The organism is Marihabitans asiaticum (genome assembly GCF_007828725.1).
Lineage (GTDB): Bacteria > Actinomycetota > Actinomycetes > Actinomycetales > Dermatophilaceae > Marihabitans > Marihabitans asiaticum.
This window is the reverse complement of the sequence record NZ_VIUW01000003.1, coordinates 1-56,981: the sequence shown is the minus strand read 5'-3', so window position 1 is coordinate 56,981 and position 56,981 is coordinate 1. Positions and strand designations below refer to the sequence as shown.

Annotated in this window: 52 protein-coding genes and 2 tRNA genes (1 of these 54 running past the window's edge); 14 read left to right on the top strand and 40 right to left on the bottom strand. The window is 71.7% G+C overall.

The annotated features are described in order from the left end of the window. Nucleotides 1–980, bottom strand: partial view of a DAK2 domain-containing protein gene (locus tag FB557_RS08430; RefSeq protein WP_246074608.1) — the 5' portion only. It extends 694 nt beyond the left edge of the window; the window shows 980 of its 1,674 coding nt (coding positions 1–980); it begins with the start codon at nt 978–980; the stop codon falls past the left edge of the window. A 198-nt stretch (nt 981–1,178) separates the two neighbouring features. On the opposite strand from FB557_RS08430, the gene rpmB reads away from it, so the two are divergent. After that, the gene (gene rpmB / locus FB557_RS08425) at nt 1,179–1,373 is read left to right on the top strand and encodes a 50S ribosomal protein L28 (RefSeq protein ID WP_144857183.1); all 195 of its coding nucleotides are present in this window, start codon (nt 1,179–1,181) and stop codon (nt 1,371–1,373) included. 19 nt (nt 1,374–1,392) lie between these two features. Here rpmB and thiL read toward each other — a convergent pair whose 3' ends face one another. Continuing rightward, nucleotides 1,393–2,463 carry a thiamine-phosphate kinase gene (thiL, locus tag FB557_RS08420; protein ID WP_144857182.1) on the bottom strand — a complete coding sequence of 357 codons (1,071 nt, stop codon included), beginning with the start codon at nt 2,461–2,463 and terminating at the stop codon, nt 1,393–1,395. An 83-nt stretch (nt 2,464–2,546) separates the two neighbouring features. On the opposite strand from thiL, the gene FB557_RS08415 reads away from it, so the two are divergent. Both FB557_RS08415 and FB557_RS08410 read left to right on the top strand, forming a co-directional pair. Next, nucleotides 2,547–2,780, top strand: coding sequence for an Lrp/AsnC family transcriptional regulator (locus tag FB557_RS08415; RefSeq protein ID WP_144857181.1), 234 nt, complete (start codon nt 2,547–2,549; stop codon nt 2,778–2,780). A 55-nt stretch (nt 2,781–2,835) separates the two neighbouring features. Beyond that, nucleotides 2,836–3,267: a DUF3515 family protein gene (locus tag FB557_RS08410; protein WP_144857180.1), complete on the top strand. Its 432-nt coding sequence runs from the start codon at nt 2,836–2,838 to the stop codon at nt 3,265–3,267. A gap of 32 nt (nt 3,268–3,299) precedes the next feature. Here FB557_RS08410 and FB557_RS08405 read toward each other — a convergent pair whose 3' ends face one another. Continuing rightward, complete coding sequence (locus FB557_RS08405; RefSeq protein WP_144857179.1) at nt 3,300–4,427, bottom strand: D-alanine--D-alanine ligase family protein; 1,128 nt, start codon at nt 4,425–4,427, stop codon at nt 3,300–3,302. 76 nt (nt 4,428–4,503) lie between these two features. Here FB557_RS08405 and FB557_RS08400 point away from each other — a divergent pair, with 76 nt between their 5' ends. Continuing rightward, nucleotides 4,504–5,583, top strand: coding sequence for a trans-sulfuration enzyme family protein (locus FB557_RS08400; protein ID WP_144857178.1), 1,080 nt, complete (start codon nt 4,504–4,506; stop codon nt 5,581–5,583). Nucleotides 5,584–5,595: 12 nt separating this feature from the next. On the opposite strand, the gene FB557_RS08395 is transcribed toward FB557_RS08400, so the two are convergent. Both FB557_RS08395 and FB557_RS08390 read right to left on the bottom strand, forming a co-directional pair. Next, the gene (locus tag FB557_RS08395) at nt 5,596–6,591 is read right to left on the bottom strand and encodes an NAD(P)H-dependent glycerol-3-phosphate dehydrogenase (protein ID WP_144857177.1); all 996 of its coding nucleotides are present in this window, start codon (nt 6,589–6,591) and stop codon (nt 5,596–5,598) included. Nucleotides 6,592–6,607: 16 nt separating this feature from the next. Beyond that, complete coding sequence (locus FB557_RS08390) at nt 6,608–7,375, bottom strand: lysophospholipid acyltransferase family protein (RefSeq protein WP_246074607.1); 768 nt, start codon at nt 7,373–7,375, stop codon at nt 6,608–6,610. A gap of 72 nt (nt 7,376–7,447) precedes the next feature. Here FB557_RS08390 and FB557_RS08385 point away from each other — a divergent pair, with 72 nt between their 5' ends. After that, a complete protein-coding gene (locus FB557_RS08385; RefSeq protein WP_144857176.1) occupies nt 7,448–7,660 on the top strand; it encodes a hypothetical protein in 213 nt (70 codons plus the stop codon). A 53-nt stretch (nt 7,661–7,713) separates the two neighbouring features. On the opposite strand, the gene FB557_RS08380 is transcribed toward FB557_RS08385, so the two are convergent. From FB557_RS08380 to leuC, 3 genes are all read right to left on the bottom strand, one after another. Further along, nucleotides 7,714–8,508 carry an HU family DNA-binding protein gene (locus FB557_RS08380; protein ID WP_144857175.1) on the bottom strand — a complete coding sequence of 265 codons (795 nt, stop codon included), beginning with the start codon at nt 8,506–8,508 and terminating at the stop codon, nt 7,714–7,716. A gap of 134 nt (nt 8,509–8,642) precedes the next feature. Next, nucleotides 8,643–9,236: a 3-isopropylmalate dehydratase small subunit gene (leuD, locus tag FB557_RS08375; RefSeq protein ID WP_144857174.1), complete on the bottom strand. Its 594-nt coding sequence runs from the start codon at nt 9,234–9,236 to the stop codon at nt 8,643–8,645. A 9-nt stretch (nt 9,237–9,245) separates the two neighbouring features. Further along, on the bottom strand, nt 9,246–10,679 hold the full coding sequence (gene leuC, locus FB557_RS08370; RefSeq protein ID WP_144857173.1) for a 3-isopropylmalate dehydratase large subunit: 1,434 nt from the start codon (nt 10,677–10,679) through the stop codon (nt 9,246–9,248). A 147-nt stretch (nt 10,680–10,826) separates the two neighbouring features. On the opposite strand from leuC, the gene FB557_RS08365 reads away from it, so the two are divergent. After that, a complete protein-coding gene (locus FB557_RS08365) occupies nt 10,827–11,576 on the top strand; it encodes an IclR family transcriptional regulator (RefSeq protein WP_144857172.1) in 750 nt (249 codons plus the stop codon). Nucleotides 11,577–11,898: 322 nt separating this feature from the next. Here the strand turns inward: FB557_RS08365 and FB557_RS08360 are convergent. The 3 genes from FB557_RS08360 to gltX all read right to left on the bottom strand — a co-directional run bounded on the left by FB557_RS08360 (nt 11,899) and on the right by gltX (nt 13,823). Beyond that, a tRNA-Glu gene (locus tag FB557_RS08360) sits at nt 11,899–11,971 on the bottom strand. Between the two features lie 110 nt (nt 11,972–12,081). Then, nucleotides 12,082–12,153: transfer RNA gene (locus tag FB557_RS08355), tRNA-Gln, on the bottom strand. A 128-nt stretch (nt 12,154–12,281) separates the two neighbouring features. After that, nucleotides 12,282–13,823 (bottom strand): glutamate--tRNA ligase, encoded by a 1,542-nt coding sequence (gene gltX, locus FB557_RS08350; RefSeq protein WP_281290056.1) that lies wholly within the window; start codon nt 13,821–13,823, stop codon nt 12,282–12,284. 190 nt (nt 13,824–14,013) lie between these two features. Between gltX and FB557_RS08345 the strand changes: the two genes are divergently transcribed. Then, nucleotides 14,014–14,622, top strand: a complete 609-nt coding sequence (locus FB557_RS08345; RefSeq protein WP_246074605.1) for a class I SAM-dependent methyltransferase — start codon at nt 14,014–14,016, stop codon at nt 14,620–14,622. A gap of 6 nt (nt 14,623–14,628) precedes the next feature. Here the strand turns inward: FB557_RS08345 and FB557_RS08340 are convergent, their stop codons facing one another. Both FB557_RS08340 and FB557_RS08335 read right to left on the bottom strand, forming a co-directional pair. After that, the gene (locus FB557_RS08340) at nt 14,629–15,405 is read right to left on the bottom strand and encodes a fumarylacetoacetate hydrolase family protein (RefSeq protein ID WP_144857170.1); all 777 of its coding nucleotides are present in this window, start codon (nt 15,403–15,405) and stop codon (nt 14,629–14,631) included. A gap of 31 nt (nt 15,406–15,436) precedes the next feature. Continuing rightward, a complete protein-coding gene (locus FB557_RS08335) occupies nt 15,437–16,546 on the bottom strand; it encodes an SGNH/GDSL hydrolase family protein (RefSeq protein WP_170236247.1) in 1,110 nt (369 codons plus the stop codon). Between the two features lie 148 nt (nt 16,547–16,694). On the opposite strand from FB557_RS08335, the gene FB557_RS08330 reads away from it, so the two are divergent. Next, nucleotides 16,695–17,561, top strand: coding sequence for a 3-methyladenine DNA glycosylase (locus FB557_RS08330; RefSeq protein ID WP_144857168.1), 867 nt, complete (start codon nt 16,695–16,697; stop codon nt 17,559–17,561). Here FB557_RS08330 and FB557_RS08325 read toward each other — a convergent pair. Beyond that, entirely contained in the window at nt 17,542–18,738 is a 1,197-nt protein-coding gene (locus tag FB557_RS08325; RefSeq protein WP_144857167.1) for a PucR family transcriptional regulator, read from the bottom strand. The genes FB557_RS08330 and FB557_RS08325 overlap by 20 nt on opposite strands. A gap of 91 nt (nt 18,739–18,829) precedes the next feature. Here FB557_RS08325 and FB557_RS08320 point away from each other — a divergent pair, with 91 nt between their 5' ends. Both FB557_RS08320 and FB557_RS08315 read left to right on the top strand, forming a co-directional pair. After that, nucleotides 18,830–22,270 carry a bifunctional proline dehydrogenase/L-glutamate gamma-semialdehyde dehydrogenase gene (locus tag FB557_RS08320; RefSeq protein ID WP_144857166.1) on the top strand — a complete coding sequence of 1,147 codons (3,441 nt, stop codon included), beginning with the start codon at nt 18,830–18,832 and terminating at the stop codon, nt 22,268–22,270. Between the two features lie 110 nt (nt 22,271–22,380). Next, the gene (locus FB557_RS08315; RefSeq protein ID WP_144857165.1) at nt 22,381–23,277 is read left to right on the top strand and encodes a DNA-3-methyladenine glycosylase family protein; all 897 of its coding nucleotides are present in this window, start codon (nt 22,381–22,383) and stop codon (nt 23,275–23,277) included. A gap of 251 nt (nt 23,278–23,528) precedes the next feature. Here the strand turns inward: FB557_RS08315 and cimA are convergent, their stop codons facing one another. From cimA to FB557_RS08260, 11 genes are all read right to left on the bottom strand, one after another. Then, nucleotides 23,529–25,112, bottom strand: coding sequence for a citramalate synthase (cimA, locus tag FB557_RS08310; RefSeq protein WP_144857164.1), 1,584 nt, complete (start codon nt 25,110–25,112; stop codon nt 23,529–23,531). 311 nt (nt 25,113–25,423) lie between these two features. Further along, nucleotides 25,424–26,233, bottom strand: coding sequence for an HAD family hydrolase (locus FB557_RS08305; protein ID WP_144857163.1), 810 nt, complete (start codon nt 26,231–26,233; stop codon nt 25,424–25,426). Nucleotides 26,234–26,250: 17 nt separating this feature from the next. After that, on the bottom strand, nt 26,251–27,348 hold the full coding sequence (locus tag FB557_RS08300; RefSeq protein ID WP_144857162.1) for a branched-chain amino acid aminotransferase: 1,098 nt from the start codon (nt 27,346–27,348) through the stop codon (nt 26,251–26,253). A gap of 163 nt (nt 27,349–27,511) precedes the next feature. Next, a complete protein-coding gene (locus FB557_RS08295) occupies nt 27,512–28,588 on the bottom strand; it encodes a 3-isopropylmalate dehydrogenase (protein WP_144857161.1) in 1,077 nt (358 codons plus the stop codon). A gap of 111 nt (nt 28,589–28,699) precedes the next feature. After that, a complete protein-coding gene (locus FB557_RS08290) occupies nt 28,700–29,905 on the bottom strand; it encodes a type II toxin-antitoxin system HipA family toxin (protein WP_144857160.1) in 1,206 nt (401 codons plus the stop codon). Beyond that, nucleotides 29,902–30,123 (bottom strand): helix-turn-helix transcriptional regulator, encoded by a 222-nt coding sequence (locus FB557_RS08285; RefSeq protein ID WP_246074603.1) that lies wholly within the window; start codon nt 30,121–30,123, stop codon nt 29,902–29,904. The genes FB557_RS08290 and FB557_RS08285 overlap by 4 nt, the downstream gene beginning before the upstream one ends. Nucleotides 30,124–30,213: 90 nt before the next feature. After that, nucleotides 30,214–32,055: a dihydroxy-acid dehydratase gene (gene ilvD, locus FB557_RS08280; protein ID WP_144857159.1), complete on the bottom strand. Its 1,842-nt coding sequence runs from the start codon at nt 32,053–32,055 to the stop codon at nt 30,214–30,216. Between the two features lie 367 nt (nt 32,056–32,422). Beyond that, nucleotides 32,423–32,827 carry a DUF6912 family protein gene (locus tag FB557_RS08275; RefSeq protein WP_144857158.1) on the bottom strand — a complete coding sequence of 135 codons (405 nt, stop codon included), beginning with the start codon at nt 32,825–32,827 and terminating at the stop codon, nt 32,423–32,425. Beyond that, nucleotides 32,824–34,257 (bottom strand): WS/DGAT/MGAT family O-acyltransferase, encoded by a 1,434-nt coding sequence (locus tag FB557_RS08270; RefSeq protein ID WP_144857157.1) that lies wholly within the window; start codon nt 34,255–34,257, stop codon nt 32,824–32,826. Before FB557_RS08270 ends, FB557_RS08275 begins: the two co-directional genes overlap by 4 nt. A 73-nt stretch (nt 34,258–34,330) precedes the next feature. Further along, entirely contained in the window at nt 34,331–35,677 is a 1,347-nt protein-coding gene (locus FB557_RS08265) for a CpaE/TadZ family protein (RefSeq protein ID WP_211356527.1), read from the bottom strand. 2 nt (nt 35,678–35,679) lie between these two features. Continuing rightward, on the bottom strand, nt 35,680–36,354 hold the full coding sequence (locus FB557_RS08260) for a hypothetical protein (protein WP_144857155.1): 675 nt from the start codon (nt 36,352–36,354) through the stop codon (nt 35,680–35,682). 160 nt (nt 36,355–36,514) lie between these two features. Between FB557_RS08260 and FB557_RS08255 the strand changes: the two genes are divergently transcribed. Next, on the top strand, nt 36,515–36,730 hold the full coding sequence (locus FB557_RS08255) for a helix-turn-helix domain-containing protein (protein ID WP_144857154.1): 216 nt from the start codon (nt 36,515–36,517) through the stop codon (nt 36,728–36,730). A gap of 20 nt (nt 36,731–36,750) precedes the next feature. Here FB557_RS08255 and FB557_RS08250 read toward each other — a convergent pair whose 3' ends face one another. After that, the gene (locus FB557_RS08250; protein WP_144857153.1) at nt 36,751–37,296 is read right to left on the bottom strand and encodes a hypothetical protein; all 546 of its coding nucleotides are present in this window, start codon (nt 37,294–37,296) and stop codon (nt 36,751–36,753) included. A 107-nt stretch (nt 37,297–37,403) separates the two neighbouring features. Between FB557_RS08250 and FB557_RS14345 the strand changes: the two genes are divergently transcribed. Both FB557_RS14345 and FB557_RS08240 read left to right on the top strand, forming a co-directional pair. After that, nucleotides 37,404–38,234, top strand: coding sequence for a LysM peptidoglycan-binding domain-containing protein (locus FB557_RS14345; protein ID WP_211356526.1), 831 nt, complete (start codon nt 37,404–37,406; stop codon nt 38,232–38,234). A 5-nt stretch (nt 38,235–38,239) separates the two neighbouring features. After that, nucleotides 38,240–38,812 (top strand): Rv3235 family protein, encoded by a 573-nt coding sequence (locus tag FB557_RS08240; RefSeq protein ID WP_144857152.1) that lies wholly within the window; start codon nt 38,240–38,242, stop codon nt 38,810–38,812. Between the two features lie 21 nt (nt 38,813–38,833). Here FB557_RS08240 and secA read toward each other — a convergent pair whose 3' ends face one another. Beyond that, nucleotides 38,834–41,632: a preprotein translocase subunit SecA gene (gene secA, locus FB557_RS08235; RefSeq protein ID WP_144857151.1), complete on the bottom strand. Its 2,799-nt coding sequence runs from the start codon at nt 41,630–41,632 to the stop codon at nt 38,834–38,836. A 180-nt stretch (nt 41,633–41,812) separates the two neighbouring features. Here secA and FB557_RS08230 point away from each other — a divergent pair, with 180 nt between their 5' ends. Beyond that, nucleotides 41,813–42,949: a GNAT family N-acetyltransferase gene (locus FB557_RS08230; RefSeq protein WP_246074600.1), complete on the top strand. Its 1,137-nt coding sequence runs from the start codon at nt 41,813–41,815 to the stop codon at nt 42,947–42,949. Here FB557_RS08230 and FB557_RS08225 read toward each other — a convergent pair. From FB557_RS08225 to FB557_RS08165, 13 genes are all read right to left on the bottom strand, one after another. Then, nucleotides 42,922–44,154, bottom strand: a complete 1,233-nt coding sequence (locus tag FB557_RS08225) for a winged helix-turn-helix domain-containing protein (RefSeq protein ID WP_144857150.1) — start codon at nt 44,152–44,154, stop codon at nt 42,922–42,924. The genes FB557_RS08230 and FB557_RS08225 overlap by 28 nt on opposite strands. Next, nucleotides 44,151–44,744: a response regulator transcription factor gene (locus FB557_RS08220; RefSeq protein WP_170236246.1), complete on the bottom strand. Its 594-nt coding sequence runs from the start codon at nt 44,742–44,744 to the stop codon at nt 44,151–44,153. The genes FB557_RS08225 and FB557_RS08220 overlap by 4 nt, the downstream gene beginning before the upstream one ends. A gap of 122 nt (nt 44,745–44,866) precedes the next feature. Next, entirely contained in the window at nt 44,867–45,508 is a 642-nt protein-coding gene (hpf, locus tag FB557_RS08215; protein WP_144857148.1) for a ribosome hibernation-promoting factor, HPF/YfiA family, read from the bottom strand. A 194-nt stretch (nt 45,509–45,702) separates the two neighbouring features. Continuing rightward, nucleotides 45,703–46,332 (bottom strand): ComF family protein, encoded by a 630-nt coding sequence (locus FB557_RS08210; protein ID WP_170236245.1) that lies wholly within the window; start codon nt 46,330–46,332, stop codon nt 45,703–45,705. A gap of 214 nt (nt 46,333–46,546) precedes the next feature. After that, nucleotides 46,547–48,325, bottom strand: a complete 1,779-nt coding sequence (locus FB557_RS08205; protein ID WP_144857146.1) for an LpqB family beta-propeller domain-containing protein — start codon at nt 48,323–48,325, stop codon at nt 46,547–46,549. Next, nucleotides 48,322–50,037, bottom strand: a complete 1,716-nt coding sequence (gene mtrB / locus FB557_RS08200) for an MtrAB system histidine kinase MtrB (RefSeq protein WP_144857145.1) — start codon at nt 50,035–50,037, stop codon at nt 48,322–48,324. The genes FB557_RS08205 and mtrB overlap by 4 nt, the downstream gene beginning before the upstream one ends. Before the next feature lies 1 nt (nt 50,038). Further along, nucleotides 50,039–50,716 (bottom strand): MtrAB system response regulator MtrA, encoded by a 678-nt coding sequence (mtrA, locus tag FB557_RS08195; RefSeq protein ID WP_144857144.1) that lies wholly within the window; start codon nt 50,714–50,716, stop codon nt 50,039–50,041. A gap of 119 nt (nt 50,717–50,835) precedes the next feature. Next, nucleotides 50,836–52,278, bottom strand: coding sequence for an adenosylhomocysteinase (gene ahcY / locus FB557_RS08190; protein WP_144856119.1), 1,443 nt, complete (start codon nt 52,276–52,278; stop codon nt 50,836–50,838). Nucleotides 52,279–52,384: 106 nt separating this feature from the next. Next, nucleotides 52,385–53,368 carry a DUF808 domain-containing protein gene (locus tag FB557_RS08185; RefSeq protein ID WP_144856121.1) on the bottom strand — a complete coding sequence of 328 codons (984 nt, stop codon included), beginning with the start codon at nt 53,366–53,368 and terminating at the stop codon, nt 52,385–52,387. A 76-nt stretch (nt 53,369–53,444) separates the two neighbouring features. After that, a complete protein-coding gene (locus tag FB557_RS08180; RefSeq protein WP_144856123.1) occupies nt 53,445–54,863 on the bottom strand; it encodes a mycothione reductase in 1,419 nt (472 codons plus the stop codon). A 14-nt stretch (nt 54,864–54,877) separates the two neighbouring features. Next, nucleotides 54,878–55,066, bottom strand: coding sequence for a Trm112 family protein (locus tag FB557_RS08175; RefSeq protein WP_144856125.1), 189 nt, complete (start codon nt 55,064–55,066; stop codon nt 54,878–54,880). Nucleotides 55,067–55,136: 70 nt separating this feature from the next. Then, a complete protein-coding gene (locus tag FB557_RS08170; RefSeq protein WP_144856127.1) occupies nt 55,137–56,567 on the bottom strand; it encodes a phosphomannomutase/phosphoglucomutase in 1,431 nt (476 codons plus the stop codon). A 22-nt stretch (nt 56,568–56,589) separates the two neighbouring features. Further along, a complete protein-coding gene (locus FB557_RS08165) occupies nt 56,590–56,961 on the bottom strand; it encodes a DUF3499 domain-containing protein (protein WP_144856129.1) in 372 nt (123 codons plus the stop codon). Nucleotides 56,962–56,981 lie beyond the last annotated feature (20 nt).

Sequence of the window (56,981 nt, the reverse complement as noted above, 5' to 3'; positions counted from 1 at the left end):
GGGGTGACCTGCACGTCGTGGGGGTGGCCCGCGGCCAGCCCCGCCTCGAGCGCGGCGCCGATGTCGTCGGTGTGCACGTGCACCCGCACCCGCTCGCCGTCGCCGCTCACGACGACGCTGTCGCCCAGCCGGTCCAGCCCCTGCCTGAGGTCCTCCAGGGCCGCCTCCTCGACGCCGTCGAGCAGGTACATCACCTCGAAGCCGGGGTCGTGCTCCGTCCCGTCCTGCTCCCCCTCGTGGTCGCCCTCGATCGCACTGGGCTCGGACCGCCAGCCCGGTCGCCGCTGCAGGTCGAGGTTCATCATGAAGTCGTCGACCTCGAAGCGGTCGACCGGCTGCTGCTCGTGCACGACCCGGTCCAGTGCCTCGACGAAGAGGAGGAGACCGGCGCCACCGGCGTCGACGACACCGGCGTCGGCGAGCACCGTCAGCTGCGAAGGGGTGCGGGCCAGTGCCTCGCGGGCGGCGCCGACGACGGCGGTGGTCAGGGCCGCCAGGTCGGCCCCGTCGTCCGCCACGGTCCGCGCCGCTCGAGCAGCGGCGTCGGCGACGGAGAGGATGGTCCCCTCCTTGGGCCGGACGACGCTCTCGCGGGCCCGCCGGGCCGCGGCCTCCAGGGCCGATGCGATGGCGTCCACCCCGACCGTCTCGCCGGCCGAGCGGGTGAGCTCCTCGCTCACCCCGCGGATCAGCTGGCTGAGGATGACGCCGGAGTTGCCTCGGGCAGAGAGCATCGCGGCCCGGGAAATCGCGGCCGCCTCACCGGCCAGGTCGACCTGACCGAGGACCCCGCAGCGCTCGTGGTCGGAGCGCACGGCGTCGAGAGCCTGGTCGAGGGTGAGGTAGAGGTTGGTCCCGGTGTCGCCGTCGGGCACGGGGAAGACGTTGAGCGCGTCGATCTCGGCGCGACGGGCGGCCAGCGCGGCCCGGGTCATGACGGCCCAGCGGCGCAGCGCGTCGGCGTCGAGGGCGGTGATCACCCTCCGCACGCTAGCCGACGCCCGCCGGCAGGACTCGGCGTTTTGGTGGCGCGCTACGGCCTCGGCTACCCTGGACCGGTTGCCTGAGCAGGCCGCTGCCCCGACTCGACCTTCGTGCGAGCCCAGTGCGCGCCGCGTGACCCAGGCACACAGCTAGTACGTGATCGATACCGCTCAATCCACTCAAGGAGACACCCCGTGGCTGCCAACTGCGACGTCTGCGGCAAGGGCCCGAGCTTCGGGCACTCCATCTCGCACTCCCACCGCCGCACCAAGCGACGCTGGAACCCCAACATCCAGCGCGTCAAGGCTCGGGTCGGCGAGGGCGGCAGCACGCCGAAGCGGATGAACGTGTGCACCTCCTGCCTCAAGGCGGGCAAGGTCACCCGCTGACCCGACTCTCTGCACGACGTCAGGGCCGGTCCGTCTCGGACCGGCCCTTCGTCGTCCCTGGCAGTGCGCGCGGACCCGCGACACCCTCCCGGCCCGCAGTCGAGCGGTCGAAGTGGTCCCACCCGGTGACCTCGACACGCTGGCCGTCGAGGGTGACCGGCGACTCGGCGTCGTGAGCCGCCGCGACGGCACCGATCGCGAGCCAGCCGTGCGGCGGACGGGCCGTCGGGCCGAAGGTCGCGAGCAGAGAGTGCTCCTCACCGCCGCCGAGGACGTCCGCCCAGGCCGCCTCCTCGCCGACGACCTCCGCGAGGGCGGCGACCTGCACGGCCAGCAGGTCGGACTCCAGGTCGAGCCGCACATCGCTGGCCCGGGCGACCCGGCTCGCGTCGCGCACCAGCCCGTCGGAGAGATCGATCATCGACGTCGCGCCGGCCGCAGCCGCCTCCGCGCCGGCCTCCCACGGCGGCCGAGGGGCGCAGTGGTCCGCGACGAGCTGCGCCGCCGCGCCGGTCATCTCCTCCCGAGCGGCCCCCTGCCCCAGCAACCTCAACCCGGCGCCCGAGCGCCCCAGCGATCCGCGGACGGCCACCACGTCTCCTGGGCGCGCCCCTGCCCGGGTCACCGGAGCCCGCCCCTCGAGGTCCCCGATCGCGGTCATCCCGAGGAGCACCACCCCACCTGGGGCCGCCGAGACATCCCCGCCGACGACCACGGTGCCCGCCTCTGCGGCGGCCGCTGACACCCCTTCGCCCAGCTGGAGCAACCAGCGCAACGGCAGGTTTGGCTCGGAAGCCACCGTGAGCAGCAGACCCGTGGGCCGGGCCCCCATCGCGGCGAGGTCGCTGACGTTCTGCGCGACGAGCTTGCGGCCCACCTCCTGTGGGAGCGACCAGTCGTCGCGCCAGTCCACCCCCTTGACCATCGTGTCCGTCGTGGCGACGACGGACACGTGCGCCGCGAGCACCGCCGCGTCGTCGCCGACCCCGACCCGCACCGTGGCGGACGTGTGACGGGTGAGGACCGGCAGCAGCTCGGCGAGGATGTGCTCCTCGTCCAGCTCGCCGAGGGTCGTCGTGTCGTCGATCACCTCGCCACGATCTCATCCGCCCTCGCTACCGAGCGGGGAGCGGGTAGCGTGCGACTGCCCGACGGTCGAGAAGAGGAGACGCCATGGTCCACGCGTTCGTGCTCATCCAGACAGATGTCGGCCGGTCCACCGATGTGCGGCAGGCGCTGAGCGAGATCGACGGCGTGGCCGAGGCCAAGGAGGTCACCGGCCCCTACGACGTCGTCGCCCAGCTCGAGGCCGGGTCGATGGACGATCTCGGCCGGCTCGTCCTGGCCCGGGTCCAGCAGGTCGAGGGCATTACCCGCACCCTGACCTGCCCGGTCGTCGAGGCCTGACCTGAGCACCCGCCCGTCCCCGACCGGCCGGCAGGCCCTCACCGCCGCGCTGGTCGTGCTCGTCACCGCGGCTCTGGCCGTCGCCGTCTACCTCACGCGCACCGCCGACGTCGAGGTCGGCCTCCCTCCTGGCGCCGACGACGACGCCTGCGCCGCGGCCGGCGCCCGCTGGCCGGCCGACGTGGCCGGCGAGGCGGCGCGACCGACGGCGCCGGAGCACCGGGCCGTCCGGGCATGGGGAAATCCGGCCGTCATCGCCCGCTGCGGGGTTCCGCCCCTCGGCCCGACGACCGAGCAGTGCATCAGCGTCGACGGCATCGACTGGGTCGCCAGCCGCCTCGACGACGGGGTGAGGCTGACCACCTTCGGCACCACCCCCGCGATCGAGTTGCTCGTACCGCAGGACTACGCCCCCGCTCCCCTGCTGCTCCCCGCCTTCGCCGAGGCCGCCGGCGAGCTGCCGCCGAACGGCCGCCGCTGCTCCTGAGGGCGTCCGCGGTGCCGCGGTCGAGGTGAGCGTCAGCGCAGCCCGACCGGCCGGTTCAGCGCCAGCTGGATCAGGTCGTCGATGAGCTCGGGGTAGCTCACGCCGCTCGCCTCCCACATGCGCGGGTACATCGAGTGCGGGGTGAAGCCGGGCATCGTGTTGATCTCGTTGATGAGGACCTCGCCGCGCTCGGTCACGAAGCAGTCGACCCGGGCCAGGCCCTCGCACCCCAGCGCCTCGAACGCGGCGCCGGCCAGCCGCCGGACCTCCTCGCTCACGTCGTCGGGCAGCTCCGCCGGGCAGGAGAGCCGGACCGCAGCCTCGTCCAGGTACTTCGCCTCGAAGTCGTAGAAGTCGTGCCCGTGCCCGCTCTCGAGCATGATCTCGCCGGGCAGCGAGGTCCGTGGGGACTCGGTCCCGTGCCCCTCGAGCACCGCGCACTCGATCTCTCGGCCCTCGATACCCGCCTCGACGATGACCTTGAGGTCGTGCGAGCGCGCCACCTCGACCGCCGCCTCGAGACCGTCGACGGAGTCGACCTTGCTCACCCCCATCGACGAGCCCGCCCGGCACGGCTTGACGAAGACGGGGAAGCTCAGCGCCGCCGCGGCATCCATCGCCGCCGCCTTGTCGGCGCGCCACTGCCGGTCGGTGATCACGGTGTACGGCCCCAGTGGCAGACCCGCACCGGCGAAGACGACCTTCATGTAGTGCTTGTCCATGCCCGCCGCAGAGGCAAGGACGCCGGAGCCGACGTAGCGCACGTCGGCCAGCTCGAGCATCCCCTGCAGCGTCCCGTCCTCGCCGTACGGCCCGTGCAGCAGCGGGAAGACGACGTCGACCTCGCCGAGCGCGCGCGGGGGCTGCCCCGGCTCCTGCACGAGCAACGACCGGTCGCCGACGGCGGTGGACAGGGCGACCTCGGTGCCGCTGTGCGCCACCTCGGGGGTGTGGTCCGTGGTCAGCTGCAGCGGGTCCGGGTCGTCCTCGACCAGCACCCACGAGCCGTCTCGGGCGACCCCGACCGGGACGACGTCGTAACGCTCCCGGTCGATGGCCCGCAGGACACCGGCGGCGGTGGCGCAGGACACGGCGTGCTCGGAGGACCGGCCGCCGAAGACGACAGCCACCCGGGGCTTGCGGGTCTCATCGGTAGTCATCAGGACCCGACTCTAGTGCGCGGGCTCGCCCCGCCAGCGTCAGCGCCGCCGTGTCGCCGTCGCTACCCTGTCGCCCATGACCGCCGGGCACCACGACCACCCTCTCTCGCCGGCCACCCAGGTGGTGGCCCTCGGTCGCCCCGGCCGCGACCCGGGGGCGCCGCTGAACGTCTCCCCTACCTTCACCTCCACCTACATCGCCGACGGCCCGGTCAACTACGCCCGGGGCGGCAACCCCACCTGGACGGCCCTGGAGGAGGCGGTCGGCGCCCTCGAAGGCGGCGATGCGCTCGCCTTCGCCTCGGGGATGGCGGCCGTCTCGGCCGTCCTCTCCCTCGTGCCGGCCGGGGGGACCGTGCTCGCCCCCTTCGCCGCCTACAACGGGGTAGTCGTCGCGCTGACCGAGGCGGCCGAGGCCGGACGGCTCACCGTGCGCTGGATCGACGTGACCGACGACGAAGGGGTCCGAGCCGCTCTCCCCGGCGCCGACCTGCTCTGGTTGGAGTCGCCGACCAACCCCCTGCTCGACGTCGCCGACCTCGACGGCCTGGTGCGCGCGGCGCACGAGGCGGGCGCGCTGGCGGCGGTGGACAACACCTTCGCCACCCCGCTGCTGCAGCAGCCGCTGCGCTCCGGCGCCGAAGTCGTCGTGCACTCCGCGACGAAGTACCTCTCCGGGCACTCCGACGTCATCCTCGGGCTCACCGTGACCCGGCCCGACCTGACGCAGGTCCAGGCCCGGCTCGCCCGGCACCGGCAGCTCGGCGGCGGCATCGCCGGGCCGATGGAGGCCTGGCTCGTGCTGCGCGGCCTGCGCACCCTCTCGGTGCGCCTGGAGCGCGCCTGCGCCAACGCGGCCGAGCTGGCCAGCCGGCTCGGGGGCCACGAGCGAGTCACCAGGGTGCGCTACCCCGGCTTTGGCGCGATCGTCTCGATCGAGGTGAGCGGAGGGGCGAAGGGGGCCGAGCAGGTCGCGACCTCGACCCGGCTCTGGTCGCACTCGACGAGCCTGGGCGGCGTGGAGTCCCAGCTCGAGCGACGCCGGCGCCAGCCCGGCGAGCCGGAGTCGACCCCGGTCGACCTGCTGCGGCTCTCGGTCGGGGTCGAGGACGTCGAGGACCTCTGGCGCGACCTGGACCGGGCCCTGCGCTCCTGACGGCGGACGGGCTCAGTCCGTCTCGGGCTTGCGGGCGCGGGCGAGCAGGTCGTGCACGACCTCCTCGGGCGACTTGCCCTCGTGGACGCAGGCGTTGACCTGCTCGGTGATCGGGACCTCGACGTCGTGGTGCTGAGCCAGCGCCAGGATCGAGGCGCACGACTTCACCCCTTCGGCCGTCTGCTGCTGCTCTGCCTGGATGTCCTCGACCGACATCCCCTGGCCCAGCCTGACCCCGAAGGAGTGGTTGCGAGACAGCGGCGACATGCAGGTCGCGATGAGGTCGCCGACCCCCGCGAGCCCGGCGAAGGTGCGCGCGTCCGCCCCCAGCGCGACGCCCAGGCGAGTGATCTCGGCCAGGCCGCGGGTGATGATCGAGGACTTCGTGTTGTCACCCATGCCCAGGCCCTCGGCCATGCCGACGGCGAGGGCGATGACGTTCTTCACCGCGCCGCCGACCTCGGCCCCGACGATGTCGGGCGAGGTGTAGGGACGGAAGTAGCGCGTGGCGCAGGCGGCCGCGAAGCGGTCGGCGACCGCGGCGTCGGCGCAGGCAACGACCGTGGCGGCCGGCTGGCGCTGGACGATCTCGCGCGCGAGGTTGGGTCCGGAGACGACGACGATCCGGTCGGTCGGGACCCCACCGGCCTCGGAGATGACCTCGCTCATCCGCTTCGTCGTGCCGAGCTCGACACCCTTCATGAGGGAGACGACGACCTGGCCGTCGAGGACGTCTCCCCAGCGCGAGAGGTTGTCGCGCAGGGACTGGCTGGGGATCGCCAGCACCGTCGCCCAGGCGCCGTCGACGGCCTCGCGGGGGTCTGCGGTCGCCGAGATCGCGTCCGGCAGCTGGTGGCCCGGGAGGTAGCGCTCGTTGCAGCCGGCGTTGATCTGGTCGACCTGCTCCTGGCGGTGGGACCAGATGACGACGTCGTTGCCGGCGTCGGCCAGCACCGTGGCGAACCCGGTCCCCCAGCTGCCGCCACCTAGGACTGCGATCTTGCTCATCATGCTCCTCCTTCGCTCAGCCGCGGCTGACCGGTCGCGCTCCCCGCGTGTAGTCGCCGGTCAGGGGCATCCCGTGCGCCCTTGGGTCGAACCGTACTGCGGGTGCACGCTCGCCGCGCAGCACTTCGAGCTCGTCGGTGATGCCGCGCATGATCCGGTTCGTCGCCTCGACGCACGCTTCGGCGCTCGGCGTCCCGTCGTCGTAGAGGTCGGACAGGTCGACCGGAGGGCCGTAGCGCACGTGGATCGTCGTGCGGGGGAAGAGTCGAGGCAAGCGGCCGTACGGCGCGAGGATCTCCTGCGGGCCCCACTGGGCGATCGGGATGACCGGGCAGCGGGCCTCCAGTGCCAGCCGGGCGGCGCCGGTCTTGCCACGCATGGGCCACAGGTCGGGGTCTCTCGTGAGGGTTCCCTCGGGGTAGATCGCGACGCACTGGCCGCGGTCGAGGGCCTGGACGGCCCGCCCGAGGACCTCCGCCGCGCTGCTCGTCTCGCGCTCGACCGGCACCTGGCCCGCGTGCCGCAGGATGTACCCCAGCACGGCCGAGTCGAAGAGCTCGCTCTTGGCCAGGTAGACCGGCGCGATCCCGCGGTCGTAGAGCACGTGCGCCCAGGGGAAGGGGTCGGCGTAGGACAGGTGGTTCGGGGTGACGATGAAGCCGCCGCTCTCGGGCAGGTTCTCCAGCCCGCGCACCGAGTAGTCCATGAGCAGGCGAAGGGGTGGCCGCAGCACGTTGGCGACGAACCGGTACATCGGCGGTACCGGGGTGCGGTGCTCGACCACCTAGGCGCTCCTTCGACCTTGAGGGCTCTCATGAGAGGAGATGCCACGATAGCCAGACCTACACTCACGCCCATGCAGGTGACGGTTCTTCGTGTCGAGACGACCTCGCGGGTCGCCGACGCCGTCGTCGTGACCGATTCCGGGCACCGGCTTACCGTCCCGGGGTCGGTGGTGGCAGGCAGCAGGCTCCGGCACCTCCGGCCGGGTCAGCGTCTGCACGTCACGGTGTCACCCGACGGCTCGGAGGTCGAGCGCATCGGGCTGACCGTGCACGACGTGAGCTGACGAGGATCCTCGGCGCCGCCGGTCTCGGGGCCGCGCCGCGGCTCGCTCGCGCGTCAGGAGCCGGACTTCTTCGCGGTGCTCTTCTTCGCGGTGCTCTTCTTCGCCGGAGACTTCTTGGCGGTGGACTTCTTCGCCGACGACTTCTTCGCGGCACCACCACCCGAGCTCGACTTCTTCGCCGTGCTCTTCTTCGCCGCAGACTTCTTCGCAGCACCACCACCCGAGCTCGACTTCTTCGCCGCCGACTTCTTCGAGGCACCACCACCCGAGCTCGACTTCTTCGCCGCCGACTTCTTCGAGGCACCACCACCCGAGCTCGACTTCTTCGCCGCGGACTTCTTGGCGGTGGACTTCGTCGCGGCACCACCACCCGAGCTCGACTTCTTCGCCGCCGACTTCTTCGCGGCGCTCTTCCTCGGCGAGGCAGAGCCCTCGTCCTCGCTCGGGCTCGCGGACCCCTTCGCCGGCGCAGCCCTCGTGGGCAGGCCGGCCAGCCGTGCGGCCGATTCGACCACAACGGTCGCGGTGCCCACCGCGGCACGGGCGACGGCCGGTGCCGCCTTGGGCAGGGACGTCGGGTCGGCGACGTAGCTCTTGAAGCTCGAGGCCGGCTTGAAGCGCGGGACGGACGTCTGCGGGATCCGCACCGCTTCCCCGGTACGGGGGTTGCGACCGGTCCGCGCGGCCCGGGCCGCCTTCTCGAACGTCCCGAAGCCGGTGATCGCGACCTTGCCGCCCTTGCTCACCTCTCGGACGATCGCGTCGAGCACAGCGTCCAGTGCCTCCGTCGCAGCCTTGCGGCTGCCCAGCGCCTGCTCGATCGACTTGATGAGTTCTGCCTTGTTCACGAGTGCTCCATCGTCCAGCGCCGGCGTCCCCGGCTCTCGGAGGCCGGGCGCCGTTGCTCGACCTACCCTGACGGTAGAGCGAGCAGCGCCAGAGGTCCATCACCTCGAGGACGAGGCCCGCCCGTCGTGCCGGTTCAGCGAAGCGTGGTCGTGGGCTTGTGCGACGGCCTCCCGGCCTCGAAGGCGTCGACGTCCTCGACGTGCGAGAGGGTCAGCCCGATGTCGTCGAGCCCCTCCAGCAGCCGCCATCGCGTGTACTCGTCGACCTCGAAGGCGCAGACGATGTGGTCGGCGGTCACCGTCTTGGCCGTGAGGTCGACGGTGACTTCCGCACCCGGGTTGTTCTCCAGGTGCTTCCACAGCAGCTCGACGTCGTCCTGCGAGACCTGCGCGGTGAGCAGCCCCTGCTTGCCGGAGTTGCCGCGGAAGATGTCGGCGAAGCGGGAGGAGATGACGACACGGAAGCCGTAGTCCATGAGCGCCCACACGGCGTGCTCACGTGAGGACCCGGTGCCGAAGTCAGGGCCGGCGACGAGCACCGAGCCGTGACGGAACGGCTCGGCGTTGAGCACGAAGTCGTCGGCCTTGCGCCAGGCGGCGAAGAGCCCGTCCTCGAATCCGGTGCGCGAGACGCGCTTGAGGTAGACGGCCGGGATGATCTGGTCGGTGTCGACGTTGCTCCGTCGCAGCGGGACGCCGATCCCGGTGTGGGTGGTGAACTTCTCCATCGCTCCTCCTCAGGCGCTCTGGGCCTGGGCCGCGCGACCCGTCGGCATCGGGTCGAGGTCGGCGGGGCTGGACAGGGTGCCGCGCACCGCGGTCGCCGCGGCGACGAGCGGGCTCACGAGGTGGGTGCGCCCGCCCGTGCCCTGTCGTCCCTCGAAGTTGCGGTTGGACGTCGAGGCGCTGCGCTCTCCGGGGGCGAGGGTGTCGGGGTTCATCCCGAGGCACATCGAGCAGCCCGGCAGCCGCCACTCGGCGCCGGCCTCGGCGAAGGTGCGGTCCAGCCCTTCGGCCTCGGCCTGCAGCCTGACCCGGGCCGAGCCGGGGACGACGAGCATCCGCACTCCCTCGGCGACCCGCCGACCCTTGATCACCTCAGCCGCAGCGCGCAGGTCCTCGATCCGCCCGTTGGTGCACGACCCGACGAAGACGGTGTCCACGGCGATCGCGCGCAGCGGCGTCCCCGCGGTGAGGCCCATGTACTCCAGGGCGCTGCGGGCGGCCGCCTTGGCGGTGTCGTCGCCCATGGCCTCCGGGTCGGGGACCGCCTCGGCCAGGGGGGCCCCCTGGCCCGGGTTCGTGCCCCAGGTGACGAAGGGGGTGAGCTCGGCGGCGTCGATGACGACCTCGGCGTCGAAGACGGCGTCGTCGTCGGTGCGCAGCTCGCGCCAGTCGGCGAGCGCCGCCTCCCAGTCCGCCCCCTGCGGCGCGTGGTCGCGCCCGCGGAGGTACTCGAAGGTGGTCTCGTCGGGGGCGATCATCCCCGCCCGTGCGCCCGCCTCGATCGACATGTTGCACACCGTCATCCGGGCCTCCATCGAGAGCGACTCGATCGCCTCGCCCCGGTACTCGAGCACGTAACCCTGCCCTCCCCCGGTACCGATCTTGGCGATGACGGCGAGGATGACGTCCTTGGCCGTCACGCCGGGCTGCAGCTCACCGCGTACGGTGATCGCCATCGTCTTGAAGGGGCGCAGCGACAGGGTCTGTGTAGCCAGCACGTGCTCGACCTCGCTGGTCCCGATGCCGAAGGCGAGTGCCCCGAAGGCGCCATGGGTCGAGGTGTGGCTGTCCCCGCAGACCACGGTCATGCCCGGCTGGGTCAGACCCAGCTGCGGACCGACGACGTGAACGATGCCCTGCTCGGCGTCGCCCATCGGATGCAACCGGATGCCGAACTCCTCGCAGTTGCTGCGCAGCGTCTCGACCTGGGTCCGGCTCACCGGGTCGGTGATCGGGCCCGGGGTGGTCGGCACGTTGTGATCCTCGGTGGCGAGGGTGAGGTCGGGGCGGCGGACGTCACGGCCCGCGAGCCGCAAACCCTCGAAGGCCTGCGGGCTGGTCACCTCGTGCAGGAGGTGAAGGTCGATGTAGATGAGGTCGGGTTCCCCGTCGACCCGGCGGACGACGTGCTGCTCCCACACCTTCTCGGCCAGCGTCCTGCCCATCGCGTGGTCACCTGCTCTCGTGAAAGACGTTCTCGGCCTGGTCGCTCGCGGGCCCACCCAGGGCGGACGGCGCCAGATCGCGAGAGTCCCACCGAGGTCACACCGACCGGTATTGCGTCTCACGAAATGAGATGTAAGTATCAGTACATGGACAACGGAAGTGGTGTCGGCGTCCTCGACAAGGCCGCCGTCGTGCTCAGCGCCCTCGAGGCCGGCCCGTCGACCCTTGCCCAGCTCGTGACGGCGACCGGCCTGGCCCGGCCGACCGCGCACCGGCTGGCGGTCGCGCTCGAGCACCACCGGCTCGTCGGGCGGGACATGCAGGGACGCTTCATCCTCGGCCCCCGGCTCGGAGAGCTCGCCGCCTCGGCCGGTGAGGACAAGCTGCTCGTCGCGGCCAACCCGGTCCTCGGTGCCCTGCGCGACCACACCAACGAGTCGGCACAGCTCTTCCGCCGGCAGGGCGAGCACCGGGTGTGCGTCGCCGCAGCGGAGCGACCGGTGGGCCTGAGGGACTCCATCCCCGTGGGCGCGACCCTGTCGATGCTGGCGGGCTCTGCCGCCCAGGTCCTCCTCGCCTGGGAGGAGCCGGACCGCCTGCACCGGGGGCTGCATGGCGCGGCCTTCACCGCGACGGTGCTCTCGCAGGTGCGCCGCCGAGGGTGGGCACAGAGCGTGGGCGAGCGCGAGGCTGGCGTGGCCTCGGTGTCGGCGCCGGTGAGATCACCCTCCGGCCGGGTCATCGCCGCGGTCTCCATCTCGGGACCCATCGAGCGACTCTCCCGCCAGCCCGGTCGCATGCACGCGGCCACCGTCATCGCCGGAGCGAACAAGCTCACCGAGGTGCTCGAGCGCCACGCCCGCGCCGCCGAGGCCGCCGACCGCGACATCGAGTAGACCCACCTTCCAACTCCCGCCCACCCTCCCCTTCGCAGATCCCCGGGGAGCCTCAGACCAACGGTCATCGCTCGTACTGCGCAGATCCCCGGGGAACCTCAGACCAACGGTCACCCCTCGTACTGCGCAGATCCCCGGGGAACCTCAGACCAACGGTCATCGCTCGTACTGCGCAGATCCCCGGGGATCTGCGACGTGAGGTTCCCCGGGGATCTGCGACGTGAGGTTCCCCGGGGATCTGCGAAAGCGACGTCTGCGAAGGGGGTGCCACCGGACATGCGAAGACCCCCAGGACCGATGGTCCTGGGGGTCTCGACTGGCGTAGCCCCGACGGGATTCGAACCCGCGCTACCGCCTTGAGAGGGCGGCGTGCTAGGCCACTACACAACGGGGCCATGCTGCTCTGCGCGGCCTGTCGGCCGTGCGGACAACGGAGAGAACCATACCTGCCGGGAGGGAAATCTCCGAATTCGTCGCCCTCGCCCGTCGGGCGAGAGCCTCAGCGCTGGGGTACCAGGACTCGAACCTAGAACGACTGAACCAGAATCAGCTGTGTTGCCAATTACACCATACCCCAAGGGGTATCACTGCCCCTTCGTTCTTCTCCCGAAGGAGAACCCGCGCGGGCAGCGCACCGAGGGTCGATAGTAGTCCCCCGCGCCGGGCGGGCTCAAATCGGTGAGCCGATCGGCGCGGGCGGCAACCTCAGCGCAGGTCGCCGCGCAGCCGGCGCAGGCGGGTCAGGGTCGAGGCCTTGCCGAGGATCTCCATCGACTCGAAGAGCGGCGGGCTGATCCGCTGCCCCGAGACCGCGGCCCGCAACGGCCCGAAGGCGACGCGGGGCTTGAGGCCCAACCCGTCGACGACCGCAGCACGCAGCATCGCCTCGATCTGCTCGGCGTGCCACTGGTTGCGCTCACGAGCCTCGCCCAGCACGCCCTTCGGGGACTCCAGGCCCTCCAACGCCTCGATCGCGGCGTCGAGCACCTGAGGTGCATCCTCCTTCAACCCTGCCCGAGCGTCCTCGGAGATCTCGAGCTCCTCGTCGGAGGTGTAGAAGGGCCGGACCATCGGCGCCGCCTCGGAGAGCAGGTTGATCCGCGTCTGGATCTGCTCGGCCACGCTCTTCAGCCGGGCCAGCTCACCCATCGACGGGTTCTCCCCCAGCACGCCCTCTCGCTGGAGGAACGGGATCAGCCGCGAGGCGAAGTCGCCGAGCTCGAGGTCGCGGATGTACTGGCCGTTGAGCCAGTCCAGCTTCTTGAGGTCGAAGATCGGCCCGACCGTGTTCACCTTGCTCCAGGCGAAGTCGCGGCTGAACTCGGCGAAGGTGAACTTCTCGACCTCGGTGCCGTCCTCCCCCTTCGCCGGCGGGTAGGCCAGCAACCCGAGGAAGTTGACCACGGCCTCGGGCAGGTAGCCCTGCTCCTCGAACCACGTGAGCCGCGCCCACGGGTTCTTGCGCTTGGAGATCTTGGACTTGTTCTCGTTGCGCAGCAACGGCATGTGGGCGAACTTCGGCGGCTCCAGCCCGAGCCACTGGTAGAGCAGCACGTGCTTGGGCGTCGAGCTGATCCACTCCTCGCCGCGCACGACGTGGGTGATGCCCATCTCGTGGTCGTCGACGACGACGGCGAGGTGGTACGTCGGGAAGCCGTCGGCCTTGAGGATCACCTGGTCGTCGGGCCGCGGCGCCGAGACGGTGCCCCGGATGACGTCCTCGAAGGTCGTCGGCGCGTCCTCCGGCACGAGCATCCGCACGACCGGGGTCTCGCTGTAGCCGTCGAGCTCGGCCCGCTCCTCCTGGGTCTTGCCGTAGCAGAGCCGGTCGTAGCCGGTGGGCTGCTTGAGCTTCTGCTGCTTGTCGCGCATCGCCGCCAGCCGTTCCGAGCTGCACCAGCAGTAGTACGCGTGACCGTCGTCGATGAGCCGCTGCACGTAGGGCCGGTAGGTGTCGAGCCGCTCGCTCTGCCGGTAGGGCGCGTACGGCCCGCCGATGTCGGGCCCCTCGTCCCAGGTCAGGCCGAGCCAGGTGAGGGTCTGGTAGAGCTGGGCCTCGCTCGTGGGGTTGAAGCGGGCCCGGTCGGTGTCCTCGACGCGCAGGACGAAGCGCCCCCCCTCCTGCCGGACGAAGGCGAGGTTGAACAGCGCCATGTAGGCGGTGCCGACGTGCGGGTCGCCGGTGGGCGAGGGCGCGACGCGCAGCCTCGGCGTGGCGTCGGGGCCACCGACGGCCGAGTCGGGCATCTCGGCCGGGACGACGGCGCCGTCGGAGGGGAGGTTCTCAGGTGCGGAGGGGGTGCTCATGATGCGATCGATGGTAGCCGCGGCGCCGAGCGTGACCGTCCGCGGACGGGTGAAAGTCGGGGAGTAGCGTCGCGGAGAGCACCGGTCCGGTCCGGTCCGAGCGAGACCGGCGACGAAGGGAGCACAGCTGGTGGCGCGCGAGGCGAACCTCTGGGAGCGCAGGCTCGAGGAGAACCCGGGGCACTCGGCCTGGTACATCGAGCGGTTCCGGGCGATGGAGCGAGCCGGCAAGGACGTCGTCGGCGAGGCGCGGACGATCGACGCGATGCTCGAGCGGGGGTCCCGGGTGCTCGACGCCGGGTGCGGCCCCGGCCGGGTCGGCGGGTACCTCCACCGCCAGGGGCACACCGTCGTCGGCGTCGACTACGACCCGGCACTCGTCGCGGCCGCCGAGGAGGACCATCCCGGTCCGACCTGGCTCGCCGGCGACCTCACCGACCTCGACCTCCCGGCCGCCGGCATCGAGGCCCCCTTCGACGCGATCGTCTGCGCGGGCAACGTCATGACCTTCCTCGCCCCCAGCACCCGCGTCGAGGTCCTGCGTCGGATGGCCGCCCACCTCGCGCCCGAGGGGCGGCTCGTCGTCGGCTTCGGGGAGGGGCGGGACTACCCCTTCGCGCGCTTCCGCTCCGACGCGGCCGAGGTCGGCCTCGTCGAGGAGCTGCTGCTCTCCAGCTGGGACCTGCGTCCCTTCACCGACGAGTCGACCTTCCTCGTCGCGGTCCTGCGCGGCGGGTAGGAGCGCTCAGCGCTCGGCCGAGACGAAGGGGTTGGCAAGGGTCCCGATGGCGTCGATGTCGACCTCGACCCGCTGGCCGGCCACGACCGGCCCCACCCCGGCCGGGGTGCCGGTGAGGATGACGTCGCCGGGGAGCAGGGTGAAGGCCTTGCTGGCGTAGGAGATCAGCTCGGCGACACCGTGGACCATGTCGGAGCTGTGCCCGTCCTGGCGGATCTCGCCGTCGAGCGTGGTGACGATCCGCACGTCCTGAGGGTCGAGGTCGGTCTCGATCCAGGGACCGAGGGGGCAGAAGGTGTCCAGCCCCTTGGCGCGGGCCCACTGCCCGTCGCCGCGCTGGAGGTCGCGGGCGGTGACGTCGTTGGCGATGGTGTAGCCGAAGATCACCTTGCGCACCTCCTCCGGCTCGATGTCCTTGCACATCCGCCCGATGATCACCGCGAGCTCGCCCTCGAAGGAGACCTCCTTGGTCAGCTCCGGGATGACGACCGGCTCCCCCGGGCCGACGACCGCGGTGTTGGGGACGAGGAACATCATCGGCTCGTCCGGCACCTCCGAGCCCATCTCAGCGGCGTGGTCGCGGTAGTTGCGGCCGATGCCGATGATCTTGCTGCGGGGGATCACCGGCGCGAGCAGACGCACGTCCTCGACGGTGGTGGTCGCTCCGGTCAGCTCGATCCGCTGGTAGAGCGGGTCGCCGGTGACCTCGGCGATCTTCTCCCCTGCGCCGTCGACCAGACCGTAGACCGGGTCATCTCCCGTGGTGTACCTCGCGATTCGCACACCACCCACGATAGGGCGTACGGCCCCAGGGTCAGTGCGAGGCGCCGGAGCGGCGGCGGACCCTCCCGGCGGCGCCGAGCAGCGCCGCACCCACCAGCGCGAGCAGCGCCACGACCAGAGCCACGTGCGGTGAGGAGCCGCCGTCGGTCTGGACGGCGGCCGGTCGCTGCGGGTCGGCACTCGCGCTCGGCTCGCCGGGCACCTGGCTCGTCGTGGTCCCCTCGCCGGGGGTCGGGTCGGTGCTCGGGGTCGGCGAGCTGGTCGTCGGGGTCGGCGAGGGCGATGCCTGGACCGGCTCGAGCAGCGGCGCGATCACCGAGGCGATGAGCGAGTACCCGGCGTCGTTGGGGTGGATGTCGCCGCGGGAGCACATCCAGGTCAGGGTGCAGATGCGCTCGACGTTGACCGGGATCTCGCCGTAGGTCGGGTCCTGGACCACCGGCTCGAAGTCGCGCGTCCGGAAGGCGTCACCGACGTCGGCGAAGTCGGCTCCCGCGGCCGCAGCGGCCCCGGCGTAGATCTGGTCCAGGCTCTCGCTCAGCGTCACCGAGAGTCGCGCGACGTCCTGCCCGGCGGGTCCGGTCAGCCATGCGGCGAGGAAGACGTCGGGATAGTTGGTGATGACGATCTGCGCGTCCGGAGCGGCTGCGCGCAGGTCCGACAGCAGCTCCGGGAGGCGGGTCTGGATCGTGGCCAGGCCCTCCTGCAGGCAGGGCAGGTCGATCGCCCCGGTCGAGCGCTCGACGCAGGTCTGCACGTCGTTGCCGCCGATGTCGAGGGTGATCAGCGCTGTGTCCGGATGCTCGGCGAGGAAAGCCATCGCCGCGTCGCGCTGCGAGCCCTCGTAGGCGCAGTACGGGCCGCCGTCGAGCAGGGTGCCGATCCGCTCGCCGGAGCAGGCGAGGTTCTCCAGCCGGGCGCCGGCTGCGGTCTCGGCGAGAGCCTCGCGCACCTCGCCGGCGTAGCCACCGGTCAGGTCGTCCCCCTCCCCCGGCTGGTAGCCGGCCGCGTAGGAGTCACCGAGCGCCAGGTACCACGGTCCGTCCTGCGCGGGCTCGGCCGACGCGGGCGCCGGACCGACCAGCGCGACGAGCAGAGCGCAGAGTGCCGTGATGAGAGCGGCGTGGATGCGACGGTGCATTCCTGCTCCTCCGAGGAGTCCGTTGCGTCCACGGGAGGGGCCGGGCGAGGGTGCGCAGCCGCCCCGGGGCGCAGACGCCCCGAGCACGCGATGCGAGGACGCTACCCGAGGATTCCCGCCTGCGGAATGCCGTGGGCACACTGGTCGCATGTCCAGCAGCCTCACGCCGGAGCAGTGGCGACCCCTCGCCCGCGCGCACGCGCAGCGGGTGGACCAGCTCACCGCCGGCCGCCGGCGACGTCGGGCGCTCGGGCACCGGCACCCCGTCGAGGACTTCCTCTTCGAGTACTACAACCACCGTCCCGCCCAGCTGCGTCGCTGGCACCCCGGCCCCGGTGTCGTGCTGGTGGACGCGGCGGGCCAGCACGGCACCTGGGTGGGGTACCTCACCGACAGCGCGGGGTCGGCCTGGGTCGACGTCGAAGGGGTGAGCGCTCGCCGGTCGTCGACGATCGGCTTCGTCCAGGGGTTGCTCCGGGCGACCCTGGCGAGAGACCCGCACCTCGGGTGCTTCGGGCTGCACGAGTGGGCGATGGTCTACCGCCTCGAGCAGGGTCAGCGCCGGCACGAGCAGCTCCCGCTCCGGCTGGGGCAGGACGAGACCGACGCGGTGGTCGAGCGGCACCAGGTGCGGTGCAGCCATTACGACGCCTACCGCTTCTTCACCGGCGCGGCGGCTCCGCGCAACCACCTTCGCCCCACCCGCGAGACCCAGACCGAGCTGGAGCAGCCCGGGTGCCTCCACGCCGGGATGGACGTCTACAAGTGGTGCTTCAAGCTGGGCCCGCTCGTGCCCTCCGACCTGACGCTGGCCGCCTTCGAGCTGGCCCTGGAGATCCGCGAGCTGGACATGGCCGCCTCGCCGTACGACGTCTCGGCCTACGGCATCGCGGCGGTGCCCGTGGAGACCGCCGTCGGCAAGGCGGACTACCTCGCTCGGCAGCGCGACTTCGCGAACCGGTCCAACGCCCTTCGGTCGCGCCTGATCGAGGTCCTCAGCGCCCTGCCGAGGTGACCGGACGCGACGCCGGGGCAGGAGCGGCGAGCGCCAGCCCGAGGTGCAGCTCGAGACGATCCCGGCCGTCGGAGAGGTCACGACCGGTGATCTGCTCGATCCGGGCGAGGCGGGCGTAGACGCTCTGGCGGTGCAGGCCGAGGCTGGTCGCGGTCCGGGCGACCGAGCCGGCGAGGTCGAGATAGGTCCGGGCCGTGCGGATCAGCTCGGGGTCGCAAGCCTGCAGGAGCGCCGAGACTGCCGGGGTCCGCGCGGCGTCCAGCACGAGGTCGGCGTCGGGCCGTCCGAGCAGGCGGTAGACCCCGAGATCGTCCCAACGGGCCACGCTGGTCCCCGAGCCCTCGTGGACGACACCCATCCCCGTGAGGCGGGCGGCCTGCGCCGCCGCCTGCGCCTGGCGGTGCGAGGCGGCGGCCTGGGCGAGGGGGTGGACCGCGCCGACACCCACGACCAGTCCCTCCTGGGATGCGTGTCGCTGTGCCGCGCGGGTGGCGATGTCGACGACCCGGCGCACGTCCTCCTCCTCGCGCCCGGCCTGCACCGGGACGAGCGCGGTGATGGCACCGGACTCCCCGGCGACCGCGACCCGGTGCGGCAGGCCTCCTAGGCCTTGCACGTCGGCGGCGCTGAGCGTCACCGTCGCCGTCAAGACCATGACGGCGGCGCCGGTCTCGGGTTGGACGCCGAGCTGCTCGGCCAGCGCTCGTGCCGCGGTGCGCTCGGTGGCCCGGGTGGCGGCGAGCAGCTCGTGCAGGAGCCCTGCGCGATGGCGCCGGGTCGCGGCCTGACGGGCGAGCAGCTCGGCCGCGACCGAGCCGAGCTCGAGCGCCCGCTCCAGCTCCGGTGCGCCGAGGGCAGTACCCGCTCCCTCGATCGCCCAGAGATAGCCCTGGACCCGTCCCTGGGCCCGCAGCGGCAGGCAGACCCGCGGCCCGGTGCCTCGCTGAGGGTCACCCGGGATGCGCACGCTTGTGGTGGCCGTCGCGATCCCGAAGGACTCGAACCACTCGCGGGTCACCGCCGAGGCACCCCGCCCGAGGATCGTCTCGGTCCGCACGGGGTCGGCAGCCTCTGGCTGTGCGGCGAAGGCGAGCAGCCTGAGCTGCCGGTCCTCGAGCGTCACCGGCACGCCCAGCAGGGTCGAGACCTCGTCGACGACCTCTTGGATGTCGCTCACCGGAACTCCTCATACAGATGTCTGACAGAGTACCTAGATTGCCAGACAGCTGCCGGTGGCCGAGCCCACACGTCGGCCCTATGGTCGGAGGATGACGACCTCTGAGCCGACCACCCTCCCTTCGCCGTCCGCTGTGGTCGGCGAGCTCGCCAGCCTGGCCGACGACGCCGTGGCCCTGGCCGACCGCTGGGCGGCGGCGACCGAGGCCGGCGAGACGAAGAAGGAGGCGGCGACCACCCGCCAGCTCGCCTCTCTCCTCTCCGACGCCGAGGGCCTGGACCTCGCCGTGCGGTTCGTCGACCGGGTGGTCCGACCCGAGGACCCCGAGGCGGCGGCGAAGGAGCTCACCCGCCTCACCGCCTCCGATGCGGCCTTCCTCGGCCCGGTCGACACCGGACTGCTCAAGCTGGGGTCGATCGCCGCCAAGGTCGCGCCGAAGGTCGTCGTCCCGATCGCCAAGGCCCGCATGCGCCAGATGGTCGGCCACCTGCTCGTCGACGTCGGCGACCCGACCCTCGCCAGGCACCTGGCCGCCGCCCGTGAGGATGGCTTCCGCCTCAACATCAACCTCCTCGGCGAGCTGGTCCTCGGCGACCACGAGGCCCAGGCGCGGACCGACCGCACCCGCCAGCTCCTCGAGCGCGACGACGTCGACTACGTCTCGATCAAGGTCTCCTCGCTCGTGAGCCAGATCGACACCTGGGACACCGAGGGCACCGTGCAGCGCTGCGTCGAGCGGCTCCGCCCGCTCTACCGGGTCGCCGCGCAGGCCAGCCCGCGCAAGTTCGTCAACCTCGACATGGAGGAGTACGGCGACCTCGACCTCACCATCCAGGTCTTCGAGTCGATCCTCTCCGAACCCGAGTTCGCCGACCTCGAGGCCGGCATCGTGCTCCAGGCCTACCTGCCCGACGCGCTGCCCGCGATGGAGCGCCTCATCGACTTCGCCCAGCGGCGCCGCGCCGAGGGCGGCGCCGGGATCAAGATCCGCCTCGTCAAGGGGGCCAACCTCGCGATGGAGCAGGTCGAGGCAGAGCTGCACCACTGGGAGCGGGCGCCGTACGAGACCAAGGCCGAGGTCGACGCCAACTACCTGCGCTGCGTCGAGCGCGCCCTGCGCCCCGACGCCGTGCAGGCCGGGGTCCGCCTCGGCGTCGCCAGCCACAACCTCTACGACCTCGCGACCGCCCACCTCCTCGCCGAGCGCCGAGGAGTGAGCGAGGCGATGGACGTCGAGATGCTCCAGGGCATGTCGCCGAGCCAGGCCCGCGCGGTCCGCGACACCGTCGGCACCGTCATCCTCTACACCCCCGTCGTCGACCCGAAGGACTTCGACGCCGCCGTCTCCTACCTCGTGCGCCGACTTGAGGAGAACGCGTCGAAGGAGAACTTCCTGCACGCGTTCTTCGCCGAGGACGAGCCGCAGTCGATGCCCGAGCAGGAGCGTCGCTACCGCGCGAGCATCGCCGACATCGAGACCACCTCGACCGGCCCGCGAAGGGTGCCCGAGCGGGCCGAGATCGGGGACACCTTCGCCGGCACGCCCGACTCCGACCCAGCGCTGGCCGCCAACCGCGAGTGGGCGGCGCGCGCCGTGGCGAGCGAGCCCCCTTCGCTCTGGTCTCCGCACCTGTCCTCGACCGCCGAGGTCGACGACGTGGTGCGCACCGCCCGGTCCGCGCACCAGAGCTGGGCGGCACGGCCCGCGGCCGAACGAGCGGCGGTCCTGCGCGAGGCGGCCCGTGAGCTCGACGCGCGGCGCGAGCAGCTGCTCACCGTGATGTCCTCCGAGGCCGGCAAGACCGTCGGCGAGTCCGACCCGGAGATCTCCGAGGCCGCCGACTTCGCCCGGTACTACGCCGACCGCGCCGAGGAGCTCGAGGACGGGCCGATGAGCGACGGTGCGACCTTCACCCCGCACCCGGTCGTCCTCGTCACCCCGCCGTGGAACTTCCCGGTCGCGATCCCGATCGGTGGCCCCCTCGCCGCGCTCGCCGCCGGCTCCGCGGTCATCCTCAAGCCTGCCCCGCAGACGCCGGGGTGCGTCGAGGCCGCCGCCGAGGCGCTGTACACCGCCGGCGTGCCGCGCGAGGCGCTGCAGGTCGTGCGCACCGACGAGGACGAGGTAGGCCAGCACCTCATCGCTCACGACGACATCGACCTGATCATCCTTACCGGAGCCACCGACACCGCGGAGCTCTTCGACGGCTGGCGTCACGACCGCGCGGAGGGGTCGCGCATCTACGGCGAGACCTCGGGCAAGAACGCGCTGATCGTCACCCCCTCGGCGGACTACGACCTCGCGGTGGCCGACCTCGTGCAGAGCGCCTTCGGGCATGCCGGCCAGAAGTGCTCGGCGGCCTCGCTCGGCATTCTCGTCGGCTCGGTCGCGACCTCAGAGCGCTTCCGCCGCCAGCTCATCGACGCGGTCCGCTCGATCACGGTCGGCTTCCCGGCCGACCTCTCGACGCGCATGGGGCCGGTCATCGAGCCCCCGGAGGGCAAGCTGCTGCGCGCGCTCACCACTCTCGAGCCGGGTGAGCGGTGGCTCGTCGAGCCCCGCCCGCTCGACGACAGCGGCCGGCTGTGGAGCCCGGGGCTGAAGGAGGGCGTCCGGCCGGGATCGTTCTTCCACCTCACCGAGGTCTTCGGGCCCGTGCTCGGGCTGATGCGGGCCGACGATCTCGACGAGGCGATCGAGCTGCAGAACGCGACGGACTTCGGGCTGACCGGGGGCATCCACAGCCTCGACGAGGCCGAGATCGACGCCTGGACCGAGCGGGTCGAGGTGGGCAACGCCTACGTCAACCGGCACATCACCGGCGCGATCGTCCAGCGGCAGAGCTTCGGCGGGTGGAAGGCCAGCTCGGTCGGACCGGGTGCGAAGGCGGGCGGGCCGAGCTATGTCGCCCAGCTCGGCACCTGGTCGCGCGACGGCCTCCCGGCGAAGGGAGACGAGGTCACCGGCGCGGTGCGGCGCACCGTCGACGGGATCCTCGGCGCCCTCGGCGAGCGGGTCGAGCGCGACGGGCGGGAGATGATCGACGCCGCCCTGGCCAGCGACGCCCGTGCCTGGGCCGACGAGATCGGGGTCGAGCACGACAAGACCGGGCTGCGGGTCGAGAGCAACGTCTTCCGCTACCGGCCGATGCCGCTGGTCCTGATCCGCGCGAGCGCCGACGCCGATGTCGCCGACGTGGTCCGCCTCCTCGGCGCGGCGACCCTGACCAGGACCCCGGTGCTCGTCTCGGCCCACCCGGACCTCGACCTCCCCCGCACCCTCGGGCACGTGCAGGTGCGCATCGAGACCGACGAGACCTTCGTCCACCGGGCCCTGGACGCCGCCGGGCGCGCGGGGCGGGTCCGCGTCGTCGGCACCGTTCCGGCGGGCCTGCGGGAGATCCCGCCGACCCGGCTGACCGTCATCGACGGCGAGGTGCAGGCCAACGGGCGGCGCGAGCTGCTCACCTTCGTGCGCGAGCAGTCGATCAGCCGGACCCGGCACCGTTTCGGGCACGTCGAGCAGCGCTGACACCTGGCCCACCCCCCTTCGTCCGTCGTCCGTCGTCCGCGCCATCTGGCCGAGATGCTGCTGGCAGCGCCTCGAGAGTGGGGGCGAAGGGGGGATGGCAGGGTGCGCCCATGACCTGGACGGCGGTGGAGGCCCGGCTCACGGGCGTCGGGCCGACCTGGCCGGACAGCCTGCTCGGACACCTCGTGGCGACCGCCGTGCCGGGGGTCGAGGAGTGGCGCGATGGCGCCTACCGCCGCATCTTGACACTGGCCGACGGCCCGGCCGTCGTCGCGGTCCGACCCGGGACCGACGTGTTGCCGGTCCGCCTGCTGCTCACCGACCCCGCCGACGAGGCGGAGGCCATCGCCCTCGCACGGCGGCTGCTCGACCTCGACCGGGACACCCGGGTGGTCGACGCGCACCTCTCGCGGGACCCGGTGCTCGCGCCCCTCGTCGCCGCCGCACTCGGCCGACGCGTACCCGGACTGCCCGACGTCGGCGAGGCGGTCGTCCGGGCGGTCCTCGGCCAGCAGGTGAGCACGGCCGCCGCACGAACCCACGCGGGTCGGCTCGCAGAGGCTCTCGGCGAGCCGGTGGTCGATCCCGAAGGGGGTCTGACGCGCGCCTTCCCGACCGCCGCCGCGGTCGCCGACGCCCCGGACGAGCTCCTTCGCCTGCCGGCCCGTCGGCGCGACAGCCTGAGGGCTGCCGCCGCCGTCGTCGCCGCCGCGCCCTGGGGCCGGTCACCCGACCCGGCCGAGGTCGTCGCCGCTCTCGACCCTGTACCGGGCATCGGCCCGTGGACGACCGGGACGGCGGCGATGCGGGCGCTGGGCGACCCCGACGTGCTGCTCGCGGGTGATCTGGGGCTGAGGGCCGCCGCTCGGGGGCTCGGCCTGCCCGACGCGCCGAGGCCTCTCACCGCTCGCGCCGAGGTCTGGCAGCCCTACCGCTCGTACGCCGTGCAGCACCTCTGGGGCGTGCTCGACCACCCGATCAACACCCTCCCCGCGCATCCCGCCTGAGCCTCACCCCCACGCCCCCGCTCACAAGATGCTGCTGGCAGCAGTTCCGTGAGCGAGCGGCAGCTCGACATGCTGCTGGCTCACCAGGGTGCTGCTGGCAGCATCTTGAGCTGGGGGCGAAGGGGAACAGCGGGGCGCTTCTCTGGCGTCGACGGAAGCCTCGAATCGACTCGTCGAGCTAGCAGCTCGCGCGGGCCGCCTTCGGAGGGCCTGACACGCGGCTCGCGAGAGCTGAGCGCAATCTGCGGTGGTCAGCGAGCCGGGATGCCCGCCCGGCTCAGGCCGTAGACGATGCCGTCGAGCAGCGCCTCCCAGGAGGCCTCGACGATGTTGGCGGCCACGCCGATCGTCGTCCACGAGGTCGTCCCGTCGCTCGTCTCGATCAGCACGCGCGTGACGGCGTCGGTGCCGTGCGCGGCGTCGAGGATCCGCACCCGGTAGTCGACGAGCTCGAGCTGCTCGATCTCGGGGTAGACCACGCCGAGCGCCTGGCGCAGCGCGTGGTCGAGCGCGTTGACCGGGCCGTTGCCCTCGCCGGTGGCGACCACCCGCTGCCCGCCGGCGTGCATCTTCACCGTCGCCTCGGAGAGCGCCGCGGCGTCCGAGCCGCGCACGTCGGTCATCACCCGCCAGGACTCGACCTGGGCGTAGTCGGGGACCGATCCGCCCACCTCGCGTCGCAGCAGCAGCTCGAAGCCGGCGTCGGCGGCGTCGAAGGTGTAGCCCCGCTGCTCGAGCTCCTTGACCCGGGCGAGCACGCGGCGTAGGGCCGGCTCGTCCTCGGAGAGGTCGACGCCGATCTCGCGCCCCTTGAGCTCGACCGTCGCCCGGCCCGCCATGTCCGAGACGAGCATCCGCATGTCGTTGCCGACGTCCTTGGGCTCGATGTGCTGGTAGAGGTCGGGGTCGACCTTGATCGCGCTGGCGTGCAGCCCGGCCTTGTGGGCGAAGGCGCCGGCGCCGACGTAGGGCTGGCGGGAGAACGGCGGGTAGTTCGTCACCTCGCTCACCGCGTGCGCGATGCGGGTGGCGTCCTGCAGCCGGTAGGGCTCGACGAGATCCATGCCGCGCTTGAGCTGGAGGTTGGCGAGCACGGTGATGAGGTCGGCGTTGCCGGTGCGCTCGCCGTAGCCGTTGATGGTGCCCTGGACGTGGGTGGCTCCGGCGTCGACGGCGGCCATGCTGTTGGCGACGGCGCACCCGGTGTCGTTGTGGCAGTGGATGCCCAGGCGCGCCCCGGTCGCGGCAAGCACGTCGGCGACGGCTTCGTGGACCTGGCCGGGAAGCATCCCGCCGTTGGTGTCGCACAGCGCGACGACCTCGGCGCCCGCGTCCTGGGCGGCGGCGACGCAGTCCATAGCGTAGTCGCGGTCGAGCAGGTAGCCGTCGAAGAAGTGCTCGGCGTCGACCATCACCGTGCGGCCGTGCTCGCGCAGGTGGGCGACGGTGTCGGCGATCATCGCGAGGTTCTCCTCGCGGGTGGTGCGTAGCGCGCGCTCGACGTGTCCGACGTGGGACTTCGCGACGAGAGTGACGACCGAGGTCTGCGCGTCGAGCAGGGCCTGCACCTGGGGGTCCGAGGCGGCGGTCGTGCCGGCCTTGCGGGTGGAGCCGAAGGCGGCCAGGGTCGCGTTGCGCAGGTCGAGCTCGGAGCGGGCTCGGGCGAAGAACTCGGTGTCGTTCGGGTTGGCCCCGGGCCACCCCCCTTCGACGTGGGTGACGCCGAGGTCGTCGAGGTGGCGGGCGATGGTCAGCTTGTCCGCGACCGAGAGGTTGATCCCCTCCTGCTGTGCCCCGTCACGCATCGTCGTGTCGTAGACGTCAAAGGTGCTCATCGGCTCTCCTGGGGTCGCTCGTCTCGAGGCGAAGGGGGAGGTCCCCGTCTCGACGCGCCAGGTGCCGGCTGTGGGTGGGCCGCCTGCCTGATCGCCCTCCGGGCGACCACCAGCTCCGCCCGAGAAAACGAAAGACCCCCCGGGTGTGGGAGGTCTGCGCGTCGAGCGGGGCTCGACGCGCCTAGGTAATGATCAGGGCCGCGGTAGCGGTGGTCATCACGTCGGGCATCACGGGTGCACTCTTGCAGCGTGTCCATGCGCTGGGAAGAGTGGTCCACATGCTGAGCGGCCTGGTTCGCGTCGGGCCCGGCTCACCGCTTGAGCAGTGACTCCAGGACGCGGGCCACACCGTCGTCGTCGTTGCCCCGGCACTGATCGTCGGCCAGCTCGATCACGTCGGGGTGGGCGTTGGCGACGGCGAAGGAGGACCCGGCCCACTGCAGCATCGGCAGGTCGTTCGGCATGTCGCCGAAGGCCCAGACGTCGGCGGCGTCGATGTCGAGCTCGGCGCACCAGTCGGCCAGGGCCGCGGCCTTGGTCACCCCTGGCGCGGACATCTCGGCCAGTCCGCCGGCGCCGGAGTAGGCCAGCACGACCCGCTCGCCGACCACCTCGGTGGCGCAGCGGAGGAACTCCTCGTCGGTGAGGTGCGGGTTGCGCGCGAGGAGCTTGCCTGCCCGCTCGTCGTCGAGGTCCTCGATCCGGTCGGTGGTGACGAGGTCCTCGGGATGGTCGTGGATGGCGGCGAACATCCGCTCCGCGGCCAGCCCGCTCCTGCGCTCAGCGGCGAAGCCGGTCCCCGGTAGCTGCTCGCGCAGGTCGGCCGTGACCTGGCGCATGACCCCGGGCTCGATCGTCCGCTCGGCGAAGACCCGTCGTCGCTCGACGTCGTAGCGGAAGGCGCCGTTGCCGCACAACGCCACCCCCCGGGTGCCGACGACGTGAGCCAGCTCATCGATCCACCGTGGTGGCCGGGCCGTGACGAGCACCGTCTCGATCCCGGCGCCCGCGAGCGCGCGAAGCGCGGTCACCGTCCGGTCGGAGACGCTGCCGTCGCTGCGCAGCAGGGTCCCGTCGAGGTCGGTGGCGACGAGGCGTGGGCGGGTGCTCGAGGCGTCCACGGGATGATCCGGCCGGCTCAGACGAGGCGCGTCATCCAGCCCCGGGTGTCGGTCGCCCGGCCGTACTGGATGTCTAGGAGGGTGGAGCGGATCGCCCTGGTGACCTCTCCTCCCCCTTCGGGCGAGCCGGACGGCGCCGACCCGCCGTCCCAGCGCAGCTCACCGACGGGGGTGACGACGGCGGCAGTGCCGCAGGCGAAGATCTCGGTGATCTCGCCCGAGACCACCCCGTCCTTCCACTCCTGGATCTCGATCCGCTCCTGCACCGGCTCGAGGTCGAGGTCCTTGGCCAGGGTGAGGATCGAGTCGCGGGTGATGCCCTCGAGGATCGACCCGGTCAGGGCAGGGGTGCGCAGCCGGCCGTCCTTCATGACGAAGAAGAGGTTCATGCCCCCGAGCTCTTCGATGTAGGTGTGGGTCGCCGAGTCCAGGAATACCGCCTGGTCGCAGCCGTGGTCGGCACCCTCGATCTGACCGGCCATGGAGGAGGCGTAGTTGCCGCCGCACTTGGCCGCGCCGGTGCCGCCGTCCCCGGCCCGTGCGTAGTCCTGGCTGACCCACAGGCTGACCGGCTTCAGCCCGCCCTTGAAGTAGGCACCGGCCGGCGAGGCGATGACGCTGTAGGTGACCTCACGGGCGGGCCGGACGCCGAGGAAGGCCTCGGAGGCGAACATGAACGGCCGCAGGTACAGGCTGGTCTCTCCGGTGCCGTAGGCGGGGACCCACTTCTCGTCGGCCTGCACCAGCGCCGTGAGCGAAGCGATGAAGTCCTCCTCCGACAGCTCGGGCAGGGCCAGCCGGCGAGCCGAGCGCGCCATCCGCGCGGCGTTGGCCTCCGGACGGAAGGTCCAGACCGACCCGTCCTCGTGGCGGTAGGCCTTCATGCCCTCGAAGATCTCCTGGGCGTAGTGCAGCACTGCCGCGGCGGGGCTGAGCTGCAGCGGTCCGAACTCGCGGACGACGGCGTCGTGCCAGCCGTGCTCCGCGGTCCAGGTCGCGGTGACCATGTGGTCGGTGAAGGTCGTGCCGAAGCCCGGGTCGGAGAGGATCTGCTCTCGCTCGATGTCCGAGACGAGGTTGCTCGAACGCTCGGTGGTGAAGGTCAGCTGGGTCATCGTCGACTCCTGGGAGGGTGCGAGAGCGGCCGCTTCGGGTGGGCGGCTGCGGTCCGGACGGGCGGTGTCGGCAGGCTATCGGACCGCCGAGCGCCGCCTGAGAGGACTGACCCAGACCCCTCGGGCGAAGGGGGCGGCGTGACGAAAGGGAGGGCGAAGGGGGTCAGAGCCGGCCGGCGATCGCGTCACCGATCTCGGAGGTGCTCCGCGCCCGCTCGCCCCGCTCGGCGAGGTCGGCGGCCACGGCCGCCTCGACCCGGGCCGCGGCGTCACCGTGGCCGACGTGGTCCAGGAGCATCGAGGCGGAGAGGATCGCCGCGGTGGGATCGGCCAGGCCCTGGCCGGCGATGTCCGGGGCGGAGCCGTGCACCGGCTCGAACATGCTCGGCGCCTCGCGGCTCGGGTTGATGTTGCCGCTCGCGGCGAGCCCGATGCCCCCGGCGACGGCGGCGGCGATGTCGGTGATGATGTCGCCGAAGAGGTTGTCGGTGACGATGACGTCGAAGCGCGCTGGGTCGGTCGCGAGGTAGATCGTCGCCGCATCGACGTGGTTGTAGGCGATCTCGACGTCGGGGTACTCGGCGCCGACCTCCTCGAGGGTGCGCCGCCAGAGGTGCCCGGCGTGGACGAGGACGTTGTGCTTGTGCACGAGCGTGAGGTGCTTGCGGGGTCGTGCCTGGGCGCGCTCGAAGGCGTCGCGCACGACGCGCTCGATGCCGAAGCGGGTGTTGACGCTGACCTCGGTGGCGACCTCTGCCGGCGTGCCAACCCGCAGCGCGCCGCCGTTGCCGACGTAGGGGCCCTCGGTGCCCTCGCGGACGACGACGAAGTCCAGACCGTTGGCGGTGACCTCGGCCGAGAGCGGGCTCGTCACGCCGGGGTAGAGCCTCGCCGGTCGCAGGTTGACGTAGTGGTCGAGCGCGAAGCGCAGCGGCAGCAGGACACCGCGCTCGAGCACACCGCTCGGCACGCTCGGGTCGCCGATGGCGCCGAGGAGGATGGCGTCGTGACCGCGCAGCTCCTCGAGGATCGAGTCGGGCAGGGTCTCGCCGGTCGCGTGCCAGCGCCGGGCCCCGAGGTCGTACTCCGTGCTCGAGACACTGACCTCGCTGGTCGCGGCGTCGAGCACCTTCAGCGCCTCGGCGACGACCTCCGGGCCGATCCCGTCGCCGCCGATCACCGCGATGTCGAGGGACGTCGTGGTCGGGGACGAAGGGGGGTCCGGCTGGGTCGTCGTCATATCCCGAGACTAGGACGGCGTCCCGTGATGTGGACACCAGGTCTCATATCGTGGCGCGATACCTCCGCCCGACCCGCGCCGACCGAAGCCTTCGAGCCCTCCACTGTCCGGCTAGCCCGTGAGATCACGCCGCCGCCGCCTCAGCACTCGCGCGATGTCTCGCCGATGGCCCTCGTCCCACGGGACCACGCCCTCCAGCAGCTGCTCGGGAAGCCCGCTCACCAGCTGAGCCACCTCCGTCAGGACTCCATCCACGACGCCTTGAGGCAGGCCGATCTCGCTGCCGAACGTCCGAAACGCCTTCGCGGTGAGATTGTCCCTTCGACCCGCCAGGGGCAGGGCGAAGGTCGAGTCCCCGTAGGGCACCGTCGAGGGGATGTCATAGATCGGCGCCACCTGTCGCTCTGCAGCCCCGAGCACCGAGACGTTCTTCGCGTGGAGATCACCGTTGCCGGTGGCCCACGCGAAGGCCGCCTGCTGCAGCACCGCCCGGAGCGCCAGCGGCCGTGAGCGGCACGCCCCCGCCAGCGCTGATGCGAGCCGCTCCATCGTGACCGAGTACTTGTCGGCCGGGTGCACGCCGAGCACCTGGGCGCCATCCTCGACCGCCACTCGTTGCAGCCCGTGGGCCCCGACGACGCGGTCGAACCGAGAGACCAGCAGGCCAGGTCGGCCGTGCCGGTCACGCACGACCTCCGCGCTCGCCACCGGGTGCCGCAGGCCTGCGCCAAGTCGCAGGAAGAATGCCTCGTTCTCGACGACGAGAGGGAACTCGGGAACCTCGAGCTTGAGCAGGTGAGCACGGCCAGCGTGCGCCAGCGGCACGGTGAGCATCCTCCCCGACACCTTCTCCTGCACCCCGGCAAGAGCAGACGGGTCCCCGATCCCGTGCGCCTCGAGCAGCTCGAGGAAGTCCAGCTCCGCGAAGGAGCCGGACACCTCGACGACCGGCTCGTGCGCCTCGGCAGGCTCGACGAGCACCTGCACATCGCCCACGGGGTCCGACCCCACCGCCAGGAGCAGCGAGAGCTCGTCGTCGGCGCTCGTCTTCACTGCTCGCCGCAACGCGGTCAGACGCCGACCCTCCGGGAGGAGGTTGGCAAAGAACGCGGGAACGGCTCCGGACGATGTGAGCACCGGCTCGTCGCGAAGGGGTAGCGAGGTCGCGACGGCGCGGGCGCCGGAGGCCAGGTAGTCCTCACGGTAGTCAAAGCGCACTCCGTCGGCCGTGCGCTCGAGCGTCGCCGCCGGCGTCCCGTCCTTGAGCACGTGCGCCACCCGGACATCGCGCGGGTCCGGAGCGGCCGCCGAGGTCACGGCGTCTCCCGCGGAGCCAGGACGAGCCGCAGCCCGAGGACCTCGAGGACCGGGCCGAGCTTGTCGATCCGCACGGTGGGCTTGCCCGACTCGAGCTCGCGGACGAAGCGTTCCGACACCCCGGCCAGCTCCGCGACATCGAGCTGCCGCAGGCCGAGTTCGCGGCGCCGTGCCTGCAGCTGAGTCGCCCAGGATCCCATAGGCTCGTCGACAGTCACATGACACCACCTCCAGCCAGACCGGCACGATCCTGCCGATCTGCCCGACTGTAGCACTCAGGCGTACCGAAACGGCACGATCCTGCCGATCTAGTCCACCTTGCGGGCCGCGCCCTTGTCGGCCGACTGGGCGAAGCGGGCGAAGATCTTCAGCGCCGCGGAGACGGGACGGTCGCGGTCGACCGGGGTCCACCCCTTCGCGTCCTGCTCGGACCGTCGCGCCGCGAGCTCCTCGTCGTCGACGAGGAGCTGGACCCGCCGACTGGGGATGTCCAGCTCGATGACGTCACCGTCCCGGACCAGCCCGATCGCCCCACCGGAAGCCGCCTCGGGTGAGACGTGCCCGACCGACAGACCCGAGGAGCCACCGGAGAAGCGGCCGTCGGTGATGAGCGCGCACTTCGGTCCCAGGCCCACACCCTTGAGATAGCTCGTCGGGTAGAGCATCTCCTGCATGCCCGGCCCGCCCTTGGGCCCCTCGTAGCGCACGACGACGACGTCCCCCTCCTGGATCGCGCCGGTGAGGATCATCGAGACCGCGTCCTCCTGGGACTCGGCAACCTTCGCCGGCCCGGAGAAGCTCCACTGGTGCTCGGGCACGCCAGCGGTCTTGACGATGCAGCCGTCGGGAGCGAGGTTGCCGTGGAGGACCGCCAGACCGCCCTCGACGGTGTAGGCGTGCTCGACCGAGCGGATGCAGCCCGACTCGGCGTCAGTGTCCAAGCTGGCCCAGCGGTTGCTCGAGCTGAAGGCCTCGGTGGTCCGCACCCCGCCCGGCGCGGCGTGGAAGAGCTCGAGCGCCTTGTCGGTGGCGGCGCCGGAGCGGATGTCCCAGTCGCTGAGCCACTGCTCCAGCGTTGGGCTGTGCACGGCACGCACCCCGGTCTGAAGCATCCCGCCACGGTTCAGCTCGCCGAGGATGGCGGCGATGCCACCCGCGCGGTGGACGTCCTCCATGTAGTAGTCGCCGCTGTTCGGCGCGACCTTGACCAGGCACGGGGTCTCCCGCGAGAGCGCGTCGATGTCGTGCTGGTCGAAGTCGACGCCGGCCTCCTGCGCCGCGGCGAGCAGGTGCAGGATCGTGTTGGTCGACCCACCCATCGCGATGTCGAGGCGCATCGCGTTGGCGAAGGCGGGCTTGCCGGCGATCGAGCGCGGCAGCACCGACTCGTCGTCGCCGTCGTAGTAGTCGCGGCACAGGTCGACCACGAGCCGGCCGGCGTCGAGGAAGAGCTCACGACGGGCGGCGGCGGTCGCCAGCGTCGAGCCGTTGCCGGGGAGGGAGAGCCCGAGCGCCTCGGTCAGGCAGTTCATCGAGTTGGCCGTGAACATCCCCGAGCAGGACCCGCAGGTCGGGCAGGCGGACTGCTCGATCGCGGTGATCTCCTCGTCCGAGACCGAGTCGTCGACCGACTTGATCATCGCGTCGACGAGGTCCAGCCGGGTGGTCACCGTGCCGTCCCCGCCGATCTGCGCCTTGCCGGCCTCCATCGGCCCGCCGGAGACGAAGACGGTCGGGATGTTCAGCCGCAGCGCCGCGAGGAGCATCCCCGGCGTGATCTTGTCGCAGTTGGAGATGCACACGAGCGCGTCGGCGCAGTGCGCCTGGACCATGTACTCGACGGCATCGGCGATGACCTCACGGCTGGGCAGGCTGTACAGCATGCCGGCGTGGCCCATCGCGATGCCGTCGTCGACGGCGATGGTGTTGAACTCCTTGCCCACTCCCCCGGCCTCCTCGACCGCGCCGGCGACGAGCTGGCCCATGTCCTTGAGGTGGACGTGGCCGGGCACGAACTGGGTGAAGGAGTTGGCGATCGCGACGATCGGCTTGCCGAAGTCGCCCTCGCCCATGCCCGTTGCCCGCCACAGCGCGCGGGCTCCGGCCATGTTGCGTCCGTGAGTCGTGGTCCTCGATCGAAGCTGTGGCATGTCACCACCCTAGGTCTGCAGATGTCGGAGGGGCGTCACGCGCCGCAGCCGCCACGGCGGAGCGAGACGGCTGCGGCGGAGCGGAGTGACTCAGGCGTCGCGGCGGTCCAGGCTCTCCTGGAGGGCGCGACGGGTGTCCACGGTGTCGTCGTTCATCGAGGGCTCCTCGGTCGATCGCCGGGACGGTCCATGGGGCCGTCGCCCGGCAGCAGGTCTGTCCGACGACGTCGCCCCGGGGATGGTGGGGCGAAGGGGGTGAGCTCACGGGGTGGCCGCGGATGACACCCGAGGTCGTCCCTGCCGACGGTACGCCGCAGCGTCCACCTGGTGGACCCCCGGTCCGCATCCTGGACGCGGGCCGCAGGGCTCAGCTGGTCAGATCGGAGAGCTCGCTCACGTCGTACCAGAGCAGGTCGTCATACCCCTCGCCCTCGCTCGCCCCTTCGGCCTCCTCCACGTGGAAGGAGACCACGCGCGACAGGGGGACGGGAGCGGCAAGGCGCACCAGACCGCCGCCGGAGCCTGGGTCCGCGACCTCGGGGACGTCGGCCGAGACGACGACCCGGCGCTCCCCCTTCGCCTGCCGTCGACCAGTCGCCGCGTCGAGCGCCGAGCACATCGCGTCGAACTCCAGCTCCTCCTCGTCCGGCCCCGGCGAGGCCGAGCGGGCGGACTCGGTGACCGCGTAGGCGCGCTCACCGCTCACCTCCTTGGTCCGGGCCACCTCGGGGAGGTCGGAGAGGACGAGGGGGAGGTAGACCCGAGGGCTCATCGCGAGCTCCGCGTCCGCTTGCTCTGCCCGAGCTCGGCCAGCGCCTCGTGGATCGCATCGGCCAGCACGTGCAGGTCGGTCATCGCGTCGCGGTCCGCGTTCAGCCCGAGGTAGACCTGACCGTCGTAGGAGGTCAAGCCGATCGCGAGCGCCTGCTTGCGCGTCAGCGGCATGACGGGGTAGGTCGAGAGCAGTCGGGCTTCGCCGGCGTAGAGCGGCTGCTGCGGGCCGGGGACGTTGGTGATCGCGAGGTTGAACAGCCGCCGCGTCATCGCCGCCCCGGTGCGAGAGCCGAGGGAGTGCAGCGTCGGTGGCGCGAAGCCGCCGATGCTCGACAGCGAGGCGGCGTCGACCGCCTGCGTGGTCTCCATCTGCTGGCGCATGGAGAAGGCGATCTGGTGCAGGCGCATCGAGGGGTTGGGCTCCCCGACCGGCAGGTCGACGAAGCAGGCGGTGACCCGGGCGCCGGACTGGTGATCGCCGGTGTCGTCGTACACGCTGACCGGGACCATCGCCCTGATCACCGAGGCCGACGAGAGGTGCTCGCCGCGGGACTGCAGCCAGGTCCGCAGCGCGCCGGCGATCGTCGCCAGGACGACGTCGTTGATCGTCACGTCCTCGACGTAGCGGCCGCGGGTCAGCTTGGTGCGGATGGTGCGGTAGGCCCGCAGGTCGGTGCGGACCATGTCGAACCGTCGCGCCGCCCCCACCGTGACCTGCAGCGGTGAGTCGGGGGCCGGCTTGACCCCGACCTGGGCCAGGGTGGCGAGGACGCCGCTGACGAGGCCGAAGGCCTTGCGGCTCGCCGCGGCGAGGTCGTAGGCACCGCCGCGCAGGTTGTCGACCACCATCGTGGGGGTGCGCACCGCGTCGACCATCGCGTCGGCGACGAGGCGAAGGGAGCTGGGCTGGTACGGGGGTCGGTCAGCCGCGTCGCCCAGCCCGCCATCGTCACCCCCTGAGGTGTCGAGGAGCATGTGCGAGATGTCGACCGCGTTGATGCCGTCGACGAGCGCCTGGTGCGCCTTGGTCACGATCGCGAAGCGCCCCTTGCTCAGCCCTTCGACGAAGTAGACCTCCCAGAGCGGTCGCCCCCGGTCCAACGGTCTTGAGGTGATGCGAGCGACGAACTCCTCGAGCTGCTCCTCGTCACCCGGACGTGGCAGGGCGGCGCGGCGGACGTGGTAGCTCACGTCGAAGGCGTCGTCGTCGACCCAGACCGGGTTCGCCAGGCGCGCCGGCACCGACTGGACGCGCTGGCGATATCGCGGGGAGCTGACGATCCGCTCGGCGATGAGCTCGACGAGCTGGTCGTAGTCGAAGCCGTCCGCCGGGGGTTCGAAGATCATCACCGTCCCGACGTGCAGCGGGAGGTTGTCGTCCTCCAGGTACAGGAAGGACGAGTCGAGAGCAGAGAGACGGTGAGTCACGTCGACCATGGTGTCAGAGCGGCGAAGGTGGTGAGCCCGGTTCGCGGGTGCCGCCTCCGGCGGCGCCGCGAGATCAACCGCGTCGGCGGCGGCGCCTCGAGCCGTCCTGACGACGTGTCTCGACCCCGACGAGATCAGCGGCCAGCGTCCGGAGCGCGTCCCGGGCGGAGCTGCTGGGGGCGCACTCGGCGAGGGTCCTGCCCTGGAGCAGTGCGGCGTCACAGGCGGCCGGGTCGTCGGGCACGAGGTGGAGCGCCTCCACCCCGGCGAACCGCTGCAGGGACTCCGCGATCCGTCGACCCGGATCTGGCCCGACGGAGGCGGCGCGCACCCGGTTGACCACGGTGCGCGGCGGTGGCGACGGCACCGAGGGGAGAGACTGCAGCGCGCGCACGAGCCGCTGCAGGCCGATCGGGTCGGCGGCGCCGACGACCACGAGGTCGTCCGCCTGCGCCAGGCCGGTCAGGGTCGTGGCGTTGCGTCGCGGCGCGTCGGTGTCGTAGCTGAGCTCCTCGTCGTCCTCGACCGAGAAGCCAAGGTCGAGGACGACGACGTCCGCCAGACCACGGGAGAGGTCGATGACGTGCTCGATCGCGGCTGGGCGTAGCTCTGGCCACCGTTGCGCGCTGACGATTCCGGACAGTACCCGCAGACCGGGTGCGGCCTCCGGCGCCAGGCGGGCCAGGGCGGCGAGGTCAAGCGTGCCGAGCTCCGAGGCCCGGGCCGCGGCGGCGACGCCGGGCGACTCGTCAAGTACCGAGAGGAACTGGGCGACCGACGCGCCGTAGGTGTCGAGATCCACGAGCAGGGTGCTGCGACCCAGGCGGGCCAGCTCACTGGCGACGTTGACCGCCACGGTGGTCCGGCCCGGGGCCCCGGTCGGACCCCACACGGCGACAACTCGCGGCTGCTCGACCTCGGGCGTCTGCGAGAGGTCACCCCGCTCTGCGGCTCCTTCACCTGCTCGGGCGCCGGCGGAGGCCACGGAGGGACCACGCATCGCGCGCACCGGCCCGCTCCCGGACAGGTCTGGCCGCTCGTCGTCGCCGGAGAGGGCCAGCCCGGCAATCCCGTCAGGGTCTTCTTCACTGAGGCGTCGCGCGATCTCGTCGGTCTCGAGGGCGGGGTGGAGCACACCGGCCACGCCGAGTTGGCGCAGCTCACGCTCGCGCGCCTCGCTCCCGTCCGGCGACGCCCCGACGACCCGGACCCCGTGCCGGGCCACCTGCGCCACGGACTCCCGGTCAAGCCCGCGCAGGTCACCCGAGACCACCGCGACATCACCGTGCCCCGCGGCGACGGCCGAGAGCAGCTCGGCGAGGTCGACGCACCGACGAGAGACGACGACCCCTGGCACCGAGCTCAGTCTCTCGACGAGCCGGGCCTCCCAGGAGTGTCCGACCGCGACGAGGAGGTCCATGCTCACTCCCCGCCCTGCTGCAGGCTCCCACCGTCGGCGACCAGCTTGATCGGCCGGTCCTTGCGGTCCAGCGACAGCAGTCGCGACTCCTCGCCCTCGGGGACGAGGAGCACGACCGCCGCCTCGGTCGCCGAGCTCATCAGCCCCCCTTCGTCGCCGGGGATCTGCGCCACCGTAACCTGCTCGATGACCTTCTCGTACCGGGCAGGCTCACCGGCCTGCTCCGCGTCGGCGGACATGGGCTCGGCGGCGTACACGCTGACCCGGCTCCCCTTCGTCAGCGTCGAGAGGTAGATGGGGTCGACATGCACCGGGACCGACCGCACCTCGAGCTCACCGGGGTCGACCAGCGCCGACCGCGGGACGAGCTCACCCCCGACGACCAGTCGGTCCACCGTCGCCCCCTGCGGGATCTCCTGCTCCGAGGCGAGGTACTCCCCCGCCTGCTCCCCGAGCTGGACCTCGACCCGGACGAGGTCTTCGGTGCCCACCGGGTCACCGGGCACCAGCTCCCCCTTCGCCGCCCAGACCCCGACCCGGTCGTCCGCCGCACCGATCGCCAGGGCGCCGACCACCACCGAGGCCAGCACGAGGAGGACGCCGATGAGCAGGCGGCTGTCCTTCCAGCTCGGGGCACTGAGGCGCCGCGCGGTCGGCTTGGGCAGTTCGGTGCTCACGGTGGTTCCCCCTTGGTCGTCCCGCTTCGTGGTCGGCCACATCATCACCCAAGAGGACCGGATGTGCAGGTCGAGTTATCCACAACGGTGGTGGTGGAGCGCCGCCCAGGTGTGCCCGCCCTGGCACGATGGGGTCACCGACGCCCGAAGAACGAGGACCATGACCAGCAGACGATTCATCCCCCTCTCCGAGGTATCCGAGATCCTCGACATCTCCTCCGCCCAGGCCTATGCCCTGGTGCGCAGCGGTGAGCTGCCGGCGATCAAGGTCGGCGGCCGGGGCCAGTGGCGCGTCGAGATGAGCGAGCTGGACTCCTACATCGAGCGGATGTACTCCCAGACCCGCGCGTTCGTCGCCGGTCAGCAGCAGGAGTAGCCCGCGGGCGGGTCGCGCGGCTAGTGCACGGCCGAGACGACCGCAGCGACCGATGCGAAGGGGATGGTCCGGCTCGCGCGGACGTTGGCGGTTCGTCGGGGCTCGTCCACCGCGTGCTCGCTGAGGTCGAGCCAGTCGGCGCCGACCCCGTCGATCGTCCCCGACGTCCGTCCCCCGCCGGTGTCGAGCACGTGCACGGGCCGCCGGTCTCGGCTGACCCCGCGCAGCGCGTATCCCAGACCGAGCCGGCGCGCGCTGGCGTCGCTCCTGGGTCGACGAGCCACGCCGTGCACGGCCACCAGCGCCCCCGTGGGCACGAGGGTGGGGCCGCTTGCTCCCTCGAGCACGAGCCAGTCGCGGCCGACATCGGCGACCGACCCGCCGGCCCGCTGCCCGCCGAGCAGCTGCACCTCGACCGAGGACCCCAGGCTGCCGACGAGCCGCTCGACGAGGGTGACCTTCGCGCGCTCGGCGCGGGTGCGGTCGGCGACCTCGGCGTCGAGCTCGAGGCGGGACTCGGCCGCGAGCTGAGCCTCAAGGTCGTCGAAGAGCTTGTCCCACCGCATGGCGGCACTCTACGACTCACGCTTGCGGTTGCTTGATGCCATTTGATGCTGTTTGATTCTGTTCAGCAGTTGATGACGCTCTGTGCAGTGATCGTGGAGGAGATCAGATGAGCCGCACCGCCGACCTGACCGGTCACCCCTCGTCGGACCGCGCGGGGGGCCGGGCCCTGGCCGTGACCGCTGCGCTGGGCTGCCTCGCCACCGGCGGGCTCGGCGCCGCTGCAGCACGCTCGCTGGGCGGTGACCGCTCCGACCCCGCCACGGCTCTGCTGGTCACTGCGGCGCTGCTCGGCACCGTCCTCGCGGGCTGGTTCACCCTGGCCACCCTGCTCCACCTGCTCGCCCTCGTCCCGGGGGCGGTCGGCCGCGCGGGCCAGCGGGCGTCCGCGGCCGTCACGCCCGCCCTGCTACGTCGGGCGCTGGCGATGTCGATCGGCCTGGGCGCCGGCACCGCGGTCCTGCCCGGGGCCTCGGTCGCGGCGGCCGCCACGACAGTCGCGACGACGGCGCAGACCACCTCGCCCGACTGGCGGCCGCTCCCGAGCTCGGCACCCGATCCGGGGTTCGCCGAGTCCGCCACCGAGAGCGTAGAAGCCACCGCCGAGTCAGCCGGGGAGGAGGCCCGACCGGTCGGACCCGACCCCGACCCGGGATGGGTACCGCACCGACCGCGCCCCGCCCAGCCCGCGCCCGACGTCATCGGCGCGCCACGGTCCGCTGGCCCGGCGGCCGACGAGGACGAGGGCTACGTGGTCCGGCGGGGTGACTGCCTGTGGGACATCGTCGCCCGACACCTCGGTGGTGCGGCCACGACGAGCACCATCGCCGCCGAGGTTCCTCGATGGCACGCGGCGAACCGGTCGACGATCGGTGCCGACCCCGACCTCATCCTTCCCGGCACGACGCTGCACGCGCCGAACACGCGGATCGGGAGCTGAGCACGATGACAGCCCTTGCCCTGGCGTCCCACGCCCTCTCCGCATCGACCCCACCCATCCACATCGCGCCCGCACCCTCTCCCCGACCGGCCGGCGTGCCGCTGCCGACCAGCGCTCAGCACGCGATCGCACCACCGCTTGGATCGCCGTACGTCCAGGACCTCCTCGCCGTCGACTTCGCCGCCGCCTCGAACGAGGACATCTTCGGCCCCCAACCCACCTGCGCCGAGCAGCTCCCGGACGCCGCTCGGTGGGCAGCCCACGTCGGCCAGGCGCTCGTCGAGGTGATGCGAGGGTCTCGTACGGCGACCCAGGTGCTGCGGTGGACCTCTCCGGAGGTCTACACCGCCGTGGCCCGACGAGCCGCTGCGCAGAGTCGGCGCGCGACCCGGGTCCACCGGGGCGGCTCGGACACCGCACGACGGGTCCAGGTCCGGACCAGCCAGGTGAGCCTGCCCCGAGAGGACGTCGCCGAGGCCAGCCTGGTGCTCCTCGACGGCCAGCGGGTCAGGGCCCTCGCCCTTCGCCTCGAGGGCCGGGACGGACGGTGGGTGGTCACCGCGCTGCAGATCGGCTGACCCGCCCCGCGACAGGCGCGGTCAGCGCTGCTTCTTGGCCGCTTTCTTGCGGGCCTTCTTCGCGGCTCGCCGCTGGGCGCGTGAGCCGCCGCCGGCTCCCCCTTCGTCGTGCTCCTCGACCTCTCCGGTCTCGGACGGCGCCGAGTAGTGCAGGCTCCGCTCGCGCGGCTCGTCCTCGAGACCCTTGGCCCGGATCGTCGCCTCATCCGAGGACTCGCCGGCCTGGCCTGCACCACCCTGCCCGAGGAGCTCGTCGACCGTCTTCGGGGTCGTCGCCGAGGCGGGGGCGCGGTCGACCTCGACCTCGGCGTTGAAGAGGTAGCCCACGCTCTCTTCCTTGATCGCGTCGTTCATCGCCTCGAAGAGCTGGAAGCCCTCGCGCTGGTACTCCACGAGCGGATCGCGCTGGGCCATGGCGCGCAGGCCGATGCCCTCCTTGAGGTAGTCCATCTCGTAGAGGTGCTCACGCCACTTGCGGTCCAGCACCGAGAGCACCACCCGACGCTCCAGCTGCCGGGCCACCGGCTCGGTCAGCTCCTGCTCGCGGCGGTCATAAGCCTCGTGGATGTCGGTGACCACCTCTTCGCGGAGGTTGTCCGCGCTCAGCTTGGCCCGACCGCCGGCCTCTTCGATGAGCGCGTCCTTGGTCAGGCCCATCGGGTACACGCTTCCAAGCGCGGTGAAGAGACGGTCCAGGTCCCAGTCCTCGCTGAAGCCGGCTGAGGTCTCCGCGGCGACGTAACCGCCCACGACATCGGTCATGAAGTGGCGGACCTGCTCCTCGAGGTCCTCCCCCTCGAGCACGCGGCGGCGCTCGTCGTAGACGACGGTGCGCTGGCGGTTGAGCACGTCGTCGTACTTGAGCACGTTCTTGCGGGTCTCGAAGTTCTGCCCCTCGAGCTGGCTCTGCGCCGACTCGATCGAGCGGCTGAGCAGCTTGCCCTCGATCGGGGTGTCGTCGTCGAGCTTGGCGGTGGCCATCACCCGGTCGACGAAGCCGGCGTTGAAGAGCCGCATGAGCGAGTCCTCGAGGGAGAGGTAGAAGCGCGACTCACCCGGGTCGCCCTGACGCCCGGACCGTCCGCGCAGCTGGTTGTCGATGCGACGCGACTCGTGACGCTCGGTGCCCAGGACGTAGAGCCCGCCGAGCTCGGTGACCTCCTCGTGCTCGGCCTGCACCTCCTTCTCCGCCTGGGCGAGCGCCTCGTCCCACGCCTGCTCGTACTCCTCCGGCGTCTCCTCGGGGTCCAGACCCCGCCGGCGCAGCTCGGCGACGGCGCGAAACTCGGGGTTGCCGCCGAGCATGATGTCGGTCCCTCGACCGGCCATGTTCGTGGCCACGGTGACCGCGCCCTTGCGTCCCGCCTCGGCGACGATCGCGGCCTCCCGCTCGTGGTGCTTGGCGTTGAGCACCTCGTGCTTGACCCCGCTCTTGCGCAGCTCCGCGGAGAGGTACTCGCTCTTCTCCACGCTCGTCGTGCCGACCAGCACCGGCTGCCCCTTACGGTGGCGCTCAGCGATGTCGTCGACGACCGCGCGGAACTTCGCCGCCTCGGTCCGGTACACCAGGTCGGCCTGGTCCATGCGGATCATCGGCCGGTTCGTGCGGATCGGCACGACGCCCAGGCCGTAGATCGAGTTCAGCTCGGCCGCCTCGGTCTGCGCGGTACCGGTCATGCCGGAGAGCGTGTCGTAGAGACGGAAGTAGTTCTGCAAGGTGATCGTGGCCAGGGTCTGGTTCTCGTTCTTGATCTCCACCCCTTCCTTGGCCTCGATCGCCTGGTGCATCCCCTCGTTGTAGCGGCGGCCCTTGAGGATGCGACCGGTGTGCTCGTCGACGATGAGGACCTCGCCGTCCATGACGACGTAGTCCTTGTCGCGATGGAAGAGCTCCTTGGCCTTGATCGCGTTGTTGAGATAGCCGATGAGCGGGGTGTTCACGCTCTCGTAGAGGTTGTCGATGCCCAGGGCGTCCTCGATCTTCTCGATCCCTGGCTCGAGCACGCCGACGGTGCGCTTCTTCTCGTCGACCTCGTAGTCCCCGGTCGCGGCGATCCCGCGCAGCTGGTCGGCGGGGGTCCCCTTCTCCAGGCGGGTGACGAGCTTGGCGAACTCGGTGTACCACTTCGTCGGCTGGTCGGCCGGGCCGGAGATGATGAGCGGGGTCCGCGCCTCGTCGATGAGGATCGAGTCGACCTCGTCGACGATGCAGAAGTTGTGCCCGCGCTGGACCAGATCATCGGTGCTCCAGGCCATGTTGTCGCGCAGGTAGTCGAAGCCGAACTCGTTGTTCGTCCCGTAGGTGATGTCCTTGGCGTACTCGGCGCGCCGCTGCTCCGGGGTCATGTTCGCGAGGATGCAGCCGGTCTCCAGCCCGAGGGCTCGGTGCACGCGGCCCATGAGCTCGGCCTGGTACTCGGCAAGGTAGTCGTTGACCGTGATGACGTGCACGCCCTTGCCCTCGAGAGCGTTGAGGTAGCTCGGGAGGGTCGCGACGAGCGTCTTGCCCTCACCGGTCTTCATCTCGGCGACGTTGCCGAGGTGCAGCGCCGCCCCGCCCATGATCTGGACGTCGAAGTGCCGCTTGCCGATCGTGCGCCGGGACGCCTCCCGGACCGCGGCGAAGGCCTCGGGGAGGATGTCCTCGAGGGTCTCGCCCTTGCTCAGCCGCTCGCGGAAGGAGTCGGTCTCGGCCCGCAGCTCCTCGTCGGTGAGCTTCTCGAAGTCCTCCTCGACGGCGTTCACCTGGGCGGCGATACCCTCGAGCCGCTTGATGATTCGGCCCTCGCCGGCGCGCAGCAGCTTCTCGACGATCTTCACGGATGCATCTCTCCTGACGACGGCACGGGGAGCGGGGACCTGACCCGTGCCCGATGGACTGCGCGTCAGGTTAGTCCTTCCCGCTGAGCGAGCCCAACGGACCGCCGGCGAAGGGAGGGAGCTGGCCACGGCGAACAACTCGGTTGCCGCGACGACCGGGAGTGCCCGAAGGTGAGCTACGTGACCCACTACCCCGACGTCGTCCCCCGCCTGACCGACGGCACCGTCGTCCTGCGCGCCATGACCGAGGCGGATCTGCCCGCCTCCGTGGAGCAGAGCACCGACCCAGAGACGGTGCTGTGGACGACCGTCCCCTCCCCCTACAGCCTCGACGATGCTCGTGAGTACCTCGACGTCATCCGGCGTGGGTGGGAGGAGGGTGGCGACGCCGTCTTCGCCCTCGAGCTGGCGAACCCGGCTGACGGCGGTGACCCGGTCCCCTTCGCCGGTCTGCTCGACGTGAGGCGAAGGGGTACCGCGTCGTGGGAGGTCGGCTTCGCCACCCACCCGGCCGCGCGTGGGCGCGGTGTCATGACCGCGGCGCTCCGGCTGGCGGCGGCATGGGCATTCGAGGAGGGTGCCCCGAGCCTGTACTGGTACGCGGGCGTCGGCAACTGGGCCTCGTGGCGGGTGGCGTGGAGGGTCGGGATGACCTGGCACGGCACGCTGCCCCAGCGCATCGCTGGCCGGGACGGCCGGAGCGAGGACGCCTGGTGCGCATCGCTGCTGCCGGATCAGCCGATGGAGCCGCGAACTCCGTGGGTGGTGGCGCCCGTCCTCGAGGGCGAGCAGGTCCGGCTGCGGCCGTGGCGCGACGACGACGGGGAGGGTCTCGAACCACGCGACGACCCCGCGCACTGGATCCCCTCGACCGGGCCGTCGATGACGTCGGCCGACTTCCCGGCCTGGCTGGAGCGGCGACGCAGCGCGGTCGCCTCGGGCGCCGTCGTCGACTGGTGCATCGCCGACCGCGAGAGCGACCGGGCGCTCGGCGACCTCGACGTCTTCGTCCGCAATGGGACGCTGGACAGCAGCGACGTCGCCGAGATCGGGTACCAGCTCACGCCGAGCGCCCGCGGACGTGGGGTCGCTACCGAGGCTGCGCGCCTCGCGGTCTCTTACGCTGTGCGCCGGGTCGACGACGGAGGGCTGGGCATACGCCGCCTCGTCGCGGAGACCGCCGCGGACAACGAGGCAAGCAACACCGTGCTCCGGCGAGCGGGATTCGTCGTCTGGGGCCGCGAGCACTCGGTCGACCGGCTGCCCGACGGTTCGTACGCCGACGCTCTCTACTGGGAGCTTGTCGACGAGTCCTGACGAGGCCGTCCGGCGACCGCCGCGAGGGCGAGCCACCGCGCCATGTCGTGCAGCTCGGCCTCGAGCGCGGTCCGGTCGCTCGCGCCCCCCCGGCCCGGCTCCCACGTCAGCTGCTGGACCCGGAGCACCCCGGCCCCACGGTCCGCCTTGAGGTCGACCCGGCCGACCAGCCGGTCGCCGAGGAGGAAGGGCAGGACGTAGTAGCCGTGGACCCGTTTGGCGGAGGGGGTGTAGATCTCGATCCGGTAGCGGAAGTCGAAGAGCCGCTCGATCCGGGGCCGGCACCACACCATTGAGTCGAAGGGGGAGAGCAGCGCCGCCGCATCCACCGCGCGAGGCCTGCGGGCGCCCCGGTAGAGGTAGCCGGGATCGCGCCAGCCCTCGACCGTGACGATCTCGAGCTCTCCGGCCCTGGTGAGCCGGTCCAGTGCCGGGCCGGTCTGGTCCCGTCGGGTGCGGAAGTAGTCGGCCACGTCTGCCGCGCTCGCGACTCCCATCGCCCGGGTCGCGATCCGCGCGAGCTCGTCGTAGGCCTGCTCCGGTTCCGGCCACCGGGATCGGTCGGTCCAGACCTCGCGCAGCGAAGGGGGTGCGACGCGGCCCACGGGGGCGTACCGCCGCTCGAACTGGGCGGTCCTCCCTGCGGAGGCGATGCGTCCGGCCCAGAAGAGATGCTCGAGTGCGAGCTTGACCAGCGACCAGTTCCAGCCCCAGTCGGCACCGCGCTCGGCTCGTTCGTGCTCGAGGGCGACCTCGAGCTGGCGGGCGGTGCGGGGCGGACCCGACTCGACCTCGGCGAGGACGGTGCGCACGAGCTGTGGGTGATCGCGGGCGACGCGCTGCATCCCTCCCCACGAGCCGTCGACCGCGCGCCGCATGCGCGGGTGCTCCATGAGCGGCCAGGTCGAGGGCGGCATGAGGCTTGCCTCGTGCGCCCAGTACTCGACCATGCGCCGTGGGGAGCGGTCTCGGAGGCGGTCGAGCAGGCCGGTGTCATACGGTCCGAGCCGGGAGAAGAAGGGCAGGTAATGGCTGCGCGCGAGGACGTTGACGCTGTCGACCTGGACCAGCCCGACCGTGTCCAGCACCCGTAGGAGGTCCCGGGTGCCGACGTCCCGTCCGGGACGTGGGCGGGCCAGTCCTTGCGCCGCGATCGCGATCCGTCGCGCCGCGGCCGCGCGGAGTCGCGGCGTGGTGGCGGTCATGGCGCCTGCTCTCCCGCGGTCGAGGGCGGCTCGGGGCTCCAGCGGCGAAGGGCGAAGGTGGCGGCGGCGAGGCGGGTGGGCAGCTCGAGCTTCGAGAGCACCCCACGGACGTGGTTCTTCACCGTGTTCTCAGCGATAGCCATCCGCTGCGCGATCTCGGCGTTGCTCATCCCCCGCGCCAGCAGGGACAGCACCTCGAGCTCGCGTGCCGTCAGCAGACCCAACCGGTGCTCCGAGTCCTCGTGCTTCCGGTCTCGCACGGGGCCCGGCTCCGCGCACTCGGGAGAACGGTCGGCCGGGTCCAGCTGACGTCGCACCACCGACATCAGCTCCTCGGGCTCGCACTCTCGCCGGACACTCACGATGCCGCTGGCATCTGCGGCCGCTCGGGGGTCATGCCCGAGCACCACCACTGCAGGACGTGAGGGCAGCTGGGTGAGCGCGCCGAGGACCTCGCCGTCCCACCGCTGCAGCGACTCGCGGTCTGCGAGGACGACGTCGACCGAGCCGGGTGGCAGCTCGGCGACTCCGCGCGCCGAGCCGACCTCGGCGACGACCCGTGCTCCAGACGCCTCCAGAACTGCCCTCATGCCGAGCCGCATCACGATCGAGCGCGAGACCAGGGCCACGGACGGCGCTACCGCGCGGTCCTCGTCTGCCCCGACCCGGGTCGTGGTCGGGCCGGCGCCACGACCACGCCCGCGGTCGCTGCTCAGGCGCCGGTTCCGGTCGCCCCGATCGGCTCGGTCTCGAGGTGGATCACACCGTAGGACCAGCCGCGCCTGCGGTAGACCACGCTCGGCCGGTCGGTGTCCCGGTCGTGGAAGAGGTAGAAGTCGTGGCCGACGAGCTCCATCTCGCGCAGCGCGTCCTCGAGCGTCATCGGCTCGCTGCTGTGCACCTTCTCGCGCACCTCGATCGGCGAGTTTCCGACTGCGCCGAAGAGGTCCGGCGCGTCCTCGGCAGTAGCGCTGACCGGCACGGTGCTCTCGTCGGCCTGGGCCAGCGAGGCCGTCGCCTCGGCAACCGAGACCGGCGACTTGCGGCCGCGGTGGACCTTGCGCTTGTCGTGCGCTCGGCGCAGCCGCTCCATCAGCTTGTCTACGGCCAGGTCGACCGCCGACTGTCGGTCGTCGTGCCGCGCCTCGGCGCGGATGACCGGTCCCTTCGACCTGCAGGTGATCTCGACCCGCTCAGAGGTCTTCGCCTGCCGAGGGTTGGTCTCATGACTGACCAGGACCTCGACCCGCTGCACCCGTGGCTCGAGCACGGTGACCTTGTCCAGCTTCTCCGAGACGTACTCGCGCAAGCGGTCAGAGACGTTGACGTGGCGTCCGGTGACGACGATCTCCATCGATCCTCCTGAAGTGCTGATGTGGTGGGATGAGCGGCGCGCTAGGCCGTCGAGTGCGTCAGACACCTCCTCGTCGCCGGGGCGTGACCTGGGCCCGGCGAGGGCGCGTCGTCGTGGCAGGCGACGGCCCGCCGAGACGCGTCGAGCCCCCGTGTCGCGTGATGTCCGCGGACTCGGGGGCTCATGCAGCCACGCTACTCCCCCACCCAGGGTCGCGGGCGGGGTAGCCGCAGATCGCCCGAGGACACCGAGCGCAGACCGTATGGGGTCGCGAGCGCGGTCGCGGCGGCGACTGATCGCGCTCCGGCACTCCTCAGGGCACGCGCCGCTTCCGTGATCGTGCTGCCCGAGGTCACGACATCGTCGAGGACGACGCACCGAGCGTCCCGGACGACCGCCGCGCGCCTGGGGTCGACCCGCATCGCGCCGGCGAGGTTCGCCAACCGCCCGGACCGGTCCAGGGCTGCCTGGTCCGCCACCCGGCGCCCCAGCCGCACGTCGACGAGGCGGGCCTCCCCCTTCGCCAGCCCCAGCAGTGCGCTCGCCGCGAGGGCGCGCGCCGGGTCGTCTCCGCGGCGTCGCCGGGCGGCGGCCGAGGACGGGACGGGCACGACGACGAGCTCACCTCGGACGGCCCCTTCGGCAAGCTCTGGGTGGTCGATGAGCAGGGCGTCCAGGGCGGAGCCCAGCAGGCCCGCGAGGACGGGCCGCACGTCCCGGCGGTCTCCGTCCTTGTATGCCCGCAGGACCGCTGCGGCCGCCGTCTCGTAGCTACCGCCGGCCCAGCACGGCGGCCAGTGCGGTGGGGCGGGGTGCGGGACCACGCGGCGCGGGGCGGGCCGGCACCTCGCCGCGCACTCGGGGCAGAGAGCCGAACCGCTCCTCGAGCACCCCGCACAGGAGGCAGGCAGGACCAGGTCGACCACAGCCTGCACCGTCCTTCCCACCGGCTCAGCCTGGATCGGCCGTGGCCGAGCAGTCACGTCGACGGGTCGGGATGTGGACCGCCTGTGCTCCGGACCCGGCCTGTGGAGAAGCTCAGGCCCCCGGGACGAAGACGGCGCCCTCGAAGGGCAGGGGCCGCCAGCTGGCCCCGGTCCGCGTCATCGCCGACTTCTCGCCACGCACCACGAGCAGGTCGCGCTCGCCCCCGGTGGTCATCACCCAGCGCGCGTCGGCCACGGGCAGCAGCGAGCTCACCTGACCGCCGACCTCGACCACGAAGGGGCGCAGCTCGGCGTCGGACTCCCGCTGCCCCAGGACCGCCAGCGCCGTCGCGGAGATCCACGCGACGTCTCGCACGCGCACCAGGCTGCCGCCCACCGGCAGGGCACCGGTGGATGTCCCCTCCGGCAGACCGTTGGGGGCTCGGACCACTCCGCTGACGTAGATCGCGGCCTTCTTGCTGGTCCCGGCGACGACGGCGACCCGGGCCCGCTCCGGGCTGATCGCCACCGCGCGCACCGGGTCGCGGCCCAGCCAGGAGACGGGGACCAGCGCGGGTCGGGCCGCCGGGTCGTCCGGCGGCACCGCGGTGTTGATCGCCCAGAGCTGACCCTCGCCCGAGACCAGGTCGCGCCCCCCGATCCAGAGCACCCCGGAGGAGTCGTACGCAGCCTTGGTCAGCGCGTCGGCGAACTGCGGGACGGGGATGGACGACCCGTCGTCGCGCCACCGGACGAGCTCGGTCCCGCTCGTGCGCACGCCCGCGACCTCCTTGCCGTCCTCGGTGACCGCGAGCGCGGACCAGGCCTTCGGCACCTCGGCGAAGGGGGTGCCCCGCTCGCTCAGGTCGTCCTGGGACAGGAAGGCCAGCTCTCGCTCCGGGACGGGCACGACCCGCTGGCCGTCCCTGACGACCGCGGACTGGGCGCCGCCCGGCTCGGTCGAGACGAAGCCGAGCTGGGCCGCGCTGCGCAGCGGTGGGTCTACCCCCGGGATGTCGAGTGTCGTCCCGGTGACGGTGAGCACCACCTGGGTCACCTGGGGCAGCTGCATGAGGGTCTCGACGACCTGGGCCGCGAAGACGGTGCGGGTCGTGGTGTCCGAGGACAGCCCCGCCTTGAGGTCGACCTGGGCCACCCCGTCGACGACGGGTACGGCGTCGACCGTCAGCTCGGCCCGCTCGTCGGTCCGGACCGCGCCGCGCAGGTACTCCGGGACCTCCGCGAGCTGGGCCCGGATGAGGCGGGTCGCCTGCTGGTCCGCAGGGATCCACCGCAGGTCCGGCACCAGCCGGTTGGACCCGGTCGCGGTGTAGTGAACCGCGTACGGCTGGTACATCGCCGCCACGAGATGCGGTGGCAGGAGGCGTCCGAAGTCGTCCGGCAGGGCGGAGATCCGAGGCTCGCCCCCTTCGCTCTCGACGCCCACGATCACGGTCGCGTCCTCGTCCGCAGGCGACAGGGAGAACCGGCCGGACGGGTCGATCCGCGCCGCGACGGGAGCCTCCAGCCGGTACCCGTCACCGTCGCGGCGCAGGGTCAGGTCGCCCGAGCCCTGCACGAGCGTCTGCCGCTCGTCCGGGCGCCAGGCGCGGCTGGCGTCGTCGGTGAGGAAGCTGCGTGCGACCGAGAGGCCGGCCCCGGTCGCCGCGCCGGCGCGCAGGAAGCCGCGGACCACCTCGTCGGCGGTCATCCCGGGCCGCGGTCCCTCCGGGACGATCGGCTGGACCTCTTCCGGAGGTGCGTCGACGTCCAGACCCGGCGTGACGACGTCGTCGACGGGCAGACCGCACGCGCTCAGCGCCACCAGGCCGGCACCGGTGAGCAGCACCTCGCGACGGCCCACCTGGCCGCCCCCACTGCGGGCCGTCACGGCTCTCCCCGCAGCGCGGGGCGGTGGGGCCCCTCAGCCGATCCGGGGTCGTCCAGCATCTCTGTGGGAGTCAGCGGCAGGGCTGCGGTCGATATCCGCCCGCCCGCCGACCTCGGCAGGGTCAGGCGGAAGCGCGACCCGACCCCCGGCTCCCCCCACGCCTGCAGCCAGCCGTTGTGCAGCCGGGCGTCCTCCAAGGAGATCGCCAGCCCGAGGCCGGTCCCACCGGTGTTGCGTGCACGGGCGGGATCGGCCCTCCAGAAGCGGTTGAAGACCAGGCTCGCCTCGCCCGGTCGCAGGCCTACCCCACGGTCCTCGACGAGGACAGATACGGAGTGCTCGTTCTGCCCGACGTGGACCACGACCGGCTCACCCTCGCCGTGCTCCACCGCGTTGACGACGAGATTGCGCAGGATCCGCTCGATCCGGCGGGCGTCGACCTCGGCCACCGCTGTCGGGGTGGCCCGGACGACCCGCACGTCCGAGCCCCGCGCCGCGGCGAGCGGCGCGGTCGCAGCCACCACCTGGTCCACGATGGGTCCGAGGTCGGTCGCCTCGAGGTCGAGCACGGCGGCGCCGGCGTCGTGCCGGCTGATCTCCAGCAGGTCGCTCAGGAGCGCCTCGAACCGGTCGATCTCGGTGCTGAGCAGCTCGGCGGAGCGGGCGGTCACCGGGTCCATCTCGTGCCGGGAGGACATGAGGACGTCCGAGGCCATGGTGATCGTCGTCAGCGGTGTGCGCAGCTCGTGCGACACGTCGGAGACGAAGCGCTGCTGCACCCGCGAGAGGCCCTCGAGCTGGCGGATCTGTGCTTGCAGGCTGTCGGCCATGTCGTTGAAGGACTGACCCAGCTGGGCGAGGTCGTCCTCGCCGCGCGCGGACATCCGCTCGTTGAGGTGCCCGGAGGAGAGCCGCTCGGCGACCGCGGCGGCTCGGCGCACCGGTGCGACGACCTGGCGGGTGACGACGTAGGCGACGGCAGCGACGAGGAGCACGAGCGAGAGGGCACCGAGGAGGAAGGACCGGGAGATCGTGTCGAGGGTGCGCTCCTCCTGGTCCATGGGATAGATGAGGTAGACGTCGTAGGCGCCCGCGGACGGCACCGTGATCTGCGATCCCACGACCACGGCGGGCACCTCTTCGGCACTGCTGAGAGCCGACTCGGTGCCGCCGGAGTTCTCGTTGCGCTGCAGGTCGATCGTCGCCACCTGCTGCTTCGCCGGATCGGCGGCCACCGCCTGACGTAGCTCGTTGGGGATCTGGCTGAGCGTCACCCCGTCGAAGGCGGTGGTCACCTCCAGGGGCGGCAGCGGCTCGGGACTGGACTGGGACCGGGCAAGGAGGACATACCGCGACCGGTCGTTCGACGGAGGCTTGAGCGTGGTGTTGACGGTGTCCTGGACGACCGCGCTGATCTGGGAGATGTTCTCGGTCTGGTCGGTCTGGTCGAGGGTCTCCTGGGCCCGGTTGGTCAGCTGGCGCGACTGGATGGTCGCGATCTCGACGCGATCCTGGACCAGTCCGTCAGCGATGGAGCGGTACATCGCGATGCTGATGATGGAGACGGTGATCAGGCCGAGCAGCAGGGCCATGCTCACGACCCTGAGCTGCAAGGACCGCCGCCACAGCTGAGCGAGCCGGGTCACCAGCTGGGCCGGCCGCGACCGCCACGAGCTGCGCACCGAGCCGGAGGCGTCCGGCGGGGCGCTCATGTCAGGCCGGACCCGCCTTGTACCCGACACCGCGCACGGTCACGACGACCTGCGGGTTCTCCGGGTCCAGCTCGATCTTGCTCCGGAGGCGCTGGACATGGACGTTGACCAGCCGGGTGTCCCCCGCGTGACGGTAGCCCCACACCTGCTCGAGCAGCACCTCGCGGGAGAAGACCTGCCAGGGCTTGCGGGCCAGGGCGACGAGCAGGTCGAACTCCAGCGGGGTGAGCGAGAGCGCCTCGTCCCCGCGCTTGACGGAGTGCCCGGCCACGTCGATGACGAGGTCGCCGATCTCGAGACGCTCCGGCTCGGGGTCGTCACCGCGCCGGAGGCGAGCCCGGAGCCGGGCGATGAGCTCCTGGGGCTTGAACGGCTTGACGACGTAGTCGTCGGCACCGGACTCCAGACCGACGACGACGTCGACCGTGTCGGTGCGCGCGGTGAGCATAACGATGGGGACGACCGACTCCTGGCGGATCCGGCGGCAGATCTCGATCCCATCCATCCCCGGCAGCATGACGTCGAGGAGGACCAGGTCGGGGCGGACCTCGCGGAAGGTCTCCACCGCCTGGCTGCCGTCAGCGACGTGACTGACCTCGAGACCCTCCTTCTGCAGGACGATCCCGAGCATCTCGGCGAGAGCCTGGTCGTCGTCGACGACGAGGACACGTCCGTTCACGGGTCTTCTCTCCTCGCGGTTCAGGCGGTGTCGATCCTGGTCATCGTCGCACAAGGGGCGGGCCACCCATGGCAGCCCGCCCCGTGACCGGTGCGTCCGGAGGTCGTCCCGCCTGATCCTCAGTAGCGGTAGTGCTCCGGCTTGTACGGGCCCGCGACATCGACGCCGAGGTACTCGGCCTGGGCCTTGGTCAGCTCGGTCAGCTCGACGCCGAGAGCGTCCAGGTGCAGTCGGGCGACCTTCTCGTCGAGGTGCTTGGGCAGGGTGTAGACGGCGTTCTCGTAGTCACCGGTCTTGGTGAAGAGCTCGATCTGGGCGATCGTCTGGTTGGCGAAGGAGTTGCTCATGACGAAGCTCGGGTGGCCGGTCGCGTTGCCGAGGTTCATCAGCCGCCCCTCGGACAGGACGATGATCGAGCGGCCGTTCGGGAAGGTCCACTCGTGCACCTGCGGCTTGATCTCGGTCTTGATCACGCCCTCCGTGCGGGCGAGACCGGCCATGTCGAGCTCGTTGTCGAAGTGACCGATGTTGGCCACGATCGCCTTGTCCTTCATCCGCGCCATGTGCTCGGCGGTGATGACGTCGAAGCACCCGGTGGTCGTGACGAAGATGTCGCCCTCGTCGACCACGGACTCCAGCCGCGCCACCTGGTAGCCCTCCATCGCCGCCTGCAGCGCGCAGATCGGGTCGACCTCGGTGACGACCACGCGGGCACCCTGGCCGCGCAGCGACTCGGCGCAACCCTTGCCGACGTCGCCGTAGCCACAGACCACGGCCACCTTGCCGCCGATGAGGACGTCGGTGGCCCGGTTGAGCCCATCGACCAGGCTGTGCCGGCAGCCGTACTTGTTGTCGAACTTGGACTTGGTCACCGAGTCGTTGACGTTGATCGCGGGGAAGATCAGCTCACCGGCCTCGGCGAGCTGGTAGAGGCGGTGCACCCCGGTGGTGGTCTCCTCGGTGACCCCCTTGATCCGCTCGCTGATCGTGGTCCACTTCTGCGGGTCGGCCTCCATCCTCCGGCGCACGAGCGCCTTGAAGACACCGAACTCCTCGGAGTCGTCCTCGCTGTCCGGCGGGACCTGGCCGGCCTGCTCCCACTCGCGCCCCTTGAGCACGAGCATCGTCGCATCGCCGCCGTCGTCGAGGATCATGTTCGGACCCTGCTCGCCGTCCTCGGCGGGCCAGGTGAGGATCTGCTCCGTGCAGTCCCAGTACTCCTGCAGGCTCTCGCCCTTCCAGGCGAAGACCGGGACCCCCTTGGGGTCCTCCTCGGTGCCGGAGCCGACCACGACGGCCGCGGCGGCCTCGTCCTGGGTGGAGAAGATGTTGCAGCTCGCCCAGCGCACCTGCGCGCCGAGGGCGACGAGGGTCTCGATGAGGACCGCGGTCTGCACGGTCATGTGCAGCGAGCCGGCGATCTTCGCGCCGGCGAGCGGCTGGCTCTCCCCGAACTCCTCACGCAGGCTCATCAGGCCCGGCATCTCGTGCTCGGCGAGACGGATCTGGTGCCGGCCGGTGGCGGCCAGGCTGAGGTCGGCGACCTTGAAGTCGAAAGACAAGGGTGGTTCTCCTGAGTCGGTTCGGTGGGCCCGGCGCGCCCCGTCTGGGTCTCCTCGGTCATCACCGGCACCGGCCGCGGACCAGTCTAGAGGAGGGTCAGGTCGGTCAGTGCGAGCTCGCACCCTCGGCCCTGGCCTCGGCGCTCACCCCGTGCTTGTCCTTGCCGAAGGGGAGGACGTGCCAGATCGCGACGAGGACGGCGCCCCAGGCGAGGCCAAGGAGGAAGGAGAAGAAGGTGTTGGTCAGCCAGCCCAGCACCCCGCCGAGCGCACCGGTGGCCCCGGCGACCTGCTCCTCGAGGTGGTGCACCCACTCGTAGGGCTGCGGCAGCCAATGGGTCTCCTCGAGGCCGACGAGGATGATGTGCCCACCGACCCAGAGCATCGCGACGGTGCCGATGACGCCGATGGCGGCGAGCACCTTCGGCATCGCCTTGACCATCCCCTGACCGAGCGTCTCGGTCAACTCTTTCTGGGCGAGGTGCAGCCCGACGTCGTCCATCTTCACGATGAGCGCGACCACCCCGTAGACGGCCAGGGTGATGAGCACCGCGACCACGGCGAGGATGACCGCGCGCGAGACGAAACCCTCGTCGGCGACCTCCTTGAGCGCGATGATCATGATCTCGGCCGAGAGGATGAAGTCGGTGCGGATCGCGTTGGAGGTCACCTCGTCCTCCTGGGCCGATGCATCCCCCTTCGACGCGACCGGCTCGGCGTGCCCCTCGTCGTGCCCGGAGATCTTGCCCCAGATCTTCTCCGCACCCTCGAAGCACAGGTAGGAGCCGCCGAGCATGAGGATGGGGCTGATCAGCCCGGGCACGAACTGGCTGAGCAGCAGCGCCGCGGGCAGGATGAAGATCAGCTTGTTGCGGATGCTCCCGATCGCGATCTTCTTGATCATCGGCAGCTCGCGGCTGGGGTCGACCCCCTCGAGGTACTGCGGGGTGACCGCGGTGTCGTCGACGACGACGCCTGCCGACTTCGCGCTCGCACGTCCGGCAGCGGCGGCGACGTCGTCGACGCTCGCGGCCGCGAGGCGGGCCATCGCGGCGATGTCGTCGAGAAGCGCGAAGAGACCGCCGCTCACGAGCGGACCCTCACAGCAGAGGCGAAGAGGTCAGCAGGCACGGGTGCAGGTTACCGGCAGACGGCCGGCCCTGCGGTCAGCCCGGGGTGCCCGTGCTCTCGGTGACCGTCTCGGCGACCCTCATGTGCTCCAGCAGACCGAGGAGCGCGTTCTCCACCACCTCGGTCAGCGCGGGGTGGATCCAGTACTGGCCGCGGGCGACGTCGACCAGCGGCGTGCCCAGAGCCATCGCCTGGATGAGCGGCTGGATGAGCACCGAGGCCTCCGGGCCAATGAGGTGGGCACCGAGCAGGCTCGAGGTGGAGCGGTCGCCGACGAGGACGCACCGACTGGAGGTGTCCTCCATCGCCCAACCGTAGGCCGTCGAGCCGTACTCCTGGACGTGGGTGCACACGTCGTGACCGGCAGCCCTGGCCTGCTCGCTCGTCAGGCCCACGCTCGCGATCTGCGGGTGGCTGAAGACCGCTGCCGGCACGGCGTCGTGATCGAACGGGAGCAGGTCCTCCGGGTGCGCGAGGTTGTGGGCGACCACTCGGGCCTCGTGGTTGGCGACATGCTTGAGCATGTACGGCGAGCTCACGTCGCCCAGCGCCCAGACCCCCTCGGCGCTCGTCCGCCCGAACTCGTCGACGACGACGCTCCCGTCGTCGCCGACCTCGATCCCGGCCCGGTCGCAGTCCAGGCCGGGCGTGCTCGGCGCGCGGCCGGTGGCGACGAGGACCTCGTCGGCCCGCACCTGCGAGCCGTCGCTCAGCATGGCCGTGATCCCCCCTTCGTCCTGGCGAAGGGAGGTGACCTCGGCCCGGGTCCGAAGGTCCCACTGGCGGGCCGCGGCCTCGGTGAAGAGCTCGCTGACCAGCCCTTCGTTGCTCGTGAGCATCCGGGAGTCACGGACGACGACCGTGACCTCGCTGCCCAGCCCGGCGAAGACGTGAGACATCTCTGCGGCGATGAAGCCGCCGCCGACGACGAGCAGCCGGGCGGGCAGGTCCGGCAGGCGCATGATCGTGTCGGAGGTGTGGAAGCGCACCCCGGACTCGGCGATGACGGGCGGGATGACCGCGTGGGCACCGGCGGCGACGACGATGGTGTCGGCGGTGACCTCCACCTGCTCCCCGTCGACGTCGACGACCAGCGTCCGGGGGCCGGTGAACCGGGCGTGCCCGCGGTAGAGGGTGGTCTCCTCCCCCTCGCGCCGGTAGCGCTCGCCGTCAGCCGCGATCGGGTCGATCCGCCCGAAGATCCGGTCGCGGATCGCCGGCCAGTCGGCCCCCTCGAAGCGGGTGTCGATGCCGAGGCGGGCGTTGCTCCGGGCCTCGACGGCTCGGTCGGCGGGCAGGACGAACATCTTCGTCGGGATGCACCCGACGTTCAGGCAGGTCCCGCCGAAGTGCGGTCCGCCCTCGATGACGGCGATGTCCCGGTCGGCGAGCTCCTCGGTGACGAGGGAGTTGCCGGAGCCGGACCCGATGATGACGATGTCGTGATGAGGCACGGGCGCCGGTGCTCCTAACGGGTCGGGCGGGCTTCGTCGACGAGGAGCACGGGGATGCCGTCGTCGACGCGATAGGCCAGGGCACACTGCTCGCTCGTGCAGACCAGCTCCGGGCCGGCGGGGCCCTCATCGTCGCGCAGGGTCGCCCGGCACGCCGGGCAGCGGAGGATCTCCCGCAGCCACGGCTCGATCGCTGTGCTCATCTTTGTCTCTCCTTCGTCACGGGCGAAGGGGTGAGAGCTCACCCCTTCGTCGGCCGGGCCACCCGGTCCCTCAGCCGCGCACCTGCGCGAGGACGGCGTCACGGACCTGTTCCATCGTCTCAGCATCGGCCGCCTCGACGTTGAGCCGCAGCAGCGGCTCGGTGTTGCTCGGCCGGAGGTTGAACCACCACATCGGTCCGGCGTCCGGGCGGTGGGTGATCGTCATGCCGTCCAGCTCGTCGACGACCGCGTCCGGGTACCGGCCGGTGGCCCACTCCCGGACGCGGGCGGTCACGCCGGCGGCGTCGTCGACGGTCGAGTTGATCTCGCCGCTCGCGGCGTACCGGTCGTAGGGCGCCATGACCTGCGACAGGGGCGCCTCGCCCTCCCCCAGCGCGGCGAGCACATGCATGGCTGCCAGCATGCCGGTGTCGGCGAACCAGAAGTCGCGGAAGTAGTAGTGCGCGGAGTGCTCACCGCCGAAGACGGCGTCGCTCTCGCTCATGACCGCCTTGACGAAGGAGTGACCGACACGGGTCCGCACCGGGGTGGCACCGGCCTCGGCCACGATCTCGGGCACCGCGGCGGAGGTGATCGCGTTGTGCACGATCCGCACCTGCGCCGGCTCCCGCCCACGCTCGACCTCGCGGGCGATCTCACGGGTGGCGATCATTGCGGTGATTGCGCTGGCGCTGACCGGCTCGCCGCGCTCGTCGACGACGAAGCACCGGTCGGCGTCGCCGTCGAAGGCGATGCCGATGTCGGCTCCGGTCTCCCGCACGCGGGCCTGGAGGTCGACGAGGTTCTTCGGGTCGAGCGGGTTCGCCTCGTGGTTGGGGAAGGTGCCGTCGAGCTCGAAGTACATCTCGTCGATCTCGAGCGGCAGCGGCTCCAGCCCACCCGCGGCGCCCAGTACTGCGGGCACGGTCAGTCCGGCCATGCCGTTCGCGGCGTCGACGACGACCCGCAGGGGCCGGCTCGCCCTGAGGTCGACCAGCTCGCGCATGAAACGCGCGTACTCGCCCGTGAGGTCCCGGTCGCTGACCGAGCCGGGCTCACCCCCTTCGCCTGCGCCGCCCCGCTCGAGGTGAGCCTCGGCGATCTCTCTGATCCGACTCAGACCCGAGTCCTGACCGACCGGACGCGCACCGGCCCGGCAGAACTTGATGCCGTTGTACTGCGCCGGGTTGTGGCTGGCGGTAAACATCGCACCAGGAGCCCCGAGGAGGCCGCTGGCGAAATAGAGACCGTCGGTGCTCGCCAGCCCGATCCGCACGACGTCGACGCCCCGGGAGGTGATCCCCTCGGTCAGGGCCGAGACGAGCTCCGGCGACGAGGGACGCATGTCGTGGCCCACGACGACCGACGGAGCGCCCTCGGCCTCGGCCACCACCTGCGCGAAGGCAGCCCCGAGCGCACGGACGACGTCCGCGTCGAGCTGGTCCGGGACGAGCCCACGGACGTCATAGGCCTTGACGAAGGGAGAGAGGTCGACCTGCACGCGCTCAAGGGTAGTTGCCGGGTCAGCTGGGGTCCCGCAGGACCCGGAGGTGCCCGCGGCGACCCTCCTCGCGCACCCCGCTGGACTCCTCGTCCTCCCGGGAGACCGGCGCCGGTCGGCGGGCGTCGTCGGGGCGGCGACGGACGACCTCGGCGAGCGCCACAAGGTCGTCGTGCGAGCTCGGGGCGGGCGCGCCCCGGTCGAGCCGGACGACCTCCCAGCCGCGCGGGACGGTCAGCCGGTCGGCGTGGTCGTCGCACAGGTCGTAGGCGTGCGGCTCCGCGTAGGTGGCGAGCGGACCGAGGACGACCGTGGAGTCGGAGTAGACGTAGGTCAGAGTCGCCGACGCGCTGTGCGGGCAGGCCGCTCGGGAACACAGACGGGAGACACTCACGGCGGCCAGGTTAGTGGGGA

Bases quoted from the DNA above. Each gene is read 5' to 3' on its own strand.
- FB557_RS08415 (WP_144857181.1), top strand. From the start codon at position 2,547: ATGGTCCACGCGTTCGTGCTCATCCAGACAGATGTCGGCCGGTCCACC.
- FB557_RS08405 (WP_144857179.1), bottom strand. From the start codon at position 4,427: ATGACTACCGATGAGACCCGCAAGCCCCGGGTGGCTGTCGTCTTCGGC.
- FB557_RS08400 (WP_144857178.1), top strand. From the start codon at position 4,504: ATGACCGCCGGGCACCACGACCACCCTCTCTCGCCGGCCACCCAGGTG.
- FB557_RS08395 (WP_144857177.1), bottom strand. From the start codon at position 6,591: ATGAGCAAGATCGCAGTCCTAGGTGGCGGCAGCTGGGGGACCGGGTTC.
- FB557_RS08385 (WP_144857176.1), top strand. From the start codon at position 7,448: ATGCAGGTGACGGTTCTTCGTGTCGAGACGACCTCGCGGGTCGCCGAC.
- leuD (WP_144857174.1), bottom strand. From the start codon at position 9,236: ATGGAGAAGTTCACCACCCACACCGGGATCGGCGTCCCGCTGCGACGG.
- leuC (WP_144857173.1), bottom strand. From the start codon at position 10,679: ATGGGCAGGACGCTGGCCGAGAAGGTGTGGGAGCAGCACGTCGTCCGC.
- FB557_RS08365 (WP_144857172.1), top strand. From the start codon at position 10,827: ATGGACAACGGAAGTGGTGTCGGCGTCCTCGACAAGGCCGCCGTCGTG.
- gltX (WP_281290056.1), bottom strand. From the start codon at position 13,823: ATGCCCGACTCGGCCGTCGGTGGCCCCGACGCCACGCCGAGGCTGCGC.
- FB557_RS08335 (WP_170236247.1), bottom strand. From the start codon at position 16,546: ATGCACCGTCGCATCCACGCCGCTCTCATCACGGCACTCTGCGCTCTG.
- FB557_RS08330 (WP_144857168.1), top strand. From the start codon at position 16,695: ATGTCCAGCAGCCTCACGCCGGAGCAGTGGCGACCCCTCGCCCGCGCG.
- FB557_RS08320 (WP_144857166.1), top strand. From the start codon at position 18,830: ATGACGACCTCTGAGCCGACCACCCTCCCTTCGCCGTCCGCTGTGGTC.
- FB557_RS08315 (WP_144857165.1), top strand. From the start codon at position 22,381: ATGACCTGGACGGCGGTGGAGGCCCGGCTCACGGGCGTCGGGCCGACC.
- cimA (WP_144857164.1), bottom strand. From the start codon at position 25,112: ATGAGCACCTTTGACGTCTACGACACGACGATGCGTGACGGGGCACAG.
- FB557_RS08300 (WP_144857162.1), bottom strand. From the start codon at position 27,348: ATGACCCAGCTGACCTTCACCACCGAGCGTTCGAGCAACCTCGTCTCG.
- FB557_RS08295 (WP_144857161.1), bottom strand. From the start codon at position 28,588: ATGACGACGACCCAGCCGGACCCCCCTTCGTCCCCGACCACGACGTCC.
- ilvD (WP_144857159.1), bottom strand. From the start codon at position 32,055: ATGCCACAGCTTCGATCGAGGACCACGACTCACGGACGCAACATGGCC.
- FB557_RS08275 (WP_144857158.1), bottom strand. From the start codon at position 32,827: ATGAGCCCTCGGGTCTACCTCCCCCTCGTCCTCTCCGACCTCCCCGAG.
- FB557_RS08265 (WP_211356527.1), bottom strand. From the start codon at position 35,677: ATGGACCTCCTCGTCGCGGTCGGACACTCCTGGGAGGCCCGGCTCGTC.
- FB557_RS08255 (WP_144857154.1), top strand. From the start codon at position 36,515: ATGACCAGCAGACGATTCATCCCCCTCTCCGAGGTATCCGAGATCCTC.
- FB557_RS08250 (WP_144857153.1), bottom strand. From the start codon at position 37,296: ATGCGGTGGGACAAGCTCTTCGACGACCTTGAGGCTCAGCTCGCGGCC.
- FB557_RS14345 (WP_211356526.1), top strand. From the start codon at position 37,404: ATGAGCCGCACCGCCGACCTGACCGGTCACCCCTCGTCGGACCGCGCG.
- FB557_RS08240 (WP_144857152.1), top strand. From the start codon at position 38,240: ATGACAGCCCTTGCCCTGGCGTCCCACGCCCTCTCCGCATCGACCCCA.
- FB557_RS08225 (WP_144857150.1), bottom strand. From the start codon at position 44,154: ATGACCGCCACCACGCCGCGACTCCGCGCGGCCGCGGCGCGACGGATC.
- FB557_RS08220 (WP_170236246.1), bottom strand. From the start codon at position 44,744: ATGAGGGCAGTTCTGGAGGCGTCTGGAGCACGGGTCGTCGCCGAGGTC.
- hpf (WP_144857148.1), bottom strand. From the start codon at position 45,508: ATGGAGATCGTCGTCACCGGACGCCACGTCAACGTCTCTGACCGCTTG.
- mtrB (WP_144857145.1), bottom strand. From the start codon at position 50,037: ATGAGCGCCCCGCCGGACGCCTCCGGCTCGGTGCGCAGCTCGTGGCGG.
- FB557_RS08175 (WP_144856125.1), bottom strand. From the start codon at position 55,066: ATGAGCACAGCGATCGAGCCGTGGCTGCGGGAGATCCTCCGCTGCCCG.